This window comes from Pontibacillus yanchengensis, from assembly GCF_009856295.1.
In the GTDB taxonomy this organism is placed as follows: domain Bacteria; phylum Bacillota; class Bacilli; order Bacillales; family BH030062; genus Pontibacillus; species Pontibacillus yanchengensis_A.
Map to the genome: position 1 here is coordinate 1 of NZ_WMEU01000014.1, position 55448 is coordinate 55448.

The following is a 55448-nucleotide window of genomic DNA, read 5'->3' on the forward strand; positions in this document are numbered from 1 at the left end:
TCGATCCACAACAATCACCCCGAAGGGATCATGTTGCTTCACGCGCTCGACTTGCATGTATTAGGCACGCCGCCAGCGTTCGTCCTGAGCCAGGATCAAACTCTCCATAAAATGAAGAAGTTCGCCTTTGCATCATTCAAAATGATTACTGGCTAATTCGTTAAAAAATTAACAGGTTGTTTACAAGTTGTTTTGTTCAGTTTTCAAAGATCAAATGTTTCGTTGTTTCGCTCTGTCGCCAAAACAGCGACTTAATCAGTATAACATTTCGCCGATTTCAAGTCAATAACTTTTTTGTTATTTATTTTTTCTCGGTTGCTGTTTTTTTGCCGCCGTCGTTAGCGGGACATCTACCAATGTATCATTTTTCGAAAGGGAAAGTCAATAACTTTTTTGTTTTTTGATTTTCTCTTCTTTCGGTTAATGAGTTTTTGTTGCTGTCTTCAGCGCAACGTTTAATAATATACCACGTAGCTTAGGAAATGTGCAATAGTTTCATAAGATTTTTTTATATTTTATCAATCTCCCTATTTATTTCTTTAACAAACAAACTATGAACAAAAGCGCAAGCGCCCACATAGCGACGCACAAACTGCTGCCAACAGGATATGGGTAGGTTCGATGATACTACGTGATGTAGCAATTTTAATCGAACTTCACCTGATTGCGTAGGAGATAAAGAAAACACGAAAACATGAGTGATCTAATGTTAACTTATCGTAAGGTGGGGTTAGGAAGGTTGGTAGTTATTGGGCTCTGGAGCTAGAACAAGTAAGTGCTAACCACTTACTTGTTCTTCACTATTAAAAAAGATGCCCGTGGTTGAATCAATCAAAAAGGCGCCCAGATTTATTATCTGAGCGCCTTTCCTCACTTCTTAGTCACGATGCCTCATTTGAGGGAATAGCAATACGTCACGAATAGATGGCGAGTTCGTTAGTAACATAACGAGTCGATCAATCCCAATTCCTAAACCGCCAGTAGGTGGCAAGCCATATTCAAGAGCTTCCAAGAAGTCTTCATCCATCATATGTGCTTCCTCGTTACCTTCTTCCCTTTCTTTTAACTGAGCTTCAAAACGTTGTCGTTGGTCTACTGGATCATTCAGCTCAGAGAACGCGTTTGCATGCTCACGACCTACAATGAACAGTTCAAAACGATCTGTAAAGCGACCGTCTTCTTTGTTTTTCTTTGCCAGTGGTGAAATCTCTAACGGATGACCGTAGACAAAGGTTGGCTGAATCAGCTTCTCCTCCACATAGTGTTCGAAGAACTCGTTTACAATATGACCAAATGTCATATTTTCTTCATATGAAACTCCGTGTTCTTTCGCAAGGGATTTTGCTTCTTCATCGGACATATCCTTCCAGAAGTCAACGCCAGTATATTCTTTAATTGCATCCACCATGTGTAGCCTTGTCCATTCTGGCTCTAGATTCACTTCGTAATCTCCATATTGAACAACCGCTGTTCCAAGAACATCTTTCGCAATATGGCCAATTACGTTTTCGGTAAGGGTCATGATATCGTGGAAGTCTGCATAAGCCTCATAAAGCTCGAGCATAGTAAATTCAGGGTTGTGTCGAGTAGAGACTCCTTCGTTACGGAATACTCGGCCAATTTCATATACTTTTTCCATTCCACCAACAATTAGACGTTTGAGGTGTAACTCAATAGCAATACGCATATATAACGGCATGTCCAATGCATTATGATGAGTAATGAATGGACGTGCAGAAGCACCACCAGGAATGGCATGCATCGTCGGCGTCTCCACTTCTAAGAACCCTTTATCATCAAAATAACGGCGCATGGACTGGATGATTTTACTCCGCAATACGAAGGTGTCACGACTTGCAGGGTTTGTGATTAGGTCCAAGTAACGTTGACGATAGCGCTGCTCAATGTCTTTTAGACCATGGAATTTTTCAGGTAGTGGGCGTAGGGATTTGGTTAGCATATGGAACTCTCGTACTTTCACGGAAAGTTCGCCTACTTTTGTTTTAAATACAGTTCCTTCTACTCCTACAATGTCACCAATATCAGCTGATTGGAACAATTCGTACGCTTCTTCCCCAACTGTATCTTTTCGTACATAGATCTGAAGCTGACCTGTTAAATCTTGAACATGGGCAAACCCAGCTTTACCTTTTCCACGCTTGGTCATGATTCTTCCAGCTATTGTCGTTGGGATTTGCTGCTCTTCTAAGTCTTCTTTTGTCATTTCATCATATGCTTGTTTTAGTTCTTCTGAAAAATGCGTCCGTTCAAATTTATTTCCAAAAGGATCGAGGCCATTTTGGTGAAACTGATCTAACTTTTCCCGGCGTACCCGCATTAAATCATTTATTTCTTCCGTCATCTTGATCACTCCAATTTTTATTCATTACCGCATCTATGATAAGACTGCTGTTTTTATGACAGTCTCTTACAACTTAAAACCCTTTCTTCTCTCACTATTATAAAGAAACCTTCATTCGGGTTTGTAGTTCTTCAACGAACTCATTAAGAATCTTTAACAGTCGCTCTCTGGAAGTTGCTTCATTAATGCGATTACGTACTTTCCCATTTTCTTTTAAGACTTTTAAATACCAGGTAGCATGTTCACGCGTTTCCATGATAGCCGTTCTTTTCACCATCAAAGCGAATTAAACAATCCTCATGGTGTCTGCATACTTCTATTTTATCATGTGAAGTTGGTTCATCCACAAATTCACCCGTTACAAGTACTAGTGCTAAGGTACATAACCCAAAATCCCCCTAGATACATGAAGCTTACTCTTTTGGAGTTAATTCCTGTACCGGTATATTTAACTCTATTGAGGTTTTATTGATTACCTGTTCGTTGGGAAGTCTACTCCCCCGCTCGATTTCACCCAGAACCGATACAGATATACCTATAGCACGGGCGAATGATATTTGGGTATAGCCCTTCAACTTTCGGTAGGCCCTGATGCGTTTTCCCCATTTTTCAGTTTCCATTGTCTTACTCCCTTTTTCTCATCATCTGCTAGTTCAGACAATAACTGTTCCACGGTTCTCTCATATACTGGTATATATAAATGCGAATCTATATCATACAATGGCACGAGTACAAAAGCCCGCTCGTGTAACCTTGGATGTGGCACGATTAATTGCTCTGTTTCAATATTTTCTTGATTATACAATAAAATGTCAAGGTCTATCGTTCTAGGACCCCATTCCACAGAACGTTTCCTTCCTAATTTTTGTTCGATAGATTGACAATAAGCTAGTAATTCAACAGAAGCAAGGTTTGTCTGAATTTTTATGACGCCGTTTAAAAAGTCACCTTGCTCAGTATAACCTACCGGGACCGTTTCATAAATAGCTGACGATTTAATAACCTCAATTTGCTCATGAAATGCTAACTGCTCGATTGCCTCTGAGATGAACTTGTATCTAGGATGGATATTAGAGCCCAACGCTATATAAGCTTCTACCATTCTAGGGGCGCTCCCTATACATTTCGATGGCAACGGATTCGTAATGACCAGGAATTGGAGGGTTTGGCTTTATTACTTTAACGTTCACAGCATGTAGCTTAGAGAAGGATTGGAATAATGAAGCCGCAATTTCCTCTGCTATTGCTTCTACCAGTTGTTTAGCTTCTCCTTCCACTACCTCTTGGGTTACCTCATATATTTGCCCATAATTTATACTTTCGTTCATGTCATCGGTTTCGCCTGCCTGTTTTAAATCTAGTTCTAGTTGTAAGTCGACTAGAAATCGTTGGCCTAGTTTATTCTCTTCTGGGAATAAACCGTGATACCCATAAAAACTCATTTGATTCATTAAGATCTTATCCATGTTTATCTTCTCCCTTCCCTAACATTGCATCCATCATTTTTGTCATTCGAGCAATTGGTTTCACATCATGAACCCTAACAATGTCTACACCCTTGGATAAACCAAGACAAACTGTTGCACCTGTTCCTTCCATACGCTCTTCCACGGGTAAATCCAACACTTCCCCTATGAAGGACTTACGCGAAGTACCTAGCAATATAGGATAACCTAATTCATTGAATTCTTCTAAATGTCTCATAACTTTCATGTTATCAGACGATGTTTTCGCAAAGCCTACACCAGGATCCAAAATAATGTTATGTGGCTTCACCCCAGCTTCTTCTACTAGTTGAACACTCTCGCGTAAATCATCTTTCATATCATGTAATAGATGCGTATAATTCTTGTCCAATCGATTATGCATTAGGATAATGGGGACTTGATAAGCCGCTGCAACATTTGCCATTTCTGAATCGTGTTTCGCTCCCCAAACATCGTTTATGATAGAAGCTCCAGCCTCAATAGCTGATCTAGCTACTTCCGCCTTATAGGTATCTATGGAAATAGGGACGTCAATTTCATGTTTCAACGCCTTAATAATGGGAAGAACACGTTCAAGTTCTTCTTCCGCTGAAACAGGATCATGTCCAGGACGTGTAGACTCTCCTCCAACATCAATGATGTGAGCACCATCATGTTCCATTTGTTTTGCTTGAATAAGCGCCCCTTCTACTTCATCATACTGTCCTCCATCTGAAAATGAATCGGGAGTTACATTCAAGATTCCCATTACAAGACTATGTTGATCAAGGTCATAGTTCTTTTCTTTTGTACGAAGTATTCGTGCCATAAAACGTAAGCTCCTTTTCCGTTCATCTTTTCCCTTACTATTGTACACAATCTATCCATGATATTCATTTCTTGTGAAAGTATATTTGGTGTTCCTGAAAGCAGAACGCAAAAAAGCCCCACCCAACATCGGGTAGGACTTCTGCAAACGTGTTATTCTTGTTCAAAATTATAAAGTGGTGTAGAAAGGTAGCGTTCTCCATTACTAGGTACAATGGCTAACACCTTTTTGCCTTTGCCCAGTTGTTTCGCTACTTGTTTTGCTGCATATAAAGCAGCTCCGGTAGAGATCCCACCTAATAAACCTTGTGTTCTAGCAGCTTCTCTAGCGGTTTCAAAGGATTGTTCATTTGTAACAGACAGTACTTCGTCATAAATTTTTGTATCCAAAATCTCTGGAACAAAGCCTGCACCAATACCTTGAATCTTGTGCGGCCCTGGGCTTCCTCCTGAGAGAACTGGAGAACCTTCTGGCTCTATGGCATAAATTTTAATATTCTCATAGTTTTCTTTCAGCACTTTTCCTGCCCCTGTAATAGTACCACCAGTACCAATACCTGCTACGAATGCATCCAACTGATCACCCATTTGCTCTACAATTTCTGGTCCCGTTGTCTTTTCGTGAACTGTTGGATTTGCTTGGTTGTTAAATTGTTGAGGCATGAAGTATCCATGTTCTTTTTGCAGTTCAGTAGCTTTTTGAATAGCTCCCTTCATCCCGTCACTACCTGGCGTTAACACTAACTCCGCCCCGTAAGCACGTAACAGGTTGCGACGCTCTTGACTCATGGTATCAGGCATCACTAGTATAGATTTATACCCTTTAGCAGCAGCAACCATAGCCAAGCCTATCCCTGTATTACCGCTTGTTGGTTCTATAATCGTATCACCAGGTTTAAGAGCTCCCTTTTCTTCTCCATCCTCAATCATGGCTAGAGCGATTCTGTCTTTCACAGAACTTCCAGGATTCATAAACTCTAATTTCACATAAATATCAGCACTATCTTCATCTCCATAACCGTTCAACTTTACAATTGGAGTGTTTCCAATTAAGCCCGCAATCGAATCTGCAATTTTCATTATTCCCCACCTCATAATTCCAAGTATTTTTATAAGCATTATTGTATATAATGTATTCGAATTAATCAGAAATGTCAAACATTAAACTCACTTTTTCTCTATCTTATGTCCTAGAAGCATGGCTCATACTTTTGAATTAGTACTTTATGGAAGAGGAAACACTTTATCATGTTCATCCAATTCTATTTTTAGTGGCGTGTTTTCTAAAAAAAAAAAGCGATTCATTTAATCGCCATACATCCAATTTACATTTAATTCTTCCCATAGGACTTTAGCTGAATATGAATCGCCAACATAATCTAATGCCAGTTGTCTTTTTATTTGATTTTTTAATTCATCATAGGTAAACGATATACCTGGTAACGTTCGATGTAATTTTATTATGGTGTAGCCTTGGTTTGTTTTAAAGGGTTTACTATAGGCATCACTCGAAAGCTTTTGGGCGTGCTCGTAATATTCAGAAGGAAAGTAAGCACTCTCCTTTGAAAAGTAACCTAAGTATCCACCTTTCTCACTTGATGACTCGTCACTCGAGTATTCTCTTGCCAGCACATTAAAGGACGCACCTTCTTGAAGTTCCTTGGTAATTTTATTTGCTTCAGCCTCTGAGGAAACAACGATATGGGAGAGTTGAAAAGTTTCAATGAAATCGAATTGTTCTTTATACGAATCATAGTAATCCTTTATAGCACCTTCATTGATTTTGATATCACGTGTAATAAGCTCATCTAAATAATAATTATACGTAATTTGATCTTCCCATTGCTCCCGTTTTGTTTGAATCAATTGATCTTTGGTGACGGTTAGCATGGTCTCCATAAGGGCTAATTCCCGTTCAATCAGCTTCCCCTCTATTTGAATATCATTTTGCTCTGCTAGTTGAAACACAATCTCTTTATTAATTTGCTCCTCTAACACTGCTTCACCATGCTGTTCCTTCATAGAGGTTAACCAAGCCTGCTGGGTGATCTCAGTTTCACCCACCTTGGCTACCGGTTCCCTTTCATCCTCTTCTGCAACTGGCTGTGCTTGTTTTTCTTGACTCGGTGATACTTGTTTCTCGGAGTTCAGCACTAAGAACAATGTCGTTACATTTGTTACGAATAAAACAACAATAATTCCCCACAAAACCTTTCTAGTCATACCAACCACCTTTTTTATGCTGACTTAAGCTTCTGCTAGCAGTGTTCTTAATTCATCTTCTGTAAAGTGGTACTGTTCGTTACAAAAGTGACAAGTTGCTTCTGCACCATGATCTTCATCAATCATTTTCTGCAATTCATCGTCACCTAAACCTTTTAACGCATTCTCTAATCTTTCTCTTGAACAACGGCATTTAAATTGAACCGGTGTATTACTTAAAACCTTAACATCTCCACCCTGTAAGAGTTTTTCTAGAATCTGCTCAGGGGTATGACCTTGATCAATTAGCGTTGAAATGGATGGTAGGGCATTAATATTTTCTTCGATTTTCGAAATCGTCTCGTCATCAGCTCCAGGCATCATTTGAACAATAAACCCGCCAGCAGCTTTTATAGATAAATCCGGATTTACTAATACTCCTGCTCCAACTGCAGAAGGAATTTGTTCTGAATTTGCGAAATAATACGTGAAATCTTCACTAATTTCCCCAGTCACCATTGGTACTTCACCTGTGAAGTAATCCTTCATTCCAACATCTTTCACAACACTGAGTGTTCCACTCGTTCCAACAGCACGCGCTACATCTAACTTTCCATTATTGTTTAGATCAAAGTCTACATGAGGGTTGGTTAAATAGGCTCGTACATCACCATGTGCGTTTGCATCGGCAATAATACCACCGATTGGGCCTCCACCCTCTACCTTAACTGTTATTTGATCTTCACCTTTTAGCATAGCCCCCATCATTACTGATACCGTTAATGTACGTCCAAGGGCAGCCGAAGCTGTCGCGTACGTATCTTGACGACGCGTTGCTTCTCCTACTGTATCTGTTGATTCGATGGCATAAGCACGGACCTTTCCATCAAATGCAGTTGAGCGAATTAAATAATCTCCCATGATGTTCATTCTCCTTTATCTGTAGAATTTCCTTCATTTCTTAAGTAGATTTCATATAAGCCTTTTAAAGTAAGGTATGGATCTACGACATCAATAGTGCGCGATTCTTCAGCGAACAGCATTGCTAAACCACCTGTAGCAATGACACTTGGTGTTTTGTTAGATTGCTCCTTCATTCGCCTCACTACTTCATCAACTTGTCCCACATACCCATAGAATATTCCTGTTTGCATAGCTTCAACCGTAGACGTGCCAACAACGTTTTGTGGAGCTAATATCTCTATGCGTGGAAGCTTAGCTGCTTTTGCATATAAAGCCTCTGTAGAAATATTAACACCTGGTGCGATGGCTCCCCCAACATATTGCTCTTTTTCATCCACATAGCAATACGTAGTAGCCGTACCAAAATCAATAATCACTAGCGGTCCGCCATGTTCTTTTATAGCTCCAACAGCATTAACTATTCGGTCAGCACCTATTTCGTGCGGGGATGGGTAAGTCATCTCTAACCCCGGATTTACCATAGAATCCCCAACAATCAAAGGTGATTCTTGAAAATAACTGTGACACATTCGTTCTAGAGCATACATAATTGGAGGAACTACCGAGGATATAATAATGCCATGAATATGACTAAAAGATAAACCATCATGCTCAAACAATGATTTGATAAGCATGGCATACTCATCTTCTGTTTTATAACGATCGGTGGCAATTCTCCATTGATACTGTATTTCACCTTCATCAAAAACACCTAAAACGGTATTTGTATTTCCAACATCTAGCACAAAAATCATTGTATTCACCGCTTCCATTCACAATATGACGCATTTATCATATCATATCTTCTTAAATGGGGTATCCTCATTCATTGATAGCTTGAGTACAATGCGGAAGACTATATAACAAAAGCGCAAGCGCCCTGGAAGCAACGTATATACCGCGAACTACCCAACAAAAAAACTGCTCCGTAGCCTATATGGCAGGAGCAGTTTTTCATTCGTTATTCTTTTCTATGATCTTCTTCAGAAGATGTGTTTTCGTCTTCATCTAGAACTTGGTCTTGGTCTTGGTCTGTTTGCTCTTCTTCAGCTTTTGAATTGATGTTTACTTTTACATCAGATTCTGATCTCTTGTTGCTTTCTTTAATTCGAGCTGCTTCAGAATCCTCTGGAAGTTCACCTTTTTCGAATAATGATCTAATTTCAGATGCATCAAGCGTTTCAACTTCAAGAAGGGTTTTTGCAATCAGTTCAAGCTGTTCTTTGTTTTCCGTAAGAATGTGTTTCGCACGGTCATAACATTCTTTCACAATGCGTTGAACTTCTTGATCAATTTCATAAGCGATTTGATCACTGTAGTTCTGTTCATTTTGAATGTCGCGGCCTAAGAATACTTGGCCACCTCCACCACCAAATTGAAGTGGTCCTAGTTTGTCACTCATACCATATTCGGTAACCATTTTACGAGCGATGGTTGTCGTACGTTCGAAGTCATTGCTGGCACCTGTGCTCACTTCACCGAACATAACCTCCTCGGCTACACGTCCACCTAGTAGACCTGTAATCTTATCAAGAAGCTCTGGCTTGGTCATCATAAAGCGGTCCTCTTTAGGAAGCATTACAGCATAACCACCAGCTTGGCCACGAGGTACGATGGTAACCTTGTGTACAGCGTCCGCTTCATCAAGAACCATACCAATGATGGTGTGTCCACTTTCGTGGTGAGCGACAATGTTACGTTCTTTTTCAGATACGACACGACTCTTCTTGGCTGGACCAGCAATAACACGGTCAATGGCTTCATCAATGGACACCATGTCGATTTTCTCTTTATCAGAACGAGCTGCTACTAAAGCTGCTTCGTTTAATAAGTTCTCTAAGTCTGCACCAGAGAAACCAGGTGTACGCATTGCAATCGTATGAATATCGACGGACTCTTCATCTAAAGGCTTGTTGCGAACGTGTACTTGTAGTACTTCTTCACGGCCTTTCAAGTCAGGACGGTTTACAGTGATTTGACGGTCAAAACGTCCAGGACGAAGTAATGCTGGGTCAAGAATGTCAGGACGGTTTGTTGCGGAGATAATGATAATTCCTTCATTTGCTCCGAACCCATCCATTTCAACAAGTAGCTGGTTTAGTGTTTGTTCACGTTCATCGTGACCTCCACCTAGTCCAGCTCCACGTTGACGTCCTACTGCATCAATCTCATCAATAAAGATAATACATGGTGCGTTCTTTTTCGCGTTTTCGAATAAATCACGAACACGAGAGGCACCTACACCAACAAACATTTCAACGAAATCCGAACCACTGATGGAGAAGAATGGTACTCCTGCTTCTCCGGCTACGGCACGTGCTAACAATGTTTTACCTGTACCTGGAGGTCCTACTAAAAGAACCCCTTTCGGAATACGTGCACCAATCGCTGCGAATTTACGAGGATCTTTTAAGAAGTCTACAACCTCTACTAGTTCCTGCTTCTCTTCATCAGCACCGGCTACGTCCTTAAAGCGAACTTTCTTCTTATCCTCACTAAATAGCTTAGCCTTACTCTTACCAAAGTTCATGACTTTACTTCCGCCACCCTGTGCTTGGTTAAGTAAGAAGAAGAAAAGAATGAAAATAATCACAAAAGGAATGATGGATGTTAAGAATGTAACCCACCCACTTGGTTCTTCAGCAGCTTCAAAGCTGAAATCTTCACCAAGTCCTTGTTCTTCAGCAATGTCTGTTAAATTACTCACAATTTGTTCATTGTCAGGAATAATAGCAGTGTATGAATTATTACCTTCTTCATCACCTGAAGCAAGCTTACCTGTTACATTGTAAGCATGGTTCGTATATTGAACAGTCATTGTTTCAATTTGACCGTTACTTAATTGCTCTTTAAATTGCGGATAGCTTAATTGGGTATCTTGTTGGTTGTCACCATTAAAGAGACCTACAACCCCAATTACAACTAAAAAGATTAACGCATAAAATATGGTGTTGCGAAATACTCGGTTCATTGCCTACCTCCTCCCAGGCGAGAAAACTATAGTAAATAGTACCATACGTGTAAGTTTTTATACAACTAATATCCTTTGAAAAGACGTGTATGGTAAGAAAGGAATTAACTGTTGGTCTTACTTAAGGATATATATGAAGAAAAGCTTGATTTATTCGCTTTCCTCTCCACCATACACAGAAGGTTTTAGAACTCCTATGTAAGGAAGGTTTCGATATCTTTCTTGATAGTCTAACCCATAACCCACAACGAATTCATCTGGAACTTCAAAACCTGCTAAATCGGCTTTTACATCTCCTTTACGCCCAGAAGGCTTATCAAGAAGTGTTACAATTTTGATGGATCTTGCTTTACGATATTTAAACAAGTCCACAAGATAACTGAGAGTTAAGCCACTATCTATAATATCTTCGATAATAAGCAAGTCTCTTCCTTCAACTTGTGTGTCTAAATCCTTAACAATTTTTACTTCGCCAGATGATTGCGTGGTACCATGATAACTTGATACATCCATGAAATCCATTTCGAGATAAGTTTCTACCCGTTTTAATAAATCAGACATAAACGGCATAGCACCTTTTAGAACGCCCACAACAAGTGGAAATCTTCCTTCATATTCCTCTGTTAATTGTGAGGCCAGTTCACTAATTTTGCTTTGGATTTCCTCCTCAGATATCAAAACTTTTTCAATATCGGTATGCATTTTCCATCCTCCTAGAAGTTCTCTTGATTCTTATAAGTAAGATGTAACCAGGTTTCGGAGTTATTGGCTTCAACTCGTGCTTTTTGTAGCGATACGACCCAAAGGATTTGACCATCGTCATCTGTAACAATAGGCCATCGATCTCGTTTCGCTTTAGGAATCTTTTGATCAATAAACAGGTCTTTCACCTTTTTATGCCCATTCATTCCTCTTAAGGCAATTTTATCTCCTGCTCTTCTTGTGCGAACATGCAAAGGTAGTGTGACTTTACTACGATCACACACAAAATGATGTTGATTCCATTCTGTTGATTCCCCACTTAATTCAGCATGCACGCTTGTCCTATCAAGCAAGAGCACCGTACCTGGTACAGATAGTTGAAAATGAAAAGATCCACCGCCTTCCTCATATGAAAAGGTGAATTCAATCTTTTCATACGAGCGAACAACAAACAATCCGTCAGGCAAATTCATTGATGATTGCGGTGTCCTCGCCTTCAACAATTGTTTGAATTGCTCCCAATGATGATAGGATAAATCATTAGGTGATTTTTCATAAAGATAGTTTAATATTAGATGAAAGGTTCGCCTTTGTAAAGATGAAGAAGTCTTGAGAAATTCAGATCGATTAAATTGTATCAAATCTTCCTTTTTCGTAAACATGGATGTATCGAAAAGGTTGGTCGCTTCCTTCTGCAAAAAAACCTCATCCTCCGTTGCATACTCATTGAAAACTTGCACATGCTCATGGATTTTAGCATTTTGATCCTTTAGAAAAGGTAATACCTCATGGCGAAATGCATTTCTAGTATAGTAGGATGATTCGTTGGAAGGATCCAAACGAGGTTGTATTAACTGCTTTTCACAGTATTCCTCTATATCCGTTTTCGTTACACATAAGAATGGGCGAATAATATTCCCTCGACCAAATGGTCTTTTTACTGCCATCCCTTTTATGTTCATAGGCTCTACTCCACGTGTCATCCTCATAAACACCGTCTCTACTTGATCATCACCATGATGACCCATAGCTAGGAAATCCGCCTGATACTGTTCCAATTGCTGCTCAAAGAACTGATAACGCATTGTCCTTGCAGCAACTTGCGTGCCAAGATTATGTTTCTTTTTAAAACCAGGGACATCTAATGTTACTGCTTTACACTCTATTCCCCACTCATTGCAAATTGATGTTACATATTTCACATCTTCTTGAGAACCCTCTCCTCGCAAGGAATGATCTACGGTCAACGCAATAAGACGAAAATTCCAATTGTGTTGGATGCTCTTAAAATAATGAAGAAGGGCCATAGAATCTGGCCCTCCAGATACAGCGACAAGAATCGTCGCATGATGTTGAAACAATTGATGTTTTCGAGCAAATTGATCGACCTTCAGGTTAAACAACCGCTCCACTCCGTTCTAATCTTTCTGAATATATCATCCTTTATCGTATCATTTATTTCATTCTACCTGCAAAGTTTATGACTATATCCATTGTAGAAGAATATAAACAATATAAAACATACACACCACAACTACTATTCCCATACCTTCCCATAAATATTTAGACTGCCGTCCAGGAGGAGACGATTTCACTGTTTTTTTTACTTGATGCTTATGTTTTTGCATTCGGGATGGTGTTGAATGCCTGGTCTTCGTATGGGTGTTTTTCAATAATATATGTTGCATATCAACCTTCATTTGCTCACTGGTTGTATAATCACCATAAAGAGCCTTTTGAATGACTGTTTGGTAAGGCTTCAACTCATTTGTTTGCTGAAGCTTGCTAAGTAGTACTTTCTCCGGATTTGTACCTTTTTCAAATCGTTTTGGATGATAAAGATGAAGCATGACCATTGCTAATGCAAAAAGATCATAACTAGCTTCTGCTTTTCGTGACCCCATACCCCAGTAACCGCGATCATAAAACTCAGTGTACTCTTTTATTGCTCTTCCTTGTTGAGTTGTCCCTCCGACATCTATCCATCGAAGTTTGGCTGGTGGATAAGTAACAATTAAATTTTCTGTTTTCAAATCCCCGAATATCCAACCCGTTTCATGGAGCTGCTGTAGATCACTAAGTAATTGAACAACCAAAATCCCTAACCACTCATGGCCATGTTCCTTTATAAACGTGGTGAGTTCTTTACCTCTCAAATACTCCATAACATAGAATGAGATTTTCTCTCCATTTGGTTGCACCCAATCATCTACATCCAACAAAGAAGGTCCAAGGGTCTTACCTTGAACCTTTTGAAAGGTCTTTAGTACATTAACTTCTGTTGTAATAGAAGAACTATTGAGACTAAATTTAATAGCAACGTGCTTCCGCCCTTCCTCAGCTAAATAAACAGTTCCACAAGCACCAGACCCAAGTTTTTTTATAATGCGATAGGAGCGATTGTACCATTTTCCAGTTACAAACGCTCCAAGTCTTACCTCAATATCCTGGTTCTTCCCTGGCTGATTCATCACGAGTCATTAAACTCCTCAGGTTTCTCTTTTTCTCAAATTGTTGTATGGCTGATCGTAAAGCAGGTCCGGTTGGTGTAATCCCACCGCTTGTTAGCTTTGGAAAAACGGAAGATATGGAGTCAAGCTTTGGCGTCCAATCCATGATTTTATCTATGTCTCTTCGCTTTCCTGGGAATGAATATATGGAGAACTTGTTTTTTCCCATACGGGCATTTAAGCTAAGGGATAAGTCATAAAGAGAATCTTGAACGGTTGGCAGTTTATTATGCATACTGGCACTCGTATCTACTAAAACGAGTACTTCTAAGTCACATGTCTCGCCTAAATCCTCTACTACTTCCATCACTTCTCCACGTTTTTCTGGAGATAACTCTTCTATACTCTGATTCGGTCCTAATATTTGCTGCAATTCTTGATTGACCACTCCTTGGAGTGTTTGGGTCATAGCTTGTCGGGTCACCATTTGAACGGTTTGGGATAAAGACTTTGCATAAACAATCTGACTAACCCCACCACCAGACATCGCTATCTCTTCTACTTCTTCTAAACCCTCAGGCTGTTCAGACTGATCGTTCTCCAGCACACCAATGACATTGATTGTAACACCTTGTTGGTGGGCTAATGTAGCAACAGCCGATGGATCTTCACCCTGGTTAGAGCATCCATCAGTTATTAATAATATCTGCTTCAACATACCTTTACTCATGATCTATCTCCTCCTCCGAATTCTACTACCATCTTCGACGTGAAGAGAGGAAAATATACTTATAGATTTGTATTTAACAACGACAGTATTTTCAGCCATTTGTGAGATATTTTGTAGGGAATTACGCACTGGGGCTTTTATTGAGAAAGATGACACTCGACTTTTTTAACTCATTTTGTAAGATAAGTTCAGGGAGCTGGATTTAGACATGTAAGCGCCAGCACTTATGCTTTCTTTACTTGGAACAAAAATAGCGAACCCTTTAAAAATAAAGAGTTCGCTATCATTTTATTGTGCATTTCTCATCACCGGGATAGCAGCCCATTCCGGGACATTTCGATTGATTTTAGCGACTACGACTGTCATATCGTCTTCTATCGCACCAGACCTCGTCCGCACTACTTCTTCCAATAATAAGTCCGCAATATCTTGAGGATCTTCTGTTTTCATATCACGGATTTTTCGTTTCAGCCATTGGTCTACATTTTCAACATGCTTTGGTCCTTCAAATATTCCGTCACTCATCATGATTAAAATATCGCCCGCTTTTAATTCTTCACTTACAACATCCACTTCAAATTCTTTAATAATCCCAATCGGTAAATTACTCGACTCTATTTTAATAAGCTGATCTCCTCGCTTTATGAAGCTTGGAGTGGATCCGATCTTCAAGAATTTAACAGCAGCATCATGTAAATCAACTACAGCTAAATCAAGGGTTGAAAAGATTTCATCTGTAGTCCGTAATGAAAGAATCGAATTAATCGACTTAATGGCTACACGTTCTTCAATACCCGACTGTAAAATCTGTTGAAGCAATCGTAAGGTTTCCATGCTTTCCACATGAGCTCGCTCACCATTTCCCATCCCATCACTAATCGCTACAGCATATTTTCCCGCACCTAGTTCCATCGTGGAATAACTATCACCAGATACCAACCCACCATCTTTAGCCGCATGTGATACTCCAGTATCAATAACGTACTTTCTCGCCGAACCAAACGAGAAGTAACAATATCCATTTGGAAACGGTGATATCTCTTCTTGTTTAACTACAATGGTTTCATCAAGTATTTCAGAAATCACCGGGGCAACAATCTTAGCTCCTTCTCCCTTATAATCATAGAAGGAGAGCGTCATCTCAATATCCACATTGCCTGCGTCTAGACTATAGATTTCCATTTGCTCTATTTCAAAGCCCATGCTCTTTAACGCCTCAACAATCTCTTCTTCTTGAAAATCATGATTTTCTCTCTCTTTTAATATCTCTTTAGCAAAATCCCCCATTACTTCTGATACACCGTTCAGTTGTTCTGCTACGAACCTACGACTCTCTAGCACTTGTTTCTTCAATCGCTTGTTCGCCTGATAAAAGGATAACTCATGATTCATCGTTTCAATCACTTTACTCGACTTTGCACAATGCTTTTCAAAATCCATTTGTAATTTACGTTTATTTTGGAACGTTCCTTCATCTAAGCTTGTCATCATTTCTTGCATATATCCATACGTTTGTTCAAAGTTTTGAGCCCAGCATCGATCCTTTTTAAAGCAGGATTGACACGTCTTCTCCGTTACATTACTTAAGAAATAATCCGTCTCCCTTGTATCTTGATCGTCCTCCACCTGCAATTGCACCTGGGAAAAACTCTTCGACAAAGCCTGGAATACTTGCGAGAATTGATCAACACGATTTGCCGTCACATTTCTAACTTTTTGTAAATACTGCTCTTGTTGTTGAGAGTGTTCATTTGTTCCCGGTATATACCTGGCTAATTTCCGTATCCATGACTCAGGAGTTAATAAGAAAATCAACACGGCCACAGAGGTTTCCAGTAATGATGGTGCTAGTGCCTCAAATCCCTCCCCATAAATACCAATCAATAACGTCCCTACAAATAACCCCATACCTACACCTAGTTTTTTACCGTCTTTTAATAATCCCCCTAACAAACCAGAAAACGCTAATAAACTCATTTGATATAAGCTTGCCACATTCGCCAAACTAAGAATTAACCCCGTTACCACACCAACAGTAGAACCTATAGCTGCTCCCCCTACATACGCTAGCCATAGTACAAGGTATCTTGATAACACTTGCTCTAATGAAACATCATAAATTTGCCATCCAATGGTTCCAGTAAGAACCGAAGCTAACAATATAATCATGCAGACAATTTCTTCATTTTTTAAGGATTGTTTAAACCGTTTTGGTGATAATAGCGGAATGCTTTGCATAAAAATTAAAACAAGGATCGCACTAAGACCAGCTTCAACTACCGCTAACATCCAATCGTACGCTTCTATATCGCTTGAGAACGAGTAAAGAGTAGACCTTGTCCCGATACTTGCAAAGAAAACAAAGAAAGGTAATAGTTTTTGTTGATTCCGAAACTTATGAAAAATAAATGCAAAAACAAAGAAAAGCATCATCGCTAGAAATACATAGATACTATGGTGCCAATGTAACGTGATGGAGCCTGCCAATACAGCGAACATAACCTTTAAGGACTTACCTTTTCGCATAAGCCATACTGAAGCGAGAAAAGAAAGGGCAAAAGGCGATACTGAAGATAATACAACCGCTCTACCTAGTAAAAATCCCACTAAGAAGAGAAGCCAGCCCCTTTCTATAAAAAATACCTTCACCTGCTCCCCCATCTTCCGCTTCCATTTATCCAATGTATGTGCGCCATTCCCCTTCATGGCTTTTACACTTCCTCTTGTTATGGATCCCATCATCCTATATCAGTCCTCCCTGTTGTTATATTTAACCATAGGAGACAAGCTTATTTTGTCAAAACATCAGAAGCACTTCATAAAAACATTCGACTTCTTTCTGCTTGCAAAAGGATGATTCGCCATAAAAGAGGACTATTATAAATAATTGCTTCGGTAATGCTGTCGTAAATCCAAACCATTCATAGATTCCTCACGAAGGAAAAAGGGAATAAGAAAACACAGGAGCCCTGCTAGCTACGTATAAGCTGAACTAAACCTCAACAAGTGAAAAAAGCGCAAGCGTTCGATGTTGACTTATCGACCGGAGATGAAGGAAGAATACTAGTCACTATGCGCTATAGCTAGACATGTAAAAAACCAAAAACTTATACTTTCCTTACTTTTAAAAAAATCTAATTTAATTTATTGACACCATTTTTTTAGTAGTGTAATATATTCCTTGTGACTTTGAGATAAAAATTAACAAGTTGATGAAGAAAATATAAAACATTTTCTAATAAATACGTTGATTTTATTTGTAAATGGCGGTGTAGCTCAGCTGGCTAGAGCGTACGGTTCATACCCGTGAGGTCGTGGGTTCGAGTCCCTCCGCCGCTACCATTTTTATTGTTTCATGTACATAACTGGCCCGTTGGTCAAGTGGTTAAGACACTGCCCTTTCACGGCAGTAACACGGGTTCGAATCCCGTACGGGTCATCGTCCGATTCTTGTCCTACCGCACATATAATGTGCGGTTTTTTTTATGTCAAAATACATAAACTCTCTGCACATATTTAGAGCATTAACGCTTATACTGCACACATCCAATTTCCATAACCATTATACAATAGAACAAAAGCGCAAGCGCCCTGGGAGCAACGTATATGCTGGACTGAGCCGTAGGAGATAAAGGAGCCACGAAAACATGCGTGATTGATGTTAACTTATCGTACGGAGGCGAGGTAGGCATACTAGTTGCTGGGCGCTGTAGCTGGACGTTGCCACATCATTTTTTCAGTTATACACATGCATTGAATTTTATGATTTCCTAAACAGCAAAAAAAGCTCCCCTCTTCAGATTTTCCGAGAGGGGAGTCTTATTATACATAGACAACTAAAAGACCATCACCTATTTGACATGATGTAATTTAATTGCTTCTTTTACTGTAGAAAAGGTTTTTAATGTCGAAAGATCAATACCCAAATTAGTTGGTTTCAAGGCAAAATCAGGTGAGATACCTGCAATAACAAGCTCGGTACCTAGTAGTTGTAAAATATCATTTAGACGATAAATACCTCGGATGACATCTTCATCATAATGCTGTAATCCTGATAATTCTACAATCAAATACTCATGCCTTCGTTCAGCCAATTCCGTTGTTATATTATTGGTAATGAGATGCAAACGTTCGCCATCAATGCTACCTATTAAGGGAAGTACCGAGATTCCCTCAGCTATCGGAACAATTGGAGTAGATAAAGCTGAAATCTCTTTCATATAGGAAGTAAGGTTCTCTTCCGCGCTCTTCAAAGAGGAAACATCTTTTTGAATACCTACGAAATAATACTGATCTTCTTCCTCTATATAAACGGGATTGATATGTAGTTCATTCCAAAACGTTGAGCCATCTTTTTTGTAATTTAGAATTTCTATTGTTATGGATTGATGATTTTGGATAGCTGACCTTAATTGATTGATGGTATTTGGATCTGTGTCTTTTCCTTGAAGAAATCTGCAGTTTCGACCAACGACTTCTTCTTCATCATAACCGGAGATACTAGCAAAGCCTTCATTTGCATAAATGATTGGATTATCTAGTTGGTTTGGATCTGTTATCGTCACACCTATCCTAGTATGATCGATTGCCTTCTCTAACAATTGATAATAAATCTTTTCTTTCACAGCATGTTTCTTCACACTCTCACCTTCCTATTTACGCTCGTCTACCGTGTAATATGTATTTTATCGTACCAAAATAATCAAATTCACCCAAATATATACTATTCATTATTTATAATAAGTCTTATATAAGGAGTAACGCTTATATAAAAACACTACTTCCATTTCTAGTTTTGATTATATTATAACCATGTAGAAAAGACTAATGATTTTGAGAAGAGTTAGAAGACATTCCATTTTATTAGCCCTTCTAGCGACGTACAAACTGCCGGCCACACGACATAGGTTGGTCCGATATTACTGCACGATGCTGCGGTCTTAGTCGAACCTCCATCACTCCCAGAACCTCCTTTTAGAGATAAAGGAAACACAGAGAGTGATAGGTATCCGATATTGACTTATCGTAAGGAATGGCAAAAAAAAGAGTCCGCAGTATTATACATACTACGGACTCCTTTCAGATTCATATTGTAAATCGAACATTATAATTTACCGATTCATCATAGACAGCAAGTTAGTCTCTTTTAGCACCTCGACCTCCACGTTTTGATTCCGTGTTCTTCCTAAGTGAAGCCATACGCTCTTCACTATCTTTAAGAAAACGATTCATCTTAGACTCAAACGTTTCCGTTTTCTCACGTCGGTCGTTTTTGCCTTTACCAGATCCGCCTCCGCCTTTTGGACGACGGTTGGAATTGTTATTACCTTTGTTGCTATTATAATTTTCTTGTGCCTTCTTGATGGAAAGGCCAATCTTCCCATCCTTCTCAACATTAATCACTTTAACCTCAACTTGGTCACCTTCGCTTAGGTGATCATTAATATCTTTAACATAACTATCAGCAACTTCACTAATGTGAACAAGACCTGTAGAACCATCTGGAAGTTCTACGAATGCTCCGAAATTAGTGATACCTGTTACCTTACCCTGCAACTTGCTGCCTACTTCAATTGACATAAAAAAAATGCTCCTCCTTAAGAATTTCAAAAAGTATCTTCCTATATATTATATATAAGCTTCAAAAAGAGTGTCAATATGACGGGCTGTTATCAGGGATTTGAAATATGATTTCGCCTTCTTTGGAGAAGAAATAATTGGTTCTTGCAATCTGAAGAACATAGTCTTCATCTTGTAAGAGCTGTATTTCCTCGTTCAAGTCTTCTTCTTTTTGATTAAGCTCAGTCATCTTTTGTTGTAGTTCTTCATATTGTTCACGCTTGTCTGCATATACAGCACGTTGATTTAAATGATACGTTAGTAGCCCTCCAAATAACAGAAGGGTTGCGATTGTAAACAAAGCGAGCCGACGAATAAGGCGCTTTTTCTTCTTATGTTGTCTTTCTACATGAGCATCGTACTGTTTAACAAATCCGGAATCGATTTTCGTTACTGACTTACGACCAACATCCACTGATTCAGCTACCTCCTCTTTTGTCGGAACTTCTTCCACCATTTTAGCAGTATATTCTCTATTTTACTATAAATCCCTTTTAATTGTTGAAAATAATTTTTCACAATTTTCGGGGTTAACCACCAAATTATTTTTCCAACTAATTTAAGAGGAAGTAGTATTATTTTTCCCACTAAAAGAAGAAGCCAAACAACCACTACCCAAATTCCTAAAAGAATTTTGATGAGAAGTCTAATCATCCAACGTAAAGGGCTATAAATTAACGCATTAAACAGACGTTTTATAAACCGTATGAAAGAAATACCAAAAGAAATAAGCTTTTCTAGTATTCTACGAAATATTGTTTTAAACAGAGCTTGATACATAGCAAATCCACAGAGAATTAGTAGAAAGATATACAACCGCAATTCTCCCTGGTTCGCCACAAAAAGAAAATAAAATACAATTAATCCTTGTAATAACCAAAAAAATATCTCGATGGAAAAAGCAAAAATAGTTTGCTTTTTCCAATACCTTTCAAATCTACGAAAGGTATCGATTGCCATCCCGAGATATATTCCGCTCCACAACATCATAAACATAGTGATAAACTGAGTATCTAAACTCATTTAAACATTTTGCTAAAGAACCCTTTAGCTTTTTCCCCTTGTTGCTCATCTAAATAGGAAAGTTCATACACTTTACCTTTAATGGAAACAATCCCTTGGTCTACATCAAGGTTCTTCATTTGTAAATTTTGTCCACGAACGACCAAATAGCCCATTGAGGTTTGTAGCAAAAACTCTTCAGCATCAAAGCTGTCCACTTCTTTAACACCAGTAATTTCAAGATTACGACGATTATTCATCTTCACATGATGCTCAGCCTGTCCACGTACACTAGGATCTTTCTGCTCATAATATTCCATCGTACAACCCTCCCCTTTATCGATACCAATCTATGAGAGAAAAACGTGAAATAGAACATAAAAGTATCCTGTGCTTTATGAACAAATAATTCTAAAGGTTTTTATTCCACAATAGCCCTATCATCTTGAAGACTTAAGTTCGAGATAAATTTGGCGAAAGGGGTTTGTTTCCTTTAAACCAAACGAACGCATAGGTGGACCGGGAATATGGGGCGGTCGCTCATATTTTTCAAAAGTAGCTCCTGTTTTTTCGATTCTCGCTCCGAAAGCAGGGAAAGTCACTCCAGACCCCATGTTTTTTTAGCAGCGACATGACAAGTCCCTGTGCTGCATTACGGATTAGCCAGTGGAAAAACGGATGTGTCGAGACCCCACAGGGCCGTAATTTGGTCCGAGGAGACGAATGGTTTGCCTCTAACCTTAAATAAAATTTTTCCTCCTCTAACTTAGAACTAATGAATTACGAACATTTTAATAATAAAGAAGCACTCCCTTTCATCATTTGGATAGGGTGTGCTTCTTTATAACCAACTTCTTGAAGCTTATTATACTTCTTGTTCCTTAATCACTTTATAAAGCGAATTTGCTTCGTCTTTTTTCACATTTTCTCGTAGAGACGTAATTTCTATCGTTAATTGCTTTTGGCCAAAACGGATGGAAAGTTCATCTCCAACACCTACTTCCGAAGAGGCTTTTGCAGGGTTTCCGTTTAGGTGAATCCGCCCTTGTGAAGCTACTTCTTTGGCCAATGTACGCCGTTTAATTAATCTTGAAATTTTCAGAAACTTATCTAGTCTCATATGTTACTCCTCACTTCTTTCTTTTTGTTTTGCTAATTCCCAATATTGATCTAATTCATCAAGAGACATACCTTTCATGATTTTCTCTTGCTTTTCAATTTGTCGTTCCATTTCCTTAAAGCGCTTTTCAAATTTACCATTTGTACGTTGTATGGCTAATTCAGGGTTAATTTTGTAGAAGCGGGCAAGGTTCACCATTGCAAACAAGATGTCTCCCAATTCTCCTTCTTGCTCATGTGCAGAAAGCTGTTCCACGCTCTCTTTAAATTCATGAATCTCTTCTTCTACTTTTTCCCACATAGGTTCTGGTTGATTCCAATCGAAACCAACTTTTTTCGCTTTCTTTTGCAATTCCTGAGCACGCATTAAGCCTGGTAATGTCGTGACAACTCCGTCCATTGCGGAAGGTCGCTCTTTCCCTTTTTCTTTCTGTTTTATTTCATCCCAAGATCCTACAACTTCCTCAGCAGTGTCTAACTGCTTGTCACCAAATACATGAGGGTGACGTCGAATCATTTTTTCCGTTACAGATAGAATTACGTCATCTACAGAGAAAAATCCTTCATCTTCTCCAATTTGACTATGAAGCATAATTTGCAGGAGTACGTCTCCTAGTTCTTCAATCATTCCCTCATCATCTTCATCTTCAACAGCTTGGAGGAATTCATAGGCTTCTTCAATTAAATATGTTCGTAACGATTCATGGGTTTGTTTTTTATCCCACGGACAACCTTCTGGACCTCTTAATGTAGCTATGACTTCTCTCAATCGGAAGAATTTATGATTTAGCATTTCCTCGTTAACAGGTGCGAGATATACACTTGTTAGGTTGCTTAGTGTAACTTCTCGATCCAGTTCTACTAAAGGAATTTGTTGTATGCGTTCCTGGGTGCTACCAGCTGCCTCGACGATATATACAGGATGATCATGTGGGAGGTCTTCCATAAGCTCAACTTTAAGATGGGAGGCAATCATCTCATCATACACTTGGCAAAAAATTGTATGTTGCTGATACGAAATGGCATTTCTAGTGAAGTCTGTAGCATCTACAAATTGAAATCCTTCAATTGGATCTATATGTAATGAAGTAAATAAATCATCTAGAAAGCTAGTCCCCCCCTGTATTTGTACCGTAACATTTCCTTTTTCTTGATGTCTCAAAAGAAGCTGTATCGTCCGTTCCGCTAACATAGGATGGCCTGGCACGGTGTAAAGTACCTCTTCCTCTTCTGCTTTTGTCATCAGGCTTTGAACAATATGATCATAGACATGTTCAAATTCATCATGTGATTCATACAGGGAATCAAACGAGTGAAACGCCACTCCTTCATCCTCTAATTCTTCAACAACTGGATGATCTAGTGTACGAGCATACACAGTGCCATCATGATTTCTGATCTTACGATAGATACCTAATGGCAGCTGATTTATATCTCCACCACCTAAACCGATTACATTTATTGTTGGCATGTTAGGGCCTCCTTTTTGTCCATTGAATCATTTTATTTCCAAACGGCAGTTCCAATAGCTCTTCCTTTGTAAATACACTTGTACGCAATAACAAAAACCCATAGATACAGATGCCTATCCCGACATTCACAAAAGTATAGCCAAGGTAATCTAAGCGGCTTTGTAAAGGGAATAGATGAGCGTATAACCATTCGCCTCCTACGACGGTTCCAATCATCCCAAGAAGAGGAATCCATGTCATATGCCATGGCATTACAACGGATATGGGTAAAGATAGAGTCTTTTTTAACATCATGCCATTTCCGATACATATTACGGTAACCGCTCCTACAGAAGCTAAAGCACTGCCTAGCACCCCATAAATAGGAACCAATAGTTCATTTAAGAATAACTTTATCACAAAACCCACCATTACCATAAACGCTGGAGCTTTCATTTTGCCTAGACCTTGTAACAAGGAAGAGAAGGTTAGTGCCATGGAACCAACGAATATGACTAGTCCAAGTATTTGTAACGAGGCTGTTCCATCATTTGAATTAAAAAATAGGCGATTTACACCAGGAAGAATAAGCATTAACCCAATAGCTGCTGCTGATGAAAAAAGGAAACTAAACTTAATAGCGCTACTAGCATCTTTATAGACTTCCTCTTGTTGATTATGTAACCGTTGCTTCGTTATAGAAGGTACGAGCGCCAAAGAAAGTGAAGAACCAACAACTGTTCCTAATTGAATCAAAGGATATCCTCGGTCAAAAATGCCTTTCCAGGTCTGTGCTTCTACTAGGTTCATTCCGTGCTGTAATAAATTCGGTACCATCGTGATTGCGTCTGCCAATTGGACAAATAGAAGCATCATGTAATTAACACAAAAAAACAAGCCTACTATCGCAATTGTTTTCATTATCTTTGAATACGATAGACGTGACGTACTCTCTTCTATACGAGATGGAAATCTTTTATATGCATAAATACTCAGTAGGATAACAGCCATTGTTGCACCTGCAATCGAGCCAAAAGCAGCTCCAGCTCCTACATGATATAACGTATAACCTTGATCTACGAAATAGATTGTCGCTACAATAATGACCGTAACACGAACTACTTGTTCAACCATCTGTGAATATGCCGTGGGCGCCATGTCGTTCAACCCTTGAAACGTACCTCTTAATATAGATGTAAAAGGGATTAGTAAAAATGTTATAGATGCGATGCGTATTGGCATTTCTAATCCAGAGTCTCCCATAACGTTCGCAATATAAGGGGCACCTACGTAAAGTGAGCCAAATAATAACAGACCTATAAGAAGTAGCATAAATAGTAAGGGTATAAAAAAGAACCGAAAAGATAAAGGACGTCCTCTCCCTTTTTCCTCGGCTACTAGAGTAGAAATGGCAACAGGTAACCCATAAATAGAAATCATCCATGCCATGCCTATAATGGGATAAACTTGTTGGTAGATATAAAAACCGACATCCCCAGCTATGTTTTGAAGCGGAATTCGATAACCTGCACTCAGAATTTTACTGATAAGCCCAGCCATCGTTAATAATATGGCACCTTTAAAAAAATGGTGCGAGGAATTTCTTTTCATGGAAGTATCCTTTCTAAACGTATCCAACTGCCCATTATTATAGCATATAATAACATCGAAACATGCCCTAAGCCACGACTAATAAACTTAGATGGAATCAAACGTACTTCAAATACATTTAGCTCATTATTTGTAAGAATAAAGGGAACGTAAGTAAGATTTGAATTGAATTGTATAGTTGAAAGGTGAAATAGTTCTACGTTAGCAAACACTCATATATAAGCAAAAAAAGAGAGCCTTGTGGGCTCCTTTTTTTAAAAGTAAAGAAAACATAAGTTTCTGGCGCTTGCGTGTCTAGCTCCAGCGCCCAGCAACTAGCAAACTTCCTGCTCCTCCTTACGATAAGTCAAAATCGGATTGCTACCGCTATCCGTGTTCCCTTTATCTCAAGAAGGTTTAAAGGAGGTTCTGGGTTGAAGGAGGTTCGATTAAGATCGCTCAACATCGAACTGACCTACATCCTGTAGGCAGCAGTTTGTACGTTGCTCCCAGGGAGCTTGCGCTTTTCTTTATTATTCCATTTGTCTCGCTAAGAAACTTGCAGCGGTTTCTACTGCTTTTTGCTCAACATTCCCTAAAGCTTCCCCTTCTTTACTAACAATCATGACACATCCAATTGGATCTCCACTTGCGATAATCGGTCCGATGACATAAGAGGAAACAGTTTCTTCATTGCCGTCAACTACCTCGATCGAGGACTCAGCTGATTCTGTAATTACACTGCGGTCCTGGAGAGACTGTTCAACCTTACTTCCAATATTCTTGTTAAGATAGTCTTTCTTTGACCCTCCTGAAACAGCAATAAACTCGTCACGATCACATATAAGTACAGTATGACCAAGAGAATCAAATAGAGCATCAGCATATTCCTTTGCAAAATCGCCTAGCTCACTAATAGGAGAATATTTCTTAAGAATAACTTCTCCTTCACGATCCACAAAAATTTCTAACGGATCACCTTCACGAATTCGTAATGTCCTGCGAATTTCTTTCGGGATAACCACTCGTCCCAAATCATCAATACGACGTACTATACCTGTTGCTTTCATTCTATGGAGCCTCACTTTCATTTTGATGATTAAGCTTCTTGGTGTAGAAATGATACATCCTGTTGTTGTCAGGATTCACCGTCCGATGTGTATAGTATTTTTCACATTGTCGGAACTATTCATGAAACATACAAATTTATTATAAAAAATCCATTATGTGCTAGGAGAACCGCCTTAAAACGTTATAAACTTTGCTATAAGTAAAAAACAGCCCTTACCATAATGGTAAGGGCTATCCTTTATTTCGCATCTTTTAGCGATTGCAAAAATTCTTCAACAGATTTATAGCGATCTGTCACATCTTTACGGTTAAATTGGAACGTGACTTTAAGTTGCTGGTCTTCTGTCCCAAGTTGGATCATTCTTCCGTACTGGTTTGCCAATTCAAATAGTTTTGCTCCATCGATCTGTTGACTCGTCTGAGCCTCCATTAGAAGTTCTATTTTCTTGTTTTTCTCTGAAATAGATTCGATTCGTTCTTGTTTTGCATACAGCTTTAACAGAGATACTTGGAATAGATTATCTACTTCTTCAGGAAAATCACCAAATCGATCAATTAATTCTTCACGTAAATCATGGATATCTTCCTGGGATACGATGGCTTGGAAACGTTTATACATATCGATTTTTTGCTTTTCATCATCAATATAGCTATCCGGAATATACGCATCGATGATTAGATTTAATTCTGGCTCAAATGGTTTCGTCTCCTCATAGCTCTTACCTTGACGTTTGGCCTCAATCGCATCTTTAAGCATCTGCGAGTACATGTCGAACCCAACGGAATCAATAAATCCATGCTGCTGAGCTCCTAACAAATTACCAGCACCACGTATAGACAGGTCCCGCATGGCAATTTTAAATCCTGATCCTAGCTCAGTAAATTCCTTAATGGCTTGGAGGCGTTTTTCAGCAACTTCGCTTAGTACCTTATCTTTTTGATACGTAAAATAAGCATAAGCTACACGGTTGGAACGCCCAACACGTCCTCGAATTTGATACAGCTGACTTAATCCCATGCGATCCGCATCATTTACGATTAATGTGTTTACGTTCGGGATGTCTACCCCTGTTTCAATAATCGTTGTAGACACCAGAACATCAAATTCTCCTTCAAGGAAACTGAACATGACATTCTCTAGCTCGGTTTCACTCATTTGACCGTGGGCAAAAGTTACTCTCGCATCATCCACGAGTGCTGAGAGCTCCTCCGCTACTCGTTCAATATTTTCTACTCGATTATAAAGGAAGAATACCTGGCCACCTCGCGCCATTTCCCTTTCAATTGCCTCTCTAATAAAGACATGATTGTATTCCAAGACATACGTTTGAATCGGAAAACGGTTCTCAGGAGGTGTCTCAATAACAGATAAATCGCGCACACCTAGCATAGACATATGAAGGGTTCTTGGGATTGGTGTGGCTGTAAGTGTTAGTACATCAACGTTAGTCTTCAACTGCTTAATCTTCTCTTTGTGTTTTACTCCAAAACGCTGTTCTTCATCTACTATCAATAGCCCTAGATTTTTCACTTGAACATCTTTCGATAATACACGGTGTGTACCTATTACAAGATCCATCGTTCCGTTTTCTAATCCTTTAATTGTTTCTTTTTGTTGCTTCCGCGTTCGAAAACGACTTAATAGACCAATGTTAACAGGGAAATCTTGAAACCTCTCTCGAATCGTTTCGTAGTGCTGTTGAGCTAAGATTGTTGTAGGAACAAGAATGGCTACTTGCTTCCCGTCTGCAATAGCTTTGAAAGCTGCTCGGATCGCTACTTCTGTTTTCCCGTATCCTACGTCGCCACATAATAAGCGGTCCATAGGTCGAATCCGTTCCATATCATGCTTAATTTCTTCAATACAACGAATTTGGTCTTCCGTTTCTTGATATGGGAAGGCTGCTTCAAAATCTTTCTGCATTTCGGTATCTTCACTAAACGCATGACCTTTTGATGCTTCGCGTTCAGCATATAGTTGAATGAGATCATCTGCAATATCCTCAACAGATGATTGAACTTTGCTTTTAACCTTTTTCCATTCGCTGCCGCCTAATTTATATAACTTTGGCTCTTTGCCCTCTGAACCAACATACTTTTGCACTAAATCAATTTGATCAATTGGAACGTAGAGCTTGTCATCTCCTGAATACTTAACAAGTAAATAATCTTTATGAATACCATTTAATTCTAGCGTCTCGATGCCAATATATTTCCCAATACCATGATTCGCATGAACAATATAGTCGCCTACTTTTAGTTCTTGATAGCTCTTAATACGTTCTGCATTGGAAATTTTCTGTTTCCGTTTCGGACGTGTTGTCCGTTTCTTAAATAATTCATTTTCTGTTAAAACCGCAACATGGTGCATAGGCAGTTCAAAACCTGAATTAATTTGATCAATAACAATGGTCGGTTTTTGAATTGGAAACGCAGGTTCTTTCTCTGCAATCGCCGCTTCCATATCATAATCTTCAAGGACGTTTTGAATCTTCTCTGCACGCTCTTGATTCGGTGCCACAATTAAAACAGAGTGATTTCCTTTTTCCCAACGCTGCATTTCATTTTGTAGTAAATTCATTTGGCCATGGAATTGTTGCATAGCGCGACAGGAAAAATTCACAATATTCTCTGGCTGGGTGTTAGGTATATGTCTTAAGAAAACAGACAAGTATAACCGTGGATGATCAATGGAATGCCACACATTCGTCCAACTATAGGATATAGATAAATCTTGCACTATTTCGCCTGACTCCAACAAACTTCCATACCAATCTGCTTCCTCTTCATCTAGACGAGTGGCCGTTTCTTGGATACGGCTCATCTCATCTAAAATCACAAGCCCATTTTTCGGTATATAATCTAGCAAGCTAGCAGCCTGTTCATAAAAGAGAGAGGCATACTTATACATTTCTTGAAAACGTTCGTGGTTTTTCAATCTTTCTATATCTTTTTCAATCGTTTCTGAAAGCTTTTCTTTCTGCTCATCTGTACTTAGTTTTGACAAAGTCGTAGAGAAGGCTTCCTCTAAACGCTGGCCCCCTCTGGTTAAATCTTCTTCCGTTAACAATAATTCACTTGCAGGTCCAACCGTAACTCGATCTACTTTCTCTAAAGATCGCTGACTTTCTGAATCAAAAAACCGAATCGAATCCACTTCGTCATCAAATAATTCAATTCGTAACGGGTGTGGCTGAGTAAGAGGATACACATCTAAGATTCCGCCCCTTAAGCTAAACTCACCTGGAGACGAAACCATATCTGTGCGCTCATAGCCTACGTCAACTAGTCCTTTCAAGTAGGAATCAAGATCAATGCTTTCTCCTACTGTGAACGTTAGTTGATATGTATTCCAATAGGAAGGCGGTGGCAATATTCTTTTTAGAGCAGCTACTGGAGCTATTAAAATTCCTTTCTTATTCTGTGCCCAGTGATTTAAGGCTTCTATTCGCTCACTTCTTAGCTCCGGACTAGCAACAGCAATCTCTGAAGCAATTAATTCATTTACCGGGTAGAGATGGACATGCTCTGAATCAGACAAACTTAGCAAATCTTCATATAGCTGCTGAGCCTGCATTAATTGGTGAGTGACAAGTAAAATCGGGCGTTCAGTAGACTCTTCAAGCATAGAGACTAATACACTTCGTGCGGAGCCCGATAACCCTGCAGCAAATTGTTCTTTCATTCCCGAAGATATACCAGTGATAATGGATTGAATATCGTCTTGACGTTCTAAATAATTTTTTAATCCTTGCAAGTTCTTCCCCCCCTGCTAACCTTACATCGTTGAAAGTACAAAAATGCTTTGGGTATCTCACCAAAGCATTCTATTCATTTTATTGTAAAAAGAAATCAAGTTCATGATAATGCGGATTTTTTTCTAGTGCTTCCTGACAGTGCTCACATATCGTATCAATTTGTATATTCCCATTTTCATGATATCGAATCATTTGGAGTTGATCTTCTTCTGACAGCTCCTCTAAACCTAGTTGATTCGTATCAACAAATTCATGAGATAGTTCTGCTAGATACTCTTTGCAGTGACGACATTGGTACATGATAGCCATTTGCGGACCTCCTTGCATAAGTCTTTTATGCATAGTTTGTCCGAAATGAAAATAGCTTATACGAATGAACTTGTGCTGTTATTGATTAAATTCATTCATTACTTCTGCAAAGGAATTTTCCATCCATGAATCACAAGCATCTGCTGCTCTTTCGATACTCTCTTTAATCGTAGGAATATTCTCCTTTTGGAATGTACCTAACACATAATCAGGAACAGGCATTGGTCCATTAGGTCTACCAATACCAAAGCGTAAACGAGGAAATTCTTTCGTTCCTAGGTGGTCGATTGTAGAACGTATACCATTATGTCCTCCATGACCACCTTTTTTACGTAAACGGATTTTCCCTGGTGGTAAATCTAAATCATCATAAATAATAACTATGTCATCAATGGATAAATTATAATAGTCCATCAAAGGTCTTATGGCTTCACCAGATAAGTTCATATATGTTAGAGGCTTAATAAGTAGAACCTTTTCTGATCCTACATGTTCTACAGTGTACTGGGCTTTATATTTTTCTTTATCTAACTTCCAATTATGTCGCCTTACTAATTCATCTATAACCATAAATCCAACATTGTGTCGGGTATTCTCGTATTTAGGTCCCGGGTTACCTAATCCGATTATGCATTTCATCTTATCCCTCTTTTCTAGACAACGTACATATCTCTAGCTTAGTTTATTGTACCGAATTTTATAAGTAAAATAAAAGCGCTAGCCTATAATTATCTACAAAAAGTTAACTTTTCCTAAGCTGATACGTTTCCTCTTTAGTCGGTGTGAAGATTCTAAAAAGATTAAAACGACACACTCATAATGTGCTCGCGATATGGTTATGTCGTGGCGCGACTTTATTATATATTTTTTATAGATGAATTACATCATATAAAAACGACGTAACCAGAAAGGTTACGTCGTTTTATAGCATTACTATTCTGATTTTTCTTCTTCGTCTTCACCTTTTTGGTTCAGAACTTCTGGTTCTTGCTGCTCATCTAGTCCTTCATCTGGTTCAACTTCTTCTTCTGTTTGAGGAGGCAAGATCGTAACAATAGTTGTAGTTTCATCTTCCATGATTTCGTAGTTACGTCCTTCCTTCAAATCAGATACAAGAAGGCTATCATTAACATCTAAGTTAGATACATCAACTTTTATCTCTTCAGGAATCTCATTTGGTTTCGCCCGAATAGAAAGTTCGTGTAAAGGTTGAGATAAGATACCACCTTCTCTTACTCCAACTGCATCTCCATCAATATGGATAGGTACCTGAACGTCCACTTCAGAAGACATATCAATTCGGAAGAAATCAGCATGATGCAATTCATCACGAATTGGTTCAATTTGATGCTCATGTAACATTACATCTATAGGTGATTTACCTTCAACATCTAGTGAAATGATAACGTTTCTGCCTTCGTCACGTAATGTTTTAAGTAATTCAAGGCTATCTACTGAAATAGATACTGGGTCTTGATTTTGGCCATATACTACAGCCGGTACTTTACCATTTTTACGAAGTTCGTTTGTTGCAGAACGTCGGAAATCTTCTCTTGTGTTTGCTTTTACAGTTACTGCCACGTTTATCACCCTCCAAAGAATTATAAGGCTTCTAATTTTATAAGATTCCCATTCTTTACAAAGACTAAACATTTTATTCATATTTTTTAGAAAAAACTATAAAAAACAACAATATCTTTCCATAATTATGAGGTGTTAAAAGTATTGGTAACGTTCATCACCTTTGGGCTTTTCATTCCAATTAAGCCCCATATCTGAATCGAGATAATTTCTTTTTGTTCTAAGAGGAAAGTTTCCGTTGCCTTAGTTAGAATAAAGTTGGCCTGGGAACAACTCGCGAGCTGGCAAGCCTCCTTGTTCAGAGGCCACCTTTGCTTTGTTATGAAGCATGGGCCAGGAAATTGGTGCGGTCGCTCCTATTTTTTAAAAGTAACTCCTGTTTTTCGATTCTCGCTCCGAAAGCAGGGAAAGTCACTCAGATCCCATCTTTTTCTGAATTTACACAACGGAAGTATATCTCTTACTCAATTTTATCTCGAATTCAAGTCTCAAGATTATGCCTCTTATACGGAATACAACCAAACAAAAAAATTCGACGTTACTATAGGAAACAGTAACGCCGAATGAAAAGTGATCATTTATAGTAATTTAGTCAAATAAGATGCTAATGGATTTGCGCTCATGTACGCGGGTAATGGCCTCGCTGATTAATTGGCCAACGGATAGTACAGACACTTTATCAATCATTTTTTCATCTTTAAGAGGAATCGTATTCGTTACAACTAACTCTTTGATCATGGAGTTATCAATACGCTCAATAGCGGGACCGGAGAGTACTGGGTGTGTACAGCATGCATACACTTCCTTTGCTCCGTTTTCAATCAAAGCGTTAGCAGCTAGTGTCATCGTACCAGCTGTATCAATAATGTCATCAATAAGAATAGCTGTTTTGCCTTCTATGTTACCCACGATATTCATAACTTCAGCAACGTTAGGACGAGGACGTCGTTTATCAATAATTGCAATTGGAGCTTTCAGTCGGTCTGCCATTTTTCGTGCACGCGTCACCCCACCATGGTCTGGTGAAACAATGACAACATCTTCAAAGTTCTTTTCTTCGAAGTAATCAGAAAGAATAGGTACACCGATTAAATGATCAATTGGTACGTCAAAGAACCCTTGGATTTGTGGAGCATGTAAATCAAGCATGATAACACGGCTTGCACCAGCAGTTTCAAGTAGGTTTGCTACCAACTTAGACGTGATTGGCTCACGAGATCGGGCTTTACGGTCCTGGCGGGCATAGCCGTAATAAGGCATTACAATATTAATGGAGCGAGCAGAAGCACGTTTTAGTGCGTCAATCATGATAAGAAGCTCCATAATATGCATGTTCACTGGTTCGCATGTGGATTGAATGACATATACATCACAACCACGAACACTTTCTTCAATATTTATTTGAATTTCGCCATCACTAAAGTTAGTGACTGTACATTTCCCTAATTCTGTTCCAATGTTTTCAGCTATCTCTTGCGCTAGAGATGGGTTTGAGTTTAGTGAAAACACTTTAAGAGCTGGATCTTTATATTGACTGTTCCTCATTTCGCTAATACCCTCCATTAGTTATTATTCTTATTTTTCATTTTTTCTACATAGCCCTCTTTGTTCGTTTGACGAGAACGAGCTATGGAAAGGGAGCTGTCCGGAACATCATCTGTAATGGTAGATCCCGCAGCTACGTATGCACCTTCTCCAATGGTTACTGGAGCAACCAAGTTTGAGTTACATCCTATGAATGCACCATCTTGAATGGTCGTTAGGTATTTGTTTTCACCATCGTAGTTTACTGTAATCGTCCCACAACCAATGTTTACTTCATTGCCTACTTCAGCATCTCCGATATAACTTAGATGAGAAGCTTTACTTCCTTCACCAAATGTCGCTTTTTTAATCTCTACAAAATTACCAACCTTAACATCATCAGCTAATTTTGAAGATGGTCGTATGTGTGCATACGGACCTATTTTAACACGTGCACCTATTAGACTGTCGTGAGCAACACTTTGTTTAATAGTGGTATCTTGTCCAATTATACAATTCTTAATTTCAGAATTTGGTCCAATTTCTACTCCGCTATCAATAGAAGTCTCACCATCTATGGTTGAGCCAGGATAAATAACCGCATCCTGTCCAATCGTTACGTTTAATCCAATGTACGTATGATCAGGATCGATAAGCGTAACACCATTTCTCATGTGATATTCATTAATACGGCGTTTCATTGCCTGCTCTGCTTTAGAAAGAGCAACACGATCGTTTACACCTAATGTTTCATTAAAGTTTTTCGTTTGAAAAGCTCCAATTTTTTCGTTTCTATTTTTTAGTATTTCAATTACATCTGGAAGGTAATACTCACCTTGAGCATTATTATTTGATACATGTTGTAATGCTTCAAACAATGCTTCATTATCAAAGCAATAAGTACCCGTATTGATTTCTTGGATATGTCGCTCTTGTTCTGTAGAATCTTTTTGTTCAACAATTTTTGCTACATCTTGGTTTTCGTTGCGAACGATTCGACCATAACCAGACGGGTCTTCTGCATGGGCAGTTAATAACGTTACTTTCGCTTCTTCTTTTTCATGAAAATCAATTAGTGCCTCTAGTGTATCAGACGTTAATAAAGGCGTATCTCCACATACGACTAATGTAGTTCCTTTTTGCCCACTTAAAACAGATTCAGCTTGTTGTACGGCGTGACCTGTCCCTAGCTGCTCTTCTTGAATCATAAAGCGGCTGTCATCGCCAATTTGCTCTTGAACCTGTTCTGCACCATGGCCTACAATTGTAATAATCTCTTGTAGCTGAAGTGCATTTAATTGATCAATGACATGCTGAACCATTGGCTTACCACAAACAGGGTGCAACACTTTGTATAAAGATGATTTCATACGTTTGCCTTGACCAGCTGCTAAAACGATTGCATGACGATTACTCATGAAAAAACCCCCATCCTTAATATCCATTACGAATATATCTTAAAAACCAATCTATTTCAATAAATAAACGAATTGGCAGACATCTAGCCACATTCTCTATAAGCGCCTAAATTCCATTTTTTACTAGGTATGTAAGTATCAGAATCCCCGTCTCATCAGACACAAAAAAAGAAGCCTAATCTCCTGAAGATTAGACTCCTGCTGTCATTTCTCTTAAGAAGCCCCGGCTTCTTCATACTCCACTTCAGCTTCACCTGCGCGTTGGTACTCTTCTAATACAGCGTCTTGAATCTTTCCACGCGTATTTGAATTAATAGGATGCGCAATATCTCGGAATTCTCCGTCTGGGGTACGTTTGCTAGGCATAGCAACAAACAGACCATTGTTACCATCAATTACTCGGATATCGTGAACAACAAACTCCCCATCCAGCGTAATAGAAGCAATTGCTCGCATTCTTCCTTCAGTATTAACGCGGCGTAGTCTCACGTCAGTTACTTCCATTATGTGTCACCACCTTTTGTCATAAGAACTTATTTACCAATATTCAACAAGATTCCAATAATTCCTTCTTATTTTCGAAAAAAAATTATCCTTTTCTAAAATTCTGTAATTATGCGTTTATTTGGTAGTAATATAAGAAAAAAGTTATAAGGGCGTAGTAACCTTATACTCATTTCAGACCATTTTATATAAAGTAAGTAATGGATAGGAGCTTTCCTTTATACTTTTATTACTATAAAAAAAGAAGACGCTTTTTACGTCCTCTTTATACCAACGATCTACTCGGAAAACATGTTTCCTCGATGAACCTCGATTTTTTTATTTTTAATATCAACATTGTTAATTTGCAGCAATGACACATATTCTTCAACAACGCGATCCTCTTCTTCATCTTCAGCTTCTGCAAGAACGCCTATCCCTGCTACATTTGCTTCAAATTCATCCAAAAGACTTCTCATTCCGTTAATGGTGCCACCAGCTTTCATGAAGTCATCAATGATACAGACGTTAGCTCCTTGCTTTAAGCTTCTTTTTGGCAATACCATTGTCTGAATTTTACGAGAGGAGCCTGATACATAATTTATACTTACCGTAGAGCCTTCTGTCACTTTTGGATCTCTGCGTACAATAACAACAGGAACATTTAAAAAGAATGCCACTGCATACGCTAGCGGAATACCTTTTGTCGCCACAGTCATAATGACATCAATAGAATGATTGGCAAAGTGTGTGGCAAACAACCTACCTATGTTCCGAACCGTTTGGGGATCACCTAGTAGATCACTCATAAATAGGTACCCACCTGGCAAAAGACGTTCCGGGTCTTCTAATTGATTTGCAAGCTCATCTGCAAAAGCTTCACTTCTCTCCGCTGAGTTAGAAGGGATATATTTCACACCTCCAGCTGCACCGGGTACGGTTTGTAATCGACCTATTCCTTCTTTTTGAAACATATCATTGATTATGCCTAAATCTTCACTGATAGATGATTTGGCTGATTGATAAGATTCCGTAAAGAAAGGAAGAGAAACCAATTGCTGGGGATGTTCTATTAAATAATTTGTAATTGCAATTAAACGTTCACTTCGTTTCATCGTCACACCTCAAAACCGAATATTATGAACTAAATATATCAGAAACATACGGATTTAATCAAGTAACGAACGAGTGCCAAGCATTCTCACAATATATACTTCATCACAAAAACCTCTTAGTCCATTGTAAATGCGTTGAGCCCTTGTTTCTTGTTGGGTGAGGCCAAAAACAGTTGGTCCGCTACCACTCATTAAAACAGCATCAGCCCCAAAATCCTTCATGTGTGACTTAATTTGTTCCACTTCTGAGTGTAGTTGAATGGTGATAGGTTCTAATACGTTACCCATTTCCTCACACATACCTTCATAACTTTCATCATGTAAAGCTTGAATCATTCGTTGGACATCTGGATGCTCAACTTTATCAAGGTTAAGGTTTTGATAGACCGTTTGAGTAGATACACCTATGGTTGGTTTTGCTAATATAACCCAACAAGATGGAGGGGCAGGCAGTTCTTTTATCTTCTCCCCTCTACCAGTTGCTAATGCTGTACCACCGTACACACAAAAAGATACGTCTGATCCAATTTCTGCTCCGATGACAGCAAGTTCTTCCAAGGATAATTCCAAATCCCAAAGCTTATTTAAACCTCGCAAGACGGCCGCAGCATCACTACTCCCACCTGCAAGTCCAGCTGCAACTGGAATTTGCTTCTCAATATAAATCTCTACTCCCTCACGGATATGATATGTATTCTTTATGAGACGAGCAGCTTGATAGGCTAAATTACGATGGTCATTTGGAACAAACCGATTTTCTGAGACGATTCGAATTTCATCTGATTTCAACGGACTAATTTCAATACGGTCTGCTAAATCAACTGTCGTCATAATCATCTCAACTTCATGAAAACCATCAGAACGCTTATACAATGTATCCAATACCAAATTAATCTTGGCTGGAGCCTTCTCTAAAATACGCAATACATCACCCACTTTATCATCGAATTGTATGAACCGATTGTATCATATATTTGTTAAAAGCGCAGACGACTGGTTAGCTTCGTACGCATAAGCAAGATTTTCGTATGAGGCGATTAGCCTCTGAAGAAAAGATTACTTATGACGCTAGAAGCTAGAAGTCGGAGCTGGACAAGGAAAAGCGCAGACGACTGGTCAGGAACTTCCGCTGCTTCCGGATTCGGCTGTCCTGATACAACTAAGGACAGACCCCTTAGAGGGATCTGTCCTTTGACATTTGCTCTTGTGCTTTCTGGATAGCCAGCTTGGTCATATTACCGGCGTCTTTTGCGGTAATGCCTCCCCAGCCCTCCTGTGATACTGTGTCGTATATACCTAATTCTTTTGCGATCTCCTCTTTGAAACGATCTGACATGACACCTTTACGTTTACTCAAGGGAAAACAGCTCCTTTCAATATAGGAATGAACGACACATATAGTTTATGTAAAATGTTATAACTCATTATAGGAGGTGAATGGAAACAGTATGTGAGGTCTATTAAATGCAAAAAAGCAGTAAACGGTGGTTTACTGCTCCAAAATCATGCTTATTTCACCAAAGCTTAATTCAACTGTCTCAGTTAGAACATCTGCATAGCTGTAGGAAACTCTTTCAAACGCATTTTGTTCTTGGTCCAGCTCTACAATAAATACCGCCGGATATGTTTCAGCAAGAACCCCACTACGTTCGATGGTTTTTCGTCTACCACCATTAGCTTTCAATGTTAACCGATTCCCAATTTGACCATCGAGAGACTGTTTAATTTCCGCTAACGTTTTTGCCACTACACTCCACCTCACTAATCTAACTATAACACAAGCCCATAAATAAAGTCAAATAAAACTTTATATTATAGCAGTATGTTAATTTTAATGTCAATGAATTCAACGATAAATCTTAAACTATTGTATATTGTTCCAAATATCGACAAGAATATGTAAGGTAAATAGAGCTGAAACAACATTCCTTTTTCTTCCTATCCATCCTATAGTGTATGTCTAGGTTGCACTAAATATGTTATTAAGCATATTTAGTTACTACAAAGTTGTAGATATACAACATAGCAAAGAGAGAACCCCGCCAGATTACTCTGGCGGGGTTCGTTTATTCCAACTCATATTCTGAATCCATATCTTCATCTTTTTGATAAGGCATACCTGTACGCATCAGGCCTCTTGTCTCTACACCACCTAAACCTTTTTCACCTGTCATTGTATTTCGGAGCACATCCCATACATTTGCTTTCTCCATGAATGGCGTGTAGCTTATTTTAGCAACAATATAAACTGGATCCAAAGCGTGTATATTCACTCTAGTAGGTGAACTAGCAAAGTTACTTCCTGCTCTAATTAGTGATTCAAAGTGAGACTGACATGCTCCCGCAAAAATAATCATTTGATCTAAGTGAGGAACTTTTCGTCTTGCTTCTCTTACCGTTTCTGCAAAATAACGAGAATGGCGATAGGCGCGCAGATCCTGTTTCTCGCCCTTATTTTTGGAATAAGAATCGTGGCCTGTGATCACAACAATGTCAGGATTGATTTTATCAATCAAATCTCCAACTTGGTGTGGCATATCTTTTTCATTTAAGTGAATACCATGCACCTGAAGCCCTAACTGCTGATATAAGTCAATGCATTTCTTTAAGTACAAGCGATCACCATCTAAATGAAGCACACGAGATGGTAGTTGAAAATAGGCCCCTTCATGCTGATATCCTGATGAAGCATCATAATCTCGCTTTTGTCGCATAAGTTGATAATCCTGCCTGAACAAACGGTACGAATACTCTTCCTCTTCCTTAGCTTGTTGCTTACGACGTTTCAACTCTTCCGACTTCACTTTAACCAAATCAAGAGGAGGTGCATCCGCTTCAAGACGGATGTCTTCTCCATATAGTATCACCCGGTTCTCTTGCACCTCTTGAACTCGGAATAAAACGTCATGCTGGTATGAGGAACGTGTAACTAAATCGCCTTTAACAAACATTTAAAAATCTCCTCCCCACACATAAACCACTTCTAATTTAGCCTATGTGCGAGTAAGGAGAATGTGCCTAGAGCATGGAGTAAAATACATTAGCAAGCCGTGCGAAATCTTCCATATTTAAAGATTCACCACGACGCTTCTCGTCTATTTCAGCCTTTTGTAAACCTTCTCGGATGGTATCTTTATCAAACCGATCTTTGAAATGCCTTGATAAATTATTCATAATCGTTTTACGCCTCTGTCCAAAGCATGCTCTAACAATATCAAAATAAAATGGCTCATTGTCCACTTTGACAGGTGGTTCTTTTCGCATAGACAAGCGTAGGACCGCTGAACCAACATTAGGTTGAGGCATAAATACTGTTTTAGGTACATCCATCACTACTTCTGCTTCTGTATAGTACTGTACCGCAATGGATAAAGAACCGTAGCTCTTATTGTTTGGAGATGCAGCCATCCGGTCTGCAACCTCTTTTTGTATCATAACCGTGATGCTATCAATAGGCAGGTTCTCCATTAACAAATTCATTAAAATAGGAGTGGTAATGTAGTATGGAAGATTGGCTACTACATGAATAGGTTGCCCCTTTGCAAAGGACTCCTTAATGACTTCATGTACGTCTGCTTTTAAAATATCTTGATGAATAATGCATATGTTTGGAAAAGGTTCAAGTGTATCTTGAAGAATAGGAAGCAAGCGCTGGTCAATCTCAAATGCCAAGACTTTATCCGCTTTTTTAGCTAGCTGTTCTGTTAATGCACCAATACCAGGACCAATTTCAATAGCCCCGGTTCCCTCTGTCACTCCTGCATGATCAACAATATTTTCTAGTATGTTTACATCTATTAGAAAGTTTTGTCCAAGACTCTTCTTAAAAGCAAACCCATACTTCTCTAATATATCTTTGGTTCGCTTGGGTGTCGCAATAGCTTTCATTTCACTCATTCTTCTTCCTCCTGCCCAATATCCTCCATAGCCTTAATGAATTCTTCTCTCGTAATTTGAAACATGATCAACCGTTTATATAATTGTTTCCCATTTGTATAACCAATCTTCAGCTTTTCGCCAAGTTGCTCTCTTCTTCGCTTAGCATCAGAACCTCCGACCAGTCCAAAAATAATTAAATCCTCTTGTGTAATATCACTTTCATATGTTTCTGACATACTATATACATTGGCAAGAGCTTCTTGAATCGCTTCAGGAGTAGCGTGTTCCACCCCTACTCCTTTATTCAGCTTAGCCAGTGCCTCTCTTTTTGGTAAAAAAGCATGCTTACAGCCCGGAACTGCTTGAGAAACAATATGACGAATTCGCTCACCAGGATAATCGGGATCTGTAAATATAATAACGCCCCTTTTTTCCTGAGCGTGTTTGATTTGAATCAATGTTGATTCATTTACTGCTGAGCCATTGGTTTCAATTGTATCGGCATTGACTGCTCTTTTTACATTAAATGTATCATCTTTTCCTTCTACAACGATTACTTCTTTTATAACCAAATGCCATCCTCCATTACATATATCTTCTATTAGTTATAACACGTTCCTTGTAGAAAAGAAAACATTCTTATATAGGTGTACCCACAGTATTCACGTAGTGTAACAGTTGTTTAAAATACAGAACAGTTCAGTAGGTAGCAAGGTAGGATACACGCAGGTCATTTCAATGTTGCCGCTAGAGGCAGCAATCGAACTTCTCCTGATTCCGTAGGAGATAGGAAACACGAAAATATGAGTGATTCGATGTCAACTTATCACACTTAGGAGGAAAGCATACTGGTCGCTGTGCGCTGGAACTGAACGTCGCCTATATACTTCTAAAGTTATACCCAAGTCAACATTTTTATAGTATGCTAGACAATAAAGAAAACTTGCCGAGTGGCAAGCCTTTGGCGCAGACAGAGGGCTAGTTGCGCTTTTACTTTCATCCTTTAAAAGGTTTAAACTTTCTGAAAGTGAAAAAAATAAGCAGGGGAAAAGTTCCCCTGCTTACTTGCCTAATCTAATACTTTCACTTGTACTCGTTTGCGTCCAAAGCTATATGCCTGACTCTTAGATGATAAAAATACATCAATGCGGTTGCCTTTAATAGCAGAACCTGTATCACCAGCAACTGCATAACCATATCCTTCAACCCATACTCTAGATCCTAGTGGAATTACGTTTGGATCCACCGCAACAACCTTTTGATTAGGATTTGCACGCAGGTTGATTCCAGTCGTCGTTACACCACTACATCCAGTGCAATAAGCTGTATAGGCAGTAGCCTCCATATAAAGGGTTTTTTGAGCAGAAGCATTGTTACTACGGGAGACTGTTTGTTGAATTTCTTTGGTGCCTACAGCAACAATTTTATCCTTGCTGTCCGATGCTTTTTCCTCTTTCACCAATTCACGATTTACTTCTTCACCATTTTCTAGAGTAACCTCATAATGTTTTACAACTTTACCTTTTTCGCCGTTTTGAACTACTTTTTCTTCCCCTTTAGGAATAGAGTTATCATTTCGTTTTACAACACCATAATCAACCGATTCTTCTATCACGTCTGTCACTTTTTCTACTCGAGTAATCTTTATTTGGGATTTCTCTTTGGAAAGTGAAGCTGTCTTGTCTTGTTTAAGCTTATCCAACTTATCTAACTTGATGTCTTCTTCTTGTAGAAATTGATCTACAGTTTCAGCAGTTGTCCAGACTTTCTTTTCTTTGCCACCGTCGTTCAGTGTTACCTCGAAGGCCTTTCGAACTTCAATATTCATGCCTTCTTCAATTGGATCCTTTTTTGAATAAGAAACTTGATCTCGGGAATCAATATTGACATTTTTGGCCTTGATAAATTGTTCTACTGTATCTTGTACTGTATAATATAAGTGCTCTTTGTCATCAATCGTTACCGTAACGGATTTAGCAGATTGATAGTTTATTTTCATTCCTGATTCGATTTGTTCTTCAGTGGAGTGCGATAATTTGTCTTGTGGTTTCACATCAATATCGAGGCTACTAAACAATTCCCCAACTGTACTGGCATGCGTGCGCACTGTCTTTGTCTCTTTATCAGTGTTCACTTTTACCTCAGCTTTTGTTGCTTCATAGGTAAAACTACCAAGTAAGGCAAAAAACACAACAGAACTTACGACTAACAATATGATTTTTTTCATGCTTCTGCCTCCTTTATCCACGCAGTGTATTATAATGACTGCATGACTTACCTGTCAAATCAAAAAGGCCAAAAATGGAAAAAGGACCCAGTGGCATAGCCTGGCTCCTTTCACTATAAACGTTTCAAGTTAGAATGGAAACTCAAAAATACCGACATAACCTCTTACATTTTGGCACAATCTTCCTACGATTCTAAAATAACACCTGCTTATTTATCAAGTCTAAAGAGTTTAAAGGAGTTCTTTGTCGTTTGTTGTCCAACTTCTTCGAGCGAAAGTCCTTTGATTTCCGCTACTTTTTCTGCAACTAGTTTTACATAAGCTGGCTCATTTCGTGTTCCGCGATTTGGATGAGGGGCTAAGAATGGACAATCTGTCTCCACTAATAAATGCTCCATACCAATGGCTTCTGCGACTTCTTTAGGCTTTTTAGCATTTTTAAATGTTACAGGTCCACCTAATGAAATATAGAAATTCATATCAATGCATTCCTTGGCAATCTCAACAGAACCACTATAACAATGCATGATCCCTCCAACCTCACCTGCATTCTCTTCTTTCAACAAATCAACGATATCTTGCGTCGCCTCCCGGTTGTGAATAATAATGGGCATATTAACTTTCTTAGCTAACGCTATTTGTTTCCGGAAGATTTCTTTTTGGACATCTGCTGGGGACTTGTCCCAGTGATAATCAAGTCCCATCTCTCCTAATGCTACCACCTTTGGATGAGACGATAATTCTTCAAGCCAATCTAAATCAGCTTGCTCCATATCGATTGCATCTACTGGATGCCATCCTACAGCAGCATAAATATCATCATGGGACTCGGCTATTTCAATAGCTAGAGGAATCGTTTCCCGATCGAACCCGACTACGACCATATATTGAACGCCAGCTTCCCGCGCTCGATTTATAACTTCTTCACGATCTTCATGGAATTGTTCTGCATTTAAGTGTACGTGTGTGTCAAAAAGCATATCCTTGTCTCCTTTTCCTATCCTTTTGGTTCATTGTAACACCATCGGGTAACGAGCTAAAATTGTTTGCCCTTCCCTTCATAAACCTTCTTGTTCACACTTTCGTATAGCAAAACCTAGTATTGATACATTTTTTGTACATATCCCATATCTAACCCTCCAGAATAACAACACTACATGTGCTTCTATACTATATACGAAATACCGATCTCTGATTCTACAAGGTAGTGCGAGAAATTGGTGTACAAGCTGATGTATCGCATATTTATCTTCACATGTTTTAGGGTTTTTGTTACATTACAGTAATATTCACCCATAGGGAGGGTTATATACGATTCGAAGGTTAACGGAACAAGATCATGTAGAAACAATAGAATTATTAAACAATAAACCTGCTGAAAACCTTTTTTCTTGGAGATATTGAATCATTTGGTTATGAACAAGATTTTCAAGCTCGAGCTAGGTGTGACCTCTTAAACTTATTAGGCCACTATACACAAGCGAACATTTTAATAAATTCCTGACAATAAACGAAAAAGGAACCCCAGCATCTTGCTGAGGTTCCTTTTCGTTTATTTAACCTTCGAACCATTTGGTAAGGATTGATCAATGGAAGCAAGCGCTAAATTGCCTTCTTCATCTTCACCAGCTAAAACCATCCCTTGAGAAAGCTCTCCACGAAGCTTCACAGGCTTAAGGTTGGTTACACATACAACCTTCTTGCCCACTAGATCTTCAGGAGTATAATATTTGGCGATGCCTGAAACAACCTGACGTTTTTCAGATCCTAAATCAAGTTGTAAACGAAGTAGTTTGTCTGCTTTCGGATGTTTGTCCGCTTCCACCACTTCTGCAACACGTAAATCCACCTTCATGAAATCATCGATAGCAATTTCATCAGATTGTTCTTCCTCTTCTTCTGTTTCTTCTTGTTGCGGAGATGCACCTTTCATCATATCTTTGATGATTTGCGTCTCTTCTTCTGTCTCAAGGCGAGGGAAGATTGGTTGACCCTTTTGAACCTTTGTACCTTGAGGAATCATACCTAGTTGATCCATTGTATCCCAGGCAAGATAGTGTTCATCCAAACCAAGCTGTTCAACCATCACTTGTGGTGTACGTGTCATAAATGGCTGAAGCATTACAGCAATATGACGTAGAGACTCAGCAAGGTGAGCCATCACATTACCAAGGCGTTCTTTTTGGGACTCATCTTTTGCTAGTACCCATGGAGTTGTTTCATCAATATATTTATTGGTACGGCTCACGAAAGACCATAGTGTTGTTAAAGCTACGGAGAATTCCATATTTTCCATCGCTTCTTCTACTTTTGCTCTCGTATCTTTCGCAAACGTCTCTAATTCTGTATCTACAGCTTCCTCCCCTTCACGGAAGGCAGGAATTTCACCATCAAAGTATTTACTTATCATGGCTACTGTACGGTTTAACAGGTTACCAAGGTCATTGGCCAAGTCATAGTTCGTACGCTCCACAAAGCCTTCAGGCGTAAATACACCATCAGATCCAAATGGAACTTCACGTAGAAGATAATAACGAAGAGAGTCTAATCCGTAGCGGTTGATTAAATCAACAGGGTCGACAACATTCCCTTTGGATTTAGACATTTTTCCATCTTTCATTAAAATCCAACCATGTGCAAATACTTTTTTCGGTAATGGTAAATCCAGAGCCATAAGCATGATTGGCCAATAGATGGTATGGAAGCGAACGATTTCTTTACTCATTAAATGGACATCCGCTGGCCAATATTTTTGATAACGTTCATCATTATCTGTGCCATAACCAAGCGCAGTAATATAGTTGCTTAAAGCATCAATCCATACATAGATAACATGCTTCGGGTCCCCTGGTACTTTAACGCCCCAATCAAAGGTCGTTCGAGATACAGCTAAATCTTCAAGCCCAGGTTTTAAGAAGTTGTTAATCATTTCATTTTTACGACTCTCTGGTTGAATGAAATGAGGATTGTCTTCATAAAATTTTAATAAGTCATCGACGTAATTACTCATCTTAAAGAAATAGGATTCTTCTTTGACTTTTTCAACTGGATTTCCGCAATCAGGACAGTGGCCCTCATCCAATTGACGCTCTGTAAAGAACGACTCACAAGACGTACAATACCACCCTTCATATTCATCAAGATAGATATCGCCCTTCTCTACAAGATGTGCGAAAATCTTTTCAACAACTTGCGTGTGTCGATCTTCTGTCGTTCGGATGAAGTCATCAATTGAGATGTCCATTTTCTCCCAAAGACTCTTAATACCCGTGACGATTTCATCCACATATTGTTGTGGTGATTCACCTTTCTCATCAGCTTTACGCTGAATTTTCTGACCATGTTCATCAGTACCAGTCAGATACATGACGTCATAGCCTCTTAATCGTTTATATCGAGCCATTGCGTCGCCCGCAACTGTTGTGTAGGCATGACCAATATGCAAATTCCCACTTGGATAGTAAATAGGGGTGGTGATGTAAAAGGTCTTCTTTTCTTCCGCCATGAATGTCCCTCCTCATTAATATGTACTTAGCCTATAAGAAAACTCCCGCCCCATCGGACGAGAGGACCATTAAAGGTTACCAACCGTGTAACTTGGATGGTACAGTCTATTTTACCGATTTATCAGCATTATTTCCATCTCTAACAAAAAACTATACAAAAACCTTTTTCTTTGTGTCAAGAAATAGAAAATGATGTAAAGTTTTTTGTCGAACCACCCTATCAAAAAGTCGAATTTTGTCGAAATCTATTAATGTTTTCGACATTTGGCCACTTCCTTTTATTAGAAAATATTAGGTTGTGTTATACTAATTATAGGGGAAATATAGAGAATATTGGGATGTCATCCCCTAGTTTTTTGTTAATTTATTGTTGTTTTTGGGAAATAAAAGAATTGACATCCGTTGGAATGGCTGGTACGATATGTGGTATAGTTGTCGAATCATGACGAAAAAGAATTACATTTTTAAAATTTTGAGTGAGGGGAGCTACAAATTATGAAATCTACTGGTATTGTACGTAAGGTTGATGAACTAGGACGCGTGGTGATTCCAATTGAACTACGCCGCACACTAGGTATTAACGAAAAGGATGCTCTTGAAATCTATGTGGATGACGATCGCATCGTTCTTAAAAAGTATAAGCCTAACATGACTTGCCATGTTACAGGTGAAGTTTCAGAGCAAAATATGAGTCTAGCAAATGGTAAATTAGTTCTTAGTCCTGAAGGGGCAAAAGAATTAATTAATGAGATTCAAAGTAACCTAGACAAGCAAGAAAAATAAAAAGAGATAAAAAAGAGACGACGGAACCCCGCTGGAAACAGCGGGGTTTTATAATGGAATATAAAATTACGTGTGATAGGCTTGATAAACTTCCCGTTTCGGCAGTTTTCGTTCCTGAGCGACTTTCTTTATTGCTTCCTTTGACGTGTATTGTTTTTGTACATACTCTTCCACATGTTCAACTAACGACAGATGAGACCACCATAATTCATTTGTTTCAATTTCTTCCTCAAGATTTCCTTCAACAATGATACAAAATTCACCACGGATTTCATTTTCCTCCACCCAAGCCAATAATTCAGAAGTTGTGCCACGTATAAATTCTTCATATTTTTTCGTGAGTTCTCTGGCCAATACCATATGGCGCTCTCCAAATAATTCATACATATGTTTAACCACTTCTTTTAAACGATGGGGAGATTCGTAAAATAAGATAGTAGATGTTGTTTTCTGTAATTTTTCTAGTTCCTCTTTACGCTCCTTTTTCTTACGAGGTAAAAACCCATAGAAGAAAAAACGACTCGTATCTAATCCTGAGCCCACCAAGGCACATAATGCTGCATTCGCACCTGGTAGTACGATTACCTTAATACCGTTTGAAATAGCTGCTTGAACCATTTCATAACCCGGATCAGATACGCCTGGCATACCCGCATCACTAACGATGGCAAAGGTTTTCCCCTCCTGTATCTCTTCAATGAAATAGTCTTCCCGATTATATTTATTATGTTCATGATAACTAATTAGGGGCGTGTGAATATCAAAATGGGATAGTAACTTTTTTGTTTGTCTCGTATCCTCTGCTGCAATTTGATCTACTTCCTCTAACGTTCTAAGCGCTCTATAGGTTATATCTTCTAAATTACCAATTGGTGTAGGAACAATGTAGAGGACACCTTGTTCGTTCGAATCAATTTGATAGCTTTTTTGAATGTTCATATGGATTCCATCCTCTCTTTATAAGAAGCAATCAACTCTTCTTTACCAGATCGAGAAAGTCGTTTAATACGATACTCTGCTTGCATTGCTTCTTCTTTTGTTGAAAACACCTCATAATACTTTAATGTAAAAGGACCTCTACCTCGCGTGTATTTTGCCCCTTTTCCCTCTTCATGCATACGCAACCGACGCTCAAAATTATTGGTGTAACCCGTATAAAGTGATTGATCCTTGCATTGCAGCATATACACGACATGCTCAACCATATAAAATCTCCCTTAACTGAGGGGTGTACTCATTTGCATCATTATATACAAATAGAGGGGGGAGCATCTTTACATCGGGTTTTCCATCTCGTGCACCCTCTATCAATAACATATTTGCTTCCTTGCCTTCACGTGGATACACAAATTGAATTCGTTTCGGTTCCAGCCTATACTTACGAAATAATTCTATAATTTCAATGAAACGACCTGGTCGATGAACCATAGAAACCTTTCCACCTGGACGTACAAGCTTACTACAGGACCAAACGACATCTTCTAATGTACAATGGATCTCATGTCGAGCAATGGCAAGGTGCTCATTTAAGTTGTGTTCCTGCTCCTTAGGGGTAGGGAAATAAGGAGGATTACACGTAACAACATCGTATTTCCCATGTCCTAATTGATTCGGCATGTCTTTTAAATCACCTCTGAGAATCGTTACTTGGTCCGCTACTTGATTAAGCTCTACATTTCGTACTGCCATATCGTACAAGCGATCCTGCAGTTCTACACCTGTAATGGCAGACTCTGATCGACGTGTTAAAAATAACGGAATAACACCATTGCCAGTACATAGGTCCAATATATTCCCTCTTTTTAAAGGGACATAGGCAAACTTAGCCAATAATACAGCATCCAATGAAAAGGCAAACACACTGGGACTTTGTATTATTCTCATATCTTCTTCTGCTAATAAATAATCAATTCGTTCATCACCCTGCAGTTCCAACGTTCTTCCTCACTCCTTATTAGACTTGCGCTCATTATGTAAAAGGAAAGGATGAATTACTTATTAAAGCAAAATCCAGTCTTTCTAACGCTATAAATAGAGCCTTTCCTCATACGAGGAAAGGCTACGTCATTTATCATTTCTTTTTATTTAGAAACGAGAGGCAAAACAAGCAGTCTTCATCCCTGGGACTCCCAAAATGGAGGTTACAAATATGAAAACCTTCCTCGTATAAACGAGCTAGGTTATCATACCCTTCCCCAACTAACGCTCCCTTAGTTTCCGATTTCTCGGATGAATCATTTTGCATTTGATCGTGCTCTTTCTCCAATCGCTGTCTTAGGTGGTGATTTTCAACAGACAAATGCTGGTTTTCTTCTAAAAGTTCCACCAATTGCTTCTTTAAATCGCCTAATTGTTGATAGAGCTGTCCAATTTGTTCTTCCATGTGAGTAACTTGTTCGAATATTTCTTTCTTGTTCACGCTTAAATCCACCCCATCATTCTGTGGCTTGCGTTTGTACTGCACCTTCTTCGATGAGTTCATCTAACGTGTATTCTAGCATACGTTCTTTGTCTGGAATTTCAATTTGAACGATTCGTTCTAGGATGTTTAAGCCAACTACTCGCCCTGCTCCATGTGGTGTCTTAATGTCTTCCCCGATATCAGGAAGTTCTTTCTTTGCTGTCTCGTAATCATCATTTTCATATTTCAAGCAGCACATTAAACGTCCACATAGCCCAGATATCTTAGCCGGATTTAAGGAGAGATTCTGATCCTTTGCCATTTTAATGGACACAGGTTCAAAGTCACCTAAAAAGGTAGAGCAGCAAAGCATACGACCACAAGGGCCGATTCCACCTAGCATTTTTGCCTCATCACGTACACCTATTTGACGTAACTCAATTCGAGTCTTGAACACAGATGCTAAATCTTTGACTAAATGACGAAAATCCACTCGACCATCAGCTGTGAAATAGAAAATCACTTTATTTCGATCGAAAGTGTATTCGACATCAACCAGATTCATATCTAATTTATGTTCATTAATTTTCTGGGAACAAACATCGTATGCCTCTTTTGCATTATCCTTGTTCTCCGAGACAACTAATTTATCTTTATCATCCGCTATACGGATAACCTTCTTCAAAGGTAGAACTATGTCTTCCTCATCTACTTGCTTATTAGCTATAACCACTTTTCCAAATTCAATTCCCCGAACCGTTTCTACGATTACGTAATCCTGGTCCGAAATTTGGTAAGCATCTGGGTCAAAATAATAAATCTTTCCTGCCTGCTTAAAGCGTACACCAACTACTTCAACCAATCAAACATCACCTCTGTATTTGAAGCGTGAGTTGTTCCATCACTAGAGTGGGATGAACATTAGCAAATAGCTTTCGTTTTGCCTCTAGAATATAGGTTAAAGCATTTGTTGCTTTCTGCTTCGACCAATGATAGGAGCTAGTCTGAATCCGCTCCCTTTCTTTAATATAAACAATAGAATCTTCATTTCCAATATGTTCGTACACAATATCTTTAAACCAAAGCATTAGTAAATCAAGGCCTTGATCAAGCATATCACGATCTTTGAAATGACTCATCCATTGATTGTTGATAAAAAGCAAGGCTTCACTTGGTTTGTCTTGAAGCACTTCCATTAATTGTACCACTAACTTTCTCGCCTTCGCAAACCACTCATCATTACTCATATCGATTGCGTCTTGTAAATTATTGGTTAATGCACTCATTAATCTAGCGGTGGATTCCGGAAGACCTTCATCCATTAACTTTTTTGTGATATTTTCAGGATTCAGTGGTTGGAAGGCGAGAATTTGGCAACGAGATCTAATTGTATCAAGTAACGATTGGCCATTTTCTGTTAACAGCATGGCAATGGTCTGTCTACTCGGTTCTTCTAGAAATTTTAACAAACGATTGGATGCATTAGCTGTCATTTTATCGGCATCTTCTACGATATATACTTTCTGATTTGATTCTAATCCTGTGTAGGTAAACTCTTTTTGCAAATGAAGAATTTGTTCTTTTTTGATTGATTGCCCTTCAGGCTGTATTACGTGTACATCAGGATGGTTACCTGACTCGATTCGATTACAATCTTTGCAGTTATGGCACGGTTCAATTCCATCTCGATAAGAACAGAAAAAACTTTTTGCAAAGAGAAGGCTCATCTCCAACTTACCAGTGCCTCTTGATCCTTGAAACAAGTAAGCATGGGAAACTCGATCTTTTTTTATACTGTTGGTAAGCATCTTGGACACAGTTGGTTGTAAAGATTGCATATCCGTCCACGTTTTCATCTGTTTCACGACCTTATTATGCGTAGAGGTTTACAAGGAGACCTTTAATTTCTCCAATTATTCCTAATACATCTATAGATTTCTTCTCTTGTTGCATGACTGCGTCTGTAAGTTCTACCAGTTTCTCATCAACAGATTCCACAATTGTTAGCTTGCGGTTTTGTCCTTCCATATTCCAACTATGGGACTGTTTTAAGTCCATACCATATTGAACAGCTTCTTCTACAAAAGATTTCACGAGTCGTTTATAACGAGCTAAGTCTTTAAACGAACGATACCGGGCAACTTTCTCCCCTTGTTTCGTGATATCTTCCATTAATCGTTGAAGCTCTCCTTTGCGTAACTTATTTGACTGGGTTTGGACCATCGAATCGAAGCCTTTACCTTTATTTTGGTTTGGCTTAGCATTATTCTGGTTGGAATCTAACTGAGAACGTAATTCCTGACCGATTTTCATCTAGTCATCTTCCTTTCATCATTCTTCTTAAAATTGAAAGAATGAGTCAACTGGCATAACAAATACCGTAGCCCCGCCAACTTCCACTTTTACAGGCTTCGGGATATAGGAATCAGCATTCCCTCCCATAGGAGAAATAGGTGCTACCATTTGGTCACGTTGACTACAATTATCACGAATAACGTTTAACACATCATCAACAAGATGATCCTCAACACCAATCATCAACGTAGTGTTTCCTTCTTTTAAAAAGCCACCTGAAGTTGAAAGTTTTGTTGTTTTATAATTATTTTCAGCTAACGCATCCGTTAATCGATTACTATCTTTATCCTGAATAACCGCTAATACCAGCTTCACTGGTTCTTCCTCCTTTATGAAAACCACGACTCATCATTACTTAATGGTGAATGTTGTTTATCTTTTCTGCTACTACACCATTAATAAGAGTCATTTTTATTTATGAAAGCGTGAAAATCAGAACCTTTTAACCTTATTATAACAAGAAACGAGAAAAGAAAAACACGACAATTTCTTATGAAAATGAAATCCCAAATCTCTATCTGTTTCTAAATGGAAGGGTTCTGACATTAATATGTTACCTTAAGTGTGTACATAAGGTAACACAATATTATATACATCCTCTAGTACCTTATCAAAAGATTGGTTCGCATTCACTACCTTTATTCTTTCGCTAAACCGATTAATTAACTTTTGATAAGCCTCATAAACGGTGTGATGGAACGTCAGATCTTCTAAATCTAGTCGATTTTGTTCTCGGAGTTTATTCTCAGCAATACGATTGATTCCTTCTTCAGGTGATAGGTCAAAAAATAGCGTGATATCTGGCATGCAATTTTCAACTGCAAACTCATTTATCTTATACACTTCTTCCACTCCTAACCCCCTGGCGTAGCCTTGATAAGCTAAACTACTATCAATAAATCGATCACAAAGTACAACTTGTCCCCCTCGAAGAGCAGGGACCACTTTTTCTACTAAATGCTGCCTTCTTGCTGCCGCATACAACAGCGCCTCTGTTCTCCCATCCATTGCTGTATGACTAGGATTTAATATAATTTGACGAATTTTTTCAGAAATCTCTATACCACCTGGCTCTCTAGTTGCCATGGTATCATATCCCTCTTGGTATAATCGCTTCTGGAGGGCTTGTAAAATGGATGATTTCCCAGCTCCTTCGCCACCTTCAAATGTAATAAAACAACCGCTCACAATCATTCTCCTTTGTTCAGTTCATGGGTTCTTATATATATGGATTCCTTTTTCTATAGAGGTCTCATTTGTTTGCACGTGTCTCTTTTGATTTAATAGCTTCTGCAATACCTTCATATGCTCAGATAAGATCCGTTCTCCCTTCATAATCAAAGGAATTCCAGGAGGATATGGAATGATGGAATGCGCTGCAATTTTGCCCTCAGCATCTTGCCATGCAACAAATTGCTTATCCATTCCTTTCAATTCATGAAATGAGTAAGGTGCTTGTACAACTGAGGATTCATAGAATGTCTTATCCTCTATTGTAGCACGGTATACATATTCAGAGGTAACTGCATTTTGAGCTGCTTGTTGAAATCGATATAAAATTGATTCCACACTTTCCTGTAAAGATAATCCAAATACAAATAATAGTTGATTCTCCGTTACGAGTTCCGAATAGATTCCCTGTTTCTCTAGTTGTGATGCGATCTCCGTTGCAGAATATGGAGGTTCAATATGTAGAGTGAGCTTAAACGGGTCATCCACCTGGTCTTCCATGGGGAGAACCCTCCACATTGGGTAATCAGCTAAACCTTCTCTTATCTTTTGAATCTCGCTCACTGACTTCCTGATGACATTTGTAGCTATATTGCCCAGGTAATAACGGGCCAAATCCAATGATGCCATTATAGGGTAAGACGGACTACTTGATTGGAGCATGTGTAGGTAGTGCGAAAGATCATCTTGGTGCACACGTGATGAGCTGATGTGCAAATAAGCCCCCATCGTCATAGCAGGTGCCATTTTATGAGCAGATTGCACGACTACATCTGCACCCATTTGTACAGCTGATAGGGGCATAGGGTTTCCTAATGAAAAGTGCACCCCATGCGCTTCATCTACCATAACAGGAATTCCTTTATCATGAGCTCTATTAATAATTGTCTGCAATTTATATGTACGACCAAAATAATCTGGATAGGTAAGAACCACTCCTGATGCATTAGGGTGATCTTCAATTGCTTGTAGCATTCCATCCACACAAACATTTCCCATTCGTTCATGCTTTTTATCAAATGTAGGTGAAACAAATATTGGCTTATCTCCAGCAAGCTCAAGTCCGTGCATCACTGATTTATGACAGTTACGCTGAACAATCACTGGACGACCTTGTTTATGAGAAGCTAATATCATGGCTAAGTTCCCTACTGTGCTGCCACCAATTAGAAAATAAGTTTTTCTTACACCAAACCATTCTGCGGCCAAAGCTTGAGCATCTAAAATACACCCTTCTGGCTCATGCAGATCATCTAAGCCTTTTATTTCTGTATAATCTATAGATAAAATTGATTTAAATAAATCATAACCTCTATCTGGAAAAACAACTCCATTTTTATGCCCCGGTACGTGAAACGATAGCGGCTCTTGGAGATAATGAGATCTCATTGCCTCAAATAGAGGCGTTTTTGTTTGATCCATGCTCTCCCCCCCTTTTTGTTTAGTATCTCTTTTCGTTTACATCTATGAACTATTGTAACAAGAATTTAACGTTTCCGCCGTCTATATCACATAAGATCGTAGCTTAACCGCCTCTATAACTTATTAAGCTATACACTAGCCAACATTTTATAATTTCCTGAAGAACAAAAGCTCAGGGTGCCCCTTTAGCGAAGTATATGCTGCGACCCACATAACGTGGGTTGGTTCGATGTTGCTACGTGATGTAGCGATTTCATATAGTACGCTAGACAATAAAAAAACCGAACAAAGTCGCTCGGTTTTCATTTCGTTAAGAGTATAAAGTTGTTTGATTCATAACTCGCATTTTTTCTAAGAAATATTGGTATTTCTGCGCCGATGGATCCGTATGAATCATTTCTTGCTCACATTCTGTACATATGAACATTGTGTATAAATGAATACCTCGTTCTTTCTCTTTCTCACAAACACCACAACGTTCCCACTTGTTTTCTTCACTCATCGCTCTCCACCTCCGTAAGACTAGCATCTCCTAATCTAACGAATTTTATACATAATCTTTGAAAATATGTTTCTTTTAATTATATGAAGGTAGGAATAGTTCGTGTTTGTACGTTAAACATTTACATACAAGTTAGTTCATAGCGCCTGTTCATCTATTGACTCTTCCACATGACCTACACACCTCTTTGCTTCCACTAGACCTATTCCGGTCCACAATATCAGACCACTTTCTCCAACACATATATAGTGTACATGAGAGGACTTGTTCAATTATAAGAAAAGTGCAAGCGCTTGTTTAGTAACGTATATACTGTGGTCTACAGGACGTAGGACAGTTCGATGTTGCTGCGTGACGCAGCGGTTCTATGTTGACTTATCGTAAGGAGGAGCAGGAAGTTGCTAGCGCTTGAACTAGAAATGTAAGCGC

The 55448-nt window shown here is 38.8% G+C and carries 54 protein-coding genes, 2 tRNA genes and 1 rRNA gene; 3 read left to right on the top strand and 54 right to left on the bottom strand.

Going from position 1 to position 55448, the window contains the following annotated elements; translation table 11 throughout:
- The 17 genes from GLW08_RS20700 to spoIIE form a co-directional block, all read right to left on the bottom strand.
- Nucleotides 1-111: ribosomal RNA gene (locus tag GLW08_RS20700) — 16S ribosomal RNA — on the bottom strand; the annotation flags it as partial.
- 766 nt (nucleotides 112-877) lie between these two features.
- A complete protein-coding gene (gene lysS / locus GLW08_RS20705) occupies nucleotides 878-2362 on the bottom strand; it encodes a lysine--tRNA ligase (RefSeq protein WP_160850517.1) in 1485 nt (494 codons plus the stop codon).
- Nucleotides 2363-2459: 97 nt separating this feature from the next.
- Nucleotides 2460-2642 (bottom strand): hypothetical protein, encoded by a 183-nt coding sequence (locus tag GLW08_RS20710; protein WP_160850518.1) that lies wholly within the window; start codon nucleotides 2640-2642, stop codon nucleotides 2460-2462.
- A 133-nt stretch (nucleotides 2643-2775) separates the two neighbouring features.
- Entirely contained in the window at nucleotides 2776-2982 is a 207-nt protein-coding gene (locus GLW08_RS20715; protein ID WP_160850519.1) for a helix-turn-helix domain-containing protein, read from the bottom strand.
- Nucleotides 2934-3464, bottom strand: coding sequence for a 2-amino-4-hydroxy-6-hydroxymethyldihydropteridine diphosphokinase (folK, locus tag GLW08_RS20720; RefSeq protein ID WP_160850520.1), 531 nt, complete (start codon nucleotides 3462-3464; stop codon nucleotides 2934-2936). The genes GLW08_RS20715 and folK overlap by 49 nt, the downstream gene beginning before the upstream one ends.
- Nucleotide 3465: 1 nt before the next feature.
- Nucleotides 3466-3828: a dihydroneopterin aldolase gene (gene folB, locus GLW08_RS20725; RefSeq protein ID WP_160850521.1), complete on the bottom strand. Its 363-nt coding sequence runs from the start codon at nucleotides 3826-3828 to the stop codon at nucleotides 3466-3468.
- Nucleotides 3821-4657 carry a dihydropteroate synthase gene (gene folP / locus GLW08_RS20730; protein ID WP_160850522.1) on the bottom strand — a complete coding sequence of 279 codons (837 nt, stop codon included), beginning with the start codon at nucleotides 4655-4657 and terminating at the stop codon, nucleotides 3821-3823. Before folP ends, folB begins: the two co-directional genes overlap by 8 nt.
- 152 nt (nucleotides 4658-4809) lie before the next feature.
- Nucleotides 4810-5736 carry a cysteine synthase A gene (cysK, locus tag GLW08_RS20735; RefSeq protein ID WP_202410211.1) on the bottom strand — a complete coding sequence of 309 codons (927 nt, stop codon included), beginning with the start codon at nucleotides 5734-5736 and terminating at the stop codon, nucleotides 4810-4812.
- Between the two features lie 225 nt (nucleotides 5737-5961).
- Nucleotides 5962-6879 (bottom strand): peptidylprolyl isomerase, encoded by a 918-nt coding sequence (locus GLW08_RS20740; protein WP_160850523.1) that lies wholly within the window; start codon nucleotides 6877-6879, stop codon nucleotides 5962-5964.
- A gap of 24 nt (nucleotides 6880-6903) precedes the next feature.
- Nucleotides 6904-7779 carry an Hsp33 family molecular chaperone HslO gene (gene hslO, locus GLW08_RS20745; RefSeq protein ID WP_160850524.1) on the bottom strand — a complete coding sequence of 292 codons (876 nt, stop codon included), beginning with the start codon at nucleotides 7777-7779 and terminating at the stop codon, nucleotides 6904-6906.
- Nucleotides 7780-7784: 5 nt separating this feature from the next.
- Entirely contained in the window at nucleotides 7785-8576 is a 792-nt protein-coding gene (locus tag GLW08_RS20750) for a type III pantothenate kinase (RefSeq protein ID WP_160850525.1), read from the bottom strand.
- 206 nt (nucleotides 8577-8782) lie between these two features.
- Complete coding sequence (gene ftsH, locus GLW08_RS20755; protein ID WP_160850526.1) at nucleotides 8783-10792, bottom strand: ATP-dependent zinc metalloprotease FtsH; 2010 nt, start codon at nucleotides 10790-10792, stop codon at nucleotides 8783-8785.
- 150 nt (nucleotides 10793-10942) lie between these two features.
- Nucleotides 10943-11494, bottom strand: coding sequence for a hypoxanthine phosphoribosyltransferase (gene hpt, locus GLW08_RS20760; RefSeq protein ID WP_160850527.1), 552 nt, complete (start codon nucleotides 11492-11494; stop codon nucleotides 10943-10945).
- 11 nt (nucleotides 11495-11505) lie between these two features.
- A complete protein-coding gene (gene tilS / locus GLW08_RS20765) occupies nucleotides 11506-12897 on the bottom strand; it encodes a tRNA lysidine(34) synthetase TilS (RefSeq protein ID WP_160850528.1) in 1392 nt (463 codons plus the stop codon).
- An 81-nt stretch (nucleotides 12898-12978) separates the two neighbouring features.
- A complete protein-coding gene (locus GLW08_RS20770) occupies nucleotides 12979-13965 on the bottom strand; it encodes a protein kinase domain-containing protein (protein WP_202406432.1) in 987 nt (328 codons plus the stop codon).
- The gene (locus GLW08_RS20775; protein WP_160850530.1) at nucleotides 13934-14674 is read right to left on the bottom strand and encodes a VWA domain-containing protein; all 741 of its coding nucleotides are present in this window, start codon (nucleotides 14672-14674) and stop codon (nucleotides 13934-13936) included. Before GLW08_RS20775 ends, GLW08_RS20770 begins: the two co-directional genes overlap by 32 nt.
- 288 nt (nucleotides 14675-14962) lie before the next feature.
- The gene (gene spoIIE, locus GLW08_RS20780) at nucleotides 14963-17416 is read right to left on the bottom strand and encodes a stage II sporulation protein E (RefSeq protein WP_160850531.1); all 2454 of its coding nucleotides are present in this window, start codon (nucleotides 17414-17416) and stop codon (nucleotides 14963-14965) included.
- Between the two features lie 523 nt (nucleotides 17417-17939).
- Here spoIIE and GLW08_RS20785 point away from each other — a divergent pair.
- Together GLW08_RS20785 and GLW08_RS20790 are read left to right on the top strand one after the other, a co-directional pair.
- Nucleotides 17940-18016: transfer RNA gene (locus GLW08_RS20785), tRNA-Met, on the top strand.
- A 25-nt stretch (nucleotides 18017-18041) separates the two neighbouring features.
- Nucleotides 18042-18113, top strand: a tRNA-Glu gene (locus tag GLW08_RS20790).
- A gap of 412 nt (nucleotides 18114-18525) precedes the next feature.
- On the opposite strand, the gene GLW08_RS20795 is transcribed toward GLW08_RS20790, so the two are convergent.
- From GLW08_RS20795 to metG, 26 genes are all read right to left on the bottom strand, one after another.
- Nucleotides 18526-19314, bottom strand: coding sequence for a PAS domain-containing protein (locus GLW08_RS20795; protein WP_337193971.1), 789 nt, complete (start codon nucleotides 19312-19314; stop codon nucleotides 18526-18528).
- A 496-nt stretch (nucleotides 19315-19810) separates the two neighbouring features.
- On the bottom strand, nucleotides 19811-20254 hold the full coding sequence (locus GLW08_RS20800; protein ID WP_160850532.1) for a S1 domain-containing RNA-binding protein: 444 nt from the start codon (nucleotides 20252-20254) through the stop codon (nucleotides 19811-19813).
- A 73-nt stretch (nucleotides 20255-20327) separates the two neighbouring features.
- The gene (locus GLW08_RS20805; protein WP_160850533.1) at nucleotides 20328-20708 is read right to left on the bottom strand and encodes an FtsB family cell division protein; all 381 of its coding nucleotides are present in this window, start codon (nucleotides 20706-20708) and stop codon (nucleotides 20328-20330) included.
- A gap of 8 nt (nucleotides 20709-20716) precedes the next feature.
- Entirely contained in the window at nucleotides 20717-21316 is a 600-nt protein-coding gene (gene yabQ, locus GLW08_RS20810) for a spore cortex biosynthesis protein YabQ (protein ID WP_160850534.1), read from the bottom strand.
- Complete coding sequence (yabP, locus tag GLW08_RS20815) at nucleotides 21313-21555, bottom strand: sporulation protein YabP (RefSeq protein ID WP_237458527.1); 243 nt, start codon at nucleotides 21553-21555, stop codon at nucleotides 21313-21315. The genes yabQ and yabP overlap by 4 nt, the downstream gene beginning before the upstream one ends.
- A 605-nt stretch (nucleotides 21556-22160) precedes the next feature.
- Nucleotides 22161-22415: an RNA-binding S4 domain-containing protein gene (locus GLW08_RS20820; protein ID WP_160850536.1), complete on the bottom strand. Its 255-nt coding sequence runs from the start codon at nucleotides 22413-22415 to the stop codon at nucleotides 22161-22163.
- Nucleotides 22416-22418: 3 nt separating this feature from the next.
- Complete coding sequence (gene mazG / locus GLW08_RS20825; RefSeq protein WP_160850537.1) at nucleotides 22419-23885, bottom strand: nucleoside triphosphate pyrophosphohydrolase; 1467 nt, start codon at nucleotides 23883-23885, stop codon at nucleotides 22419-22421.
- 1 nt (nucleotide 23886) lies between these two features.
- Entirely contained in the window at nucleotides 23887-25476 is a 1590-nt protein-coding gene (locus tag GLW08_RS20830) for a putative polysaccharide biosynthesis protein (RefSeq protein WP_160850538.1), read from the bottom strand.
- A gap of 512 nt (nucleotides 25477-25988) precedes the next feature.
- Nucleotides 25989-26525 carry a stage V sporulation protein T gene (spoVT, locus tag GLW08_RS20835; RefSeq protein WP_160850539.1) on the bottom strand — a complete coding sequence of 179 codons (537 nt, stop codon included), beginning with the start codon at nucleotides 26523-26525 and terminating at the stop codon, nucleotides 25989-25991.
- A 239-nt stretch (nucleotides 26526-26764) separates the two neighbouring features.
- A complete protein-coding gene (mfd, locus tag GLW08_RS20840; protein WP_160850540.1) occupies nucleotides 26765-30283 on the bottom strand; it encodes a transcription-repair coupling factor in 3519 nt (1172 codons plus the stop codon).
- A gap of 79 nt (nucleotides 30284-30362) precedes the next feature.
- Nucleotides 30363-30593: an anti-sigma-F factor Fin family protein gene (locus GLW08_RS20845; protein WP_160850541.1), complete on the bottom strand. Its 231-nt coding sequence runs from the start codon at nucleotides 30591-30593 to the stop codon at nucleotides 30363-30365.
- Between the two features lie 78 nt (nucleotides 30594-30671).
- Nucleotides 30672-31232 carry an aminoacyl-tRNA hydrolase gene (gene pth, locus GLW08_RS20850; RefSeq protein WP_160850542.1) on the bottom strand — a complete coding sequence of 187 codons (561 nt, stop codon included), beginning with the start codon at nucleotides 31230-31232 and terminating at the stop codon, nucleotides 30672-30674.
- A 294-nt stretch (nucleotides 31233-31526) separates the two neighbouring features.
- Nucleotides 31527-32174 carry a 50S ribosomal protein L25/general stress protein Ctc gene (locus GLW08_RS20855; RefSeq protein ID WP_160850543.1) on the bottom strand — a complete coding sequence of 216 codons (648 nt, stop codon included), beginning with the start codon at nucleotides 32172-32174 and terminating at the stop codon, nucleotides 31527-31529.
- A gap of 588 nt (nucleotides 32175-32762) precedes the next feature.
- Nucleotides 32763-33719, bottom strand: coding sequence for a ribose-phosphate diphosphokinase (locus GLW08_RS20860; RefSeq protein ID WP_160850544.1), 957 nt, complete (start codon nucleotides 33717-33719; stop codon nucleotides 32763-32765).
- 17 nt (nucleotides 33720-33736) lie between these two features.
- Complete coding sequence (glmU, locus tag GLW08_RS20865; RefSeq protein WP_160850545.1) at nucleotides 33737-35116, bottom strand: bifunctional UDP-N-acetylglucosamine diphosphorylase/glucosamine-1-phosphate N-acetyltransferase GlmU; 1380 nt, start codon at nucleotides 35114-35116, stop codon at nucleotides 33737-33739.
- A 213-nt stretch (nucleotides 35117-35329) separates the two neighbouring features.
- The gene (gene spoVG / locus GLW08_RS20870) at nucleotides 35330-35620 is read right to left on the bottom strand and encodes a septation regulator SpoVG (RefSeq protein WP_160850546.1); all 291 of its coding nucleotides are present in this window, start codon (nucleotides 35618-35620) and stop codon (nucleotides 35330-35332) included.
- 278 nt (nucleotides 35621-35898) lie between these two features.
- Nucleotides 35899-36714: a pur operon repressor gene (gene purR / locus GLW08_RS20875; protein ID WP_160850547.1), complete on the bottom strand. Its 816-nt coding sequence runs from the start codon at nucleotides 36712-36714 to the stop codon at nucleotides 35899-35901.
- Nucleotides 36715-36768: 54 nt separating this feature from the next.
- The gene (gene ispE, locus GLW08_RS20880; RefSeq protein ID WP_160850548.1) at nucleotides 36769-37638 is read right to left on the bottom strand and encodes a 4-(cytidine 5'-diphospho)-2-C-methyl-D-erythritol kinase; all 870 of its coding nucleotides are present in this window, start codon (nucleotides 37636-37638) and stop codon (nucleotides 36769-36771) included.
- A gap of 250 nt (nucleotides 37639-37888) precedes the next feature.
- A complete protein-coding gene (locus GLW08_RS20885; protein ID WP_160850549.1) occupies nucleotides 37889-38071 on the bottom strand; it encodes a small, acid-soluble spore protein, alpha/beta type in 183 nt (60 codons plus the stop codon).
- Between the two features lie 132 nt (nucleotides 38072-38203).
- A complete protein-coding gene (gene veg / locus GLW08_RS20890) occupies nucleotides 38204-38461 on the bottom strand; it encodes a biofilm formation stimulator Veg (RefSeq protein ID WP_160850550.1) in 258 nt (85 codons plus the stop codon).
- A 319-nt stretch (nucleotides 38462-38780) separates the two neighbouring features.
- Entirely contained in the window at nucleotides 38781-39665 is an 885-nt protein-coding gene (gene yabG / locus GLW08_RS20895; protein WP_160850551.1) for a sporulation peptidase YabG, read from the bottom strand.
- Nucleotides 39666-39732: 67 nt separating this feature from the next.
- On the bottom strand, nucleotides 39733-40611 hold the full coding sequence (gene rsmA / locus GLW08_RS20900; RefSeq protein WP_272917136.1) for a 16S rRNA (adenine(1518)-N(6)/adenine(1519)-N(6))-dimethyltransferase RsmA: 879 nt from the start codon (nucleotides 40609-40611) through the stop codon (nucleotides 39733-39735).
- Nucleotides 40608-41165 carry a ribonuclease M5 gene (rnmV, locus tag GLW08_RS20905; protein ID WP_160850552.1) on the bottom strand — a complete coding sequence of 186 codons (558 nt, stop codon included), beginning with the start codon at nucleotides 41163-41165 and terminating at the stop codon, nucleotides 40608-40610. The genes rsmA and rnmV overlap by 4 nt, the downstream gene beginning before the upstream one ends.
- A gap of 497 nt (nucleotides 41166-41662) precedes the next feature.
- Nucleotides 41663-42820, bottom strand: coding sequence for a G5 and 3D domain-containing protein (locus GLW08_RS20910; protein WP_160850553.1), 1158 nt, complete (start codon nucleotides 42818-42820; stop codon nucleotides 41663-41665).
- A 209-nt stretch (nucleotides 42821-43029) separates the two neighbouring features.
- Nucleotides 43030-43800 (bottom strand): TatD family hydrolase, encoded by a 771-nt coding sequence (locus GLW08_RS20915; protein WP_160850554.1) that lies wholly within the window; start codon nucleotides 43798-43800, stop codon nucleotides 43030-43032.
- A gap of 572 nt (nucleotides 43801-44372) precedes the next feature.
- The gene (gene metG, locus GLW08_RS20920; protein ID WP_160850555.1) at nucleotides 44373-46325 is read right to left on the bottom strand and encodes a methionine--tRNA ligase; all 1953 of its coding nucleotides are present in this window, start codon (nucleotides 46323-46325) and stop codon (nucleotides 44373-44375) included.
- 496 nt (nucleotides 46326-46821) lie between these two features.
- On the opposite strand from metG, the gene GLW08_RS20925 reads away from it, so the two are divergent.
- A complete protein-coding gene (locus tag GLW08_RS20925; RefSeq protein ID WP_160850556.1) occupies nucleotides 46822-47109 on the top strand; it encodes an AbrB/MazE/SpoVT family DNA-binding domain-containing protein in 288 nt (95 codons plus the stop codon).
- Between the two features lie 66 nt (nucleotides 47110-47175).
- Here GLW08_RS20925 and rsmI read toward each other — a convergent pair whose 3' ends face one another.
- The 11 genes from rsmI to GLW08_RS20980 all read right to left on the bottom strand — a co-directional run bounded on the left by rsmI (nucleotide 47176) and on the right by GLW08_RS20980 (nucleotide 55019).
- Nucleotides 47176-48048: a 16S rRNA (cytidine(1402)-2'-O)-methyltransferase gene (rsmI, locus tag GLW08_RS20930; protein WP_160850557.1), complete on the bottom strand. Its 873-nt coding sequence runs from the start codon at nucleotides 48046-48048 to the stop codon at nucleotides 47176-47178.
- A complete protein-coding gene (locus GLW08_RS20935; protein ID WP_160850558.1) occupies nucleotides 48045-48314 on the bottom strand; it encodes a GIY-YIG nuclease family protein in 270 nt (89 codons plus the stop codon). Before GLW08_RS20935 ends, rsmI begins: the two co-directional genes overlap by 4 nt.
- On the bottom strand, nucleotides 48307-48993 hold the full coding sequence (locus tag GLW08_RS20940; RefSeq protein WP_160850569.1) for a tRNA1(Val) (adenine(37)-N6)-methyltransferase: 687 nt from the start codon (nucleotides 48991-48993) through the stop codon (nucleotides 48307-48309). Before GLW08_RS20940 ends, GLW08_RS20935 begins: the two co-directional genes overlap by 8 nt.
- A gap of 187 nt (nucleotides 48994-49180) precedes the next feature.
- The gene (gene yabA, locus GLW08_RS20945) at nucleotides 49181-49528 is read right to left on the bottom strand and encodes a DNA replication initiation control protein YabA (RefSeq protein ID WP_036822658.1); all 348 of its coding nucleotides are present in this window, start codon (nucleotides 49526-49528) and stop codon (nucleotides 49181-49183) included.
- A gap of 16 nt (nucleotides 49529-49544) precedes the next feature.
- Complete coding sequence (locus tag GLW08_RS20950; RefSeq protein ID WP_160850559.1) at nucleotides 49545-50372, bottom strand: PSP1 domain-containing protein; 828 nt, start codon at nucleotides 50370-50372, stop codon at nucleotides 49545-49547.
- Nucleotides 50373-50379: 7 nt separating this feature from the next.
- Nucleotides 50380-51366: a DNA polymerase III subunit delta' gene (gene holB, locus GLW08_RS20955; protein WP_160850560.1), complete on the bottom strand. Its 987-nt coding sequence runs from the start codon at nucleotides 51364-51366 to the stop codon at nucleotides 50380-50382.
- A 16-nt stretch (nucleotides 51367-51382) separates the two neighbouring features.
- Nucleotides 51383-51823, bottom strand: coding sequence for a YaaR family protein (locus GLW08_RS20960; RefSeq protein WP_160850561.1), 441 nt, complete (start codon nucleotides 51821-51823; stop codon nucleotides 51383-51385).
- A 27-nt stretch (nucleotides 51824-51850) separates the two neighbouring features.
- Nucleotides 51851-52180, bottom strand: a complete 330-nt coding sequence (locus GLW08_RS20965; protein WP_160850562.1) for a cyclic-di-AMP receptor — start codon at nucleotides 52178-52180, stop codon at nucleotides 51851-51853.
- Between the two features lie 243 nt (nucleotides 52181-52423).
- Entirely contained in the window at nucleotides 52424-53053 is a 630-nt protein-coding gene (gene tmk, locus GLW08_RS20970; protein ID WP_160850563.1) for a dTMP kinase, read from the bottom strand.
- Nucleotides 53054-53074: 21 nt separating this feature from the next.
- A complete protein-coding gene (locus tag GLW08_RS20975; RefSeq protein WP_160850564.1) occupies nucleotides 53075-54517 on the bottom strand; it encodes an aminotransferase class I/II-fold pyridoxal phosphate-dependent enzyme in 1443 nt (480 codons plus the stop codon).
- A 310-nt stretch (nucleotides 54518-54827) separates the two neighbouring features.
- Nucleotides 54828-55019, bottom strand: a complete 192-nt coding sequence (locus GLW08_RS20980) for a sigma factor G inhibitor Gin (protein ID WP_160850565.1) — start codon at nucleotides 55017-55019, stop codon at nucleotides 54828-54830.
- Nucleotides 55020-55448: the final 429 nt, after the last annotated feature.

Bases quoted from the DNA above. Each gene is read 5' to 3' on its own strand.
- lysS (WP_160850517.1), bottom strand. From the start codon at position 2,362: ATGACGGAAGAAATAAATGATTTAATGCGGGTACGCCGGGAAAAGTTA.
- GLW08_RS20715 (WP_160850519.1), bottom strand. From the start codon at position 2,982: ATGGAAACTGAAAAATGGGGAAAACGCATCAGGGCCTACCGAAAGTTG.
- folK (WP_160850520.1), bottom strand. From the start codon at position 3,464: ATGGTAGAAGCTTATATAGCGTTGGGCTCTAATATCCATCCTAGATAC.
- folB (WP_160850521.1), bottom strand. From the start codon at position 3,828: ATGGATAAGATCTTAATGAATCAAATGAGTTTTTATGGGTATCACGGT.
- folP (WP_160850522.1), bottom strand. From the start codon at position 4,657: ATGGCACGAATACTTCGTACAAAAGAAAAGAACTATGACCTTGATCAA.
- cysK (WP_202410211.1), bottom strand. From the start codon at position 5,736: ATGAAAATTGCAGATTCGATTGCGGGCTTAATTGGAAACACTCCAATT.
- GLW08_RS20740 (WP_160850523.1), bottom strand. From the start codon at position 6,879: ATGACTAGAAAGGTTTTGTGGGGAATTATTGTTGTTTTATTCGTAACA.
- hslO (WP_160850524.1), bottom strand. From the start codon at position 7,779: ATGGGAGATTATTTAATTCGCTCAACTGCATTTGATGGAAAGGTCCGT.
- GLW08_RS20750 (WP_160850525.1), bottom strand. From the start codon at position 8,576: ATGATTTTTGTGCTAGATGTTGGAAATACAAATACCGTTTTAGGTGTT.
- ftsH (WP_160850526.1), bottom strand. From the start codon at position 10,792: ATGAACCGAGTATTTCGCAACACCATATTTTATGCGTTAATCTTTTTA.
- hpt (WP_160850527.1), bottom strand. From the start codon at position 11,494: ATGCATACCGATATTGAAAAAGTTTTGATATCTGAGGAGGAAATCCAA.
- GLW08_RS20770 (WP_202406432.1), bottom strand. From the start codon at position 13,965: ATGAATCAGCCAGGGAAGAACCAGGATATTGAGGTAAGACTTGGAGCG.
- GLW08_RS20775 (WP_160850530.1), bottom strand. From the start codon at position 14,674: ATGAGTAAAGGTATGTTGAAGCAGATATTATTAATAACTGATGGATGC.
- spoIIE (WP_160850531.1), bottom strand. From the start codon at position 17,416: ATGATGGGATCCATAACAAGAGGAAGTGTAAAAGCCATGAAGGGGAAT.
- GLW08_RS20800 (WP_160850532.1), bottom strand. From the start codon at position 20,254: ATGTCAATTGAAGTAGGCAGCAAGTTGCAGGGTAAGGTAACAGGTATC.
- yabQ (WP_160850534.1), bottom strand. From the start codon at position 21,316: ATGAGTTTAGATACTCAGTTTATCACTATGTTTATGATGTTGTGGAGC.
- yabP (WP_237458527.1), bottom strand. From the start codon at position 21,555: ATGAATAATCGTCGTAATCTTGAAATTACTGGTGTTAAAGAAGTGGAC.
- GLW08_RS20820 (WP_160850536.1), bottom strand. From the start codon at position 22,415: ATGAGACTAGATAAGTTTCTGAAAATTTCAAGATTAATTAAACGGCGT.
- mazG (WP_160850537.1), bottom strand. From the start codon at position 23,885: ATGCCAACAATAAATGTAATCGGTTTAGGTGGTGGAGATATAAATCAG.
- GLW08_RS20830 (WP_160850538.1), bottom strand. From the start codon at position 25,476: ATGAAAAGAAATTCCTCGCACCATTTTTTTAAAGGTGCCATATTATTA.
- spoVT (WP_160850539.1), bottom strand. From the start codon at position 26,525: ATGAAAGCAACAGGTATAGTACGTCGTATTGATGATTTGGGACGAGTG.
- GLW08_RS20845 (WP_160850541.1), bottom strand. From the start codon at position 30,593: ATGGCTATCATGTACCAATGTCGTCACTGCAAAGAGTATCTAGCAGAA.
- pth (WP_160850542.1), bottom strand. From the start codon at position 31,232: ATGAAATGCATAATCGGATTAGGTAACCCGGGACCTAAATACGAGAAT.
- GLW08_RS20860 (WP_160850544.1), bottom strand. From the start codon at position 33,719: ATGAGGAACAGTCAATATAAAGATCCAGCTCTTAAAGTGTTTTCACTA.
- glmU (WP_160850545.1), bottom strand. From the start codon at position 35,116: ATGAGTAATCGTCATGCAATCGTTTTAGCAGCTGGTCAAGGCAAACGT.
- spoVG (WP_160850546.1), bottom strand. From the start codon at position 35,620: ATGGAAGTAACTGACGTGAGACTACGCCGCGTTAATACTGAAGGAAGA.
- purR (WP_160850547.1), bottom strand. From the start codon at position 36,714: ATGAAACGAAGTGAACGTTTAATTGCAATTACAAATTATTTAATAGAA.
- yabG (WP_160850551.1), bottom strand. From the start codon at position 39,665: ATGTTTGTTAAAGGCGATTTAGTTACACGTTCCTCATACCAGCATGAC.
- rsmA (WP_272917136.1), bottom strand. From the start codon at position 40,611: ATGAGTGAAATGAAAGCTATTGCGACACCCAAGCGAACCAAAGATATA.
- GLW08_RS20910 (WP_160850553.1), bottom strand. From the start codon at position 42,820: ATGAAAAAAATCATATTGTTAGTCGTAAGTTCTGTTGTGTTTTTTGCC.
- GLW08_RS20915 (WP_160850554.1), bottom strand. From the start codon at position 43,800: ATGCTTTTTGACACACACGTACACTTAAATGCAGAACAATTCCATGAA.
- metG (WP_160850555.1), bottom strand. From the start codon at position 46,325: ATGGCGGAAGAAAAGAAGACCTTTTACATCACCACCCCTATTTACTAT.
- GLW08_RS20925 (WP_160850556.1), top strand. From the start codon at position 46,822: ATGAAATCTACTGGTATTGTACGTAAGGTTGATGAACTAGGACGCGTG.
- rsmI (WP_160850557.1), bottom strand. From the start codon at position 48,048: ATGAACATTCAAAAAAGCTATCAAATTGATTCGAACGAACAAGGTGTC.
- GLW08_RS20935 (WP_160850558.1), bottom strand. From the start codon at position 48,314: ATGGTTGAGCATGTCGTGTATATGCTGCAATGCAAGGATCAATCACTT.
- GLW08_RS20940 (WP_160850569.1), bottom strand. From the start codon at position 48,993: ATGAGAATAATACAAAGTCCCAGTGTGTTTGCCTTTTCATTGGATGCT.
- holB (WP_160850560.1), bottom strand. From the start codon at position 51,366: ATGAAAACGTGGACGGATATGCAATCTTTACAACCAACTGTGTCCAAG.
- GLW08_RS20960 (WP_160850561.1), bottom strand. From the start codon at position 51,823: ATGAAAATCGGTCAGGAATTACGTTCTCAGTTAGATTCCAACCAGAAT.
- GLW08_RS20975 (WP_160850564.1), bottom strand. From the start codon at position 54,517: ATGGATCAAACAAAAACGCCTCTATTTGAGGCAATGAGATCTCATTAT.
- GLW08_RS20980 (WP_160850565.1), bottom strand. From the start codon at position 55,019: ATGAGTGAAGAAAACAAGTGGGAACGTTGTGGTGTTTGTGAGAAAGAG.